Source organism: Azorhizobium sp. AG788, from assembly GCF_004364705.1.
Taxonomy (GTDB): Bacteria; Pseudomonadota; Alphaproteobacteria; order Rhizobiales; family Xanthobacteraceae; genus Azorhizobium; species Azorhizobium caulinodans.
On sequence record NZ_SOBM01000004.1, the window covers coordinates 561,018 to 602,451 of the forward strand.

The window sequence follows — 41,434 nt, forward strand, 5'->3', positions numbered from 1 at the left end:
TCCTTGAGCCCATCGGCAATATCCCGCCCGCCGAAGCTGAGGCCGCCTACCATGCCGCGTTCGCGCCGTCCGCGATGGCTGCGTGGCCCAAGCCATCCGGCCTCCGGCAAACCCGGGGCGGTTCAGGCTCTCCTTTACGCCGGAGGAGAAAAGGGCCTCACGTCAATGTCGATGGGATGAGCAAACGGGGGGCGCTTCAACTGGCCGCCAGGCTATGCAGAAGAAAATATGATCATATCGCTTCCGAGCGAAAAACGGCCGCCGCTAGAAGTTCGCGAGTATATGGCTGCTGGGGTGAGCCGAAGACATCGCCAGTGGGGCCTATTTCTACGATCCGCCCGTGCCGCATAACCGCGATGCGATTGCAAATATTAGAGGCCACCCGCAGGTCGTGAGTAACAAATATCATTGAGAAGCCGAGCTGCTTCTGAAGCTGGTTCAACAATTCCAGCACTTGCGCTTGTACCGACACGTCGAGGGCTGACACCGCCTCATCAGCGACGATAACGGAAGGCTCCATAGCCAGCGCGCGCGCGATACAGATGCGCTGTCGCTGGCCGCCCGAGAACTCGTGCGGAAAACGGTCCAGAGCCTCTTTGGGGAGGCCCACCAGTTCCATCAGCTCGCCAGCTCGTTCCGTGGCTCGCGACGTGGGGACTCCGTGCTGAACGGGCCCCTCAGTGATTGACTGAAGGATACGGCGGCGCGGATTGAGCGATTTGTAGGGATCCTGGAAAACCATTTGGATGTTGCGACGAAACTGGCGCAGCTTGGCGCCCGTGAGCGAGAGAACATCGTTGCCCCTGAACAGGATGGTCCCCTCGTCGACCGGCTCGAAGCGAAGAATGGCCTTGGACAGGCTTGTCTTTCCCGAACCGGACTCGCCTACCACGCCCAGCGTTTCGCCTGCCGCCAGATCGAATGACACGCGATCGAGCGCACGGGTCACGCGCGCGGGGCGGAAGAGGTTGGAAGTGCGGTAGGTGAGGCTGAGGTCGCTTACCGATAAAAGAGGCTCGGCTGTTTTCTCAGGGCTCGTGCGGCAATTGAGCCGCGGGACCGCGCTGATAAGGGCTCGGGTGTAGGGGTGGCGAGGCTTTTCGAGTATCTGCGAGGGCAGCCCCTGCTCAACGACCTCCCCCTGCCGCATGACGACCACGTAATCAGCGATCGCGGACACAACATCGAAGTCGTGCGTGATCATCAGTACGCCGCTCTCGTGCTTGATCAGCAACTCGCGCATCAGCCGCAGAATCTGAGCCTGCGTGGTTACATCAAGTGCTGTCGTGGGTTCGTCCGCGATGATCAGAGCCGGTTCGAGAGCCAGGGCCATCGCAATCATGACGCGCTGGCGTTGCCCGCCCGACAGTTGATGCGGAAATGAGCGGCGGAGCAGCGCCGGATCCGGAAGATGCACGTCCGAAAGCAGCGCGAGCACCCTCTTCTCAACATCGGCGGCAGGTGTGCCCGGCCGGTGAATGCGGATCACCTCCCCGATCTGGTCGCCAATGCGCATGACCGGGTTGAGCGCCGTAAGTGGTTCCTGAAAAATCATCGCCATCCGATTGCCGCGCAAGGCGCAGATGCGCTCGGGCGAAGCCTGCGCGATATCCTCGCCCTCCAGGCGAATGTGGCCGCCGGCGATCCGCAGCGTCTGTTCAGGCAGCAGGCGCATGACCGCAGCCGCCGTGACCGACTTGCCTGATCCGGACTCCCCGACAACACAAACGATTTGGCGTTTGCGCACGGCGAGTGAGAGATCGTGAACCGCGAACCGCCGGTCGAGGCCATGCGGCAGGGCGATCGACAGGTGCTCGATTTCGAGAACGGGCGCATCGGTGGTCATGACGTCGCTCCGGTTGCACGAGACAGGCGTGGATCCAGACGATCCCGCAGCCCGTCGCCCAGCAGGTTCACGGCCATCACTGTCGCCGCCAGGAAGAGCCCCGGCGCGATGATGGTCCAGGGGGCGCGTTGAAACACCGCTCTTCCCTCGGCCAGTACGTTGCCCCAGCTCGGCATATCGGGCGGGAACCCGACGCCGAGGAAGCCCAGAACCGCTTCCGCGAGCATGGCAGCCGCGAACATATAGGTGGTCTGCACAATGAGCGGAGCGAGGCATGTCGGCAGGATGTGGCGCAGCAGCACGAGATAGCCGGGGATGCCAAGCCCTTCCGCCGCACGCACATAGGATTCCTCCCGTACGCTGAGAACGACACTGCGAACGAGGCGGGTGACACGCGGAATTTCTGAGAAAGTGATCGCGGCGACGATGGAGAAGAGGCTGGGGCCGACCAGGGACACCAAAGCCACCGCGAACAACAGGCTGGGGATCGCCATCATGCCGTCCATGATACGCATGATGACGGCATCAAAGGCACGCAGATATCCGGCAACGAGGCCCAGAAGAGAGCCGATTACCGCACCTGCCAGCGCGCACAGCAGTCCCACCAGGAGAGACAGGCGCCCGCCATGCACGACAAGCGCGAAGACGTCTCGGCCCAACGCGTCAGTGCCGAACCAGAAAGCGCTGTCCGGCGCGCGGAAGCGCAGACGTGGTCGTATCAGGAAGGGGTCTGCTCCTGCGATTTGGGGAGCAAAGATGGCCGACAGCACGACCAACAGCAGGATCGTGCCGCCGAACAGGAGCGCAGGGTTGGCGAGCAGCCCACCCAAGCGCAGGCGACGGGCATGGGATTGCATGCTCCCGATAGCGGACATGGGTAGGCCCTCAATAGCGGATGCGGGGATCGACGATCACGTAAGCAATGTCGATCAGCAGATTCACGCCGATGAATATGGAGGCGAAGAACAGCATCAGGCCCTGGACCACTGGGTAGTCGCGGGCGAGGATCGCGTCGATCGTCAACCGGCCAACTCCGGGAATGTTGAACACGCTTTCCGTCACAACGACGCCGCTGATGAGCAAAGCGAGGCCAAGGCCAACAACTGTGATGATCGGCACCGCAGCATTAGGTAGGACGTGCCGCCACAGCACACGTGTGGGCCGGTTGCCTTTCGCTCGCGCCGTCCGCACGAAATCCTCTCCGAGCACCTCGAGCACGCTCGAGCGGGTGACGCGCGCGATCAGAGCCATGAAGACCAGCGCTAGGGTGACGGAAGGCAGGAACAGGTGCCGCGCCGCCGCCACGGGATCTGAGAGCGGACTGACATATCCCTGCACCGGAAACAGATCGGTTTTAACTGCCAGCAGCAGAATGAGCACGTAGCCGATAACGAAGGCCGGGACGGAAAAGCCGATGACGGACAAGACCATCACCCCGCGGTCGATCCAGCTATTGTGCCGCCACGCCGCTAAGGCTCCGAGGGGCACGGCGAGGAGCACGGTGATGACGATCGCGCTCAGCGCGAGAACCATCGTCGGTTCCAACCTGTCGCGGATCAGCGTGAGGACAGGCACGCGGGACAGGACTGAGGTGCCGAAATTGCCATGAGCCATCTCGACGAGCCAGGTCACGTATTGCACCGGCAAGGATCGATCCAGGCCGAGCTCCTGCCGGATATTAGAGAGAGCCTCCGGCGTGGCATTTTCACCGGCGAGCACCTGTGCGGGGTCACCGGGGCTGAGGCGCAGGAGCACGAAAACGATGGTCGCTACGACGAGAAGAACGGGAAGGACGGTGGCGATGCGCATGGCGATCAGGCGCGTCATCATGCCTTGGTCACTCCCCACATCACCATGACGGGTGCGGGCACGTAGCCGGTGACATTGGAGCGGAAAGCCTCGTAGTCGTAATACGTGCCGAGCGGAATATAGAAGACGAGGTCGTACGCGCGCTTCTGGAGTTCCGCAGCGATCGCCTTCTGACGTGCAGGATCGGTCGCGCGCTCGTACTGATTTTTGAGATCAGTCGTCTCGGGATCGTCGACGAAACCGCTATATCCCGACTTTCCTCGGGCATCGAAATTCGGGTTGCCGAGCGGAGATATCAGGTCGAGCCGATCAAAGACCGCATGGGCGATGTTCCAACCACCTTCGGATACTGGCCCGGGCTTTGCTCTCCTGGCAAGGAAGGCGCTCCATTCCATGGTCTGGATCTCGCTTGCCATGCCGATCTGTTGCAGCAACTGCTGGGTCAGAGGCGCGAGCGGCGCAAAGGATGCGATGTCGCCGGGGGTGATGATGACGACCTTTTCGCCCTTGTAGCCAGATTCCTTTAGAAGAGCGCGGGCCGTTTTGACGTCGGGCTTGCCTGTGTCACGGAAACCGTCATCAACTTCCAACTGGGTTCCGCAACCAAAAAGAGCAGGACATATTTGGTAAGATTTGGGATCGCCGATCGAGGCGTCCATATAATCCTGCTGTGTCACCACCGCTTGAACTGCCTGACGGGCTTTGAGGTTGTCAAACGGTGGTTGGGCCCAGTTGAAGCGTATGGTTGACGCCATGGGGCCGAAGCGCCGGCGGAGCGTGACACCGCGATCACCGTCTAAGAGCGAGCGCTGATCGGCATTCATGTTTTCCAGCAGATCGATCTCACCTTTGGCCAAGGCATTGATGGCCGTCTGCTTACTGGGAAACCAGAGCGCCTCGACGCGGTCCACCTTCACCACCTTGCCTCCGGCGAGACCGTCCGGCGGTTCCGAACGAGGAACGTAATCGGTGAAGCGTTCGTAGGCCCAACTGACTCCGGGACGGAAATCAGAAGCGATGAAGCGAAACGGCCCCGAACCGACGACCTCCTCCAGCGGCTTATCCGGTGGCAGCTCGGCGATACGCCGCGGCATCACGAACAGCGGAATTGAGCTCGGACGGGCCATCGCCTCCAGAGTGGGTCCGAATGGCGTCTTCAGCGCGATACGGAAGGTTCTCTCGTCGAGAGGCCTGATGTCGGACATTGCGGATGCGAGGCGCAGGCCGACCACATCCTTCTTGGCCCACCTCGTAATGGAGGCCACGCAATCCTCGGCCGTTACCGGCCGATTATCGTGGAACAGCAAGCCCTCCCGAAGCGTGAAGGTGTAGGATAGCTGGTCGTCGCTGACGGTCCACTCCTTGACCATCTGAGGCTGCGGCCGATAAGCGGCGTCGATCGAGAAAAGAGTATCATAGACCATATAAGCGTGGTTGCGCGTGATGTAGGCGCTCGTGGTCACCGGATCGAGCACCCGCAGTGCGGCGTGCGGCGCAATGCGGATCGTTCTGCGTCCCTGAGCCAGGGATGAGCGGGTGGTCGCCAGCAACGTGGCGGCGGACCATATCAATGCTTCGCGTCGGTTGATCTGCATGATGATTCCCCTCGGTGGCCGCCGGCCTTATTTATTCAGTAGACCCGTCCACGACGGGGATCCGGCCAGAACGAGGTGCCCGCCCGGGCGCTGCCGCCGCCCAGCCCCATGGGGACGCCGTCGGCGCGCCAGCAGGCCGCGCCTGTCATCCGACCATCGTCTGAAAACCCGATCGCGCACATGCCACCTGCCACGTGGTCGACGCCGACGACGCGATGCCCCATGGTCCCGAGCATGTCGCGGATCTCGACCGGAACGCTGGTCTCGATCTCCACCTCTTGGCCCCAGGTGAAGACGCGGGGCGCTTCCACCGCCTCCTGAACGTCCATTCCATGGTCGATGAGGTTCAAAACGGCCTGCATGGCCGAGGCGGGGATCCGGTGCGCTCCCGGCAGGCCCAGCGCGAAGACCGGACGTCCCTCCTTCTTCCCGATGAGGGCCGTGATGCCGCTGGTGATCCGCTTGCCCGGTTCCAGCGAGAGCGCATTTCCGGGATGGGGATCGAACAGGTACATATAATTGTTCGGAATGATGCCCGTACCGGGAATGATGATGCGGGCGCCGAACAGGCTGTTGATGGTCTGGGTCGACGTAACGATATTGCCCTCGGCGTCAGCCACCGTGACATGGGTCGTGTTGGCGGACTCGTTTGAACGAATCCGGGCCTCGAACGTGCTCGCCTGTGCGAGGTCGATCTCCATTCGACGCTGGTCAGCATAGGCCTTCGAGATCAGCCGTTCGACAGGCACGTCCACGAAGGCGGGGTCTGCGGTGACAGCCCTCCTGTCAGCTGCCGCGATCTTCAGCGCTTCGAGGACGAGATGCAGCGTTTCGCGGGTCCCGAAGCCGGAATCGGCGATATTGTAGGCCTCAAGAAGATTAAGGATCTGCAGCGTATGTACGCCGCCTGCACAAGGCGGCGGCGGTCCGACGATCTCAAAGCCGCGATAGGTGCCTCGGACGGGTTCACGCGTGACCGTCCGGTATCTCTCCAAGTCCTCGAAGCGAAGGAAGGAACCGGAACCGGCCAGATAATCTGCGACGCGACGACCAAGCTCACCGCCGTAAAGCACCTCTGGCCCTTCTTCAGCAATGAGGCGCAGAGTATTGGCATAGTCTTTCTGGATCAGAAGGTCTCCGGCGCCGAGTGGGCGGCCATTCGGCAGGAAAACAGCGGCGATGGCTGCGTCCAGCGCGAGGTCCGGGGCGATTTCCGCGATGCAGGTGGCGAGATAGGAAGAAAGGTGGAAGCCCCGCTCGGCGTGGCGGATGGCCGGCGCGATGAGATCGGACAGTGGAAGCCTGCCGAACTGTTCAGCCGCTTCACACCACGCTTTCAGCGTTCCGGGAACCGCCACCGCTTTGGGGCCAACTCGGTTGGCCCGGCCCTTCGCCTCCATGTAGTCGGGCCAGGTGTCGGAGATTGGCGTAAAGCTATCCGCACGCGCAGCCGCGGGGGCCGTCGAGAGACCATCAAGCACGACTTCCCGGCCGTCAGCGAGACGGATAAGGGCCGCTCCACCTCCAAAGATGCCAACCATCATCGGCTCGACCACCGTGAGCGTGAATAACGCTGCGATGGCGGCATCCACTGCATTGCCCCCGGCCGCCATCATCTCGACCGCGGCGGCGGAGGCCAAGGGGTGGTTGGTGACCGCCATGCCCCGGCTGGCAGTGACGGCTGTCTTCTCGCAAATGAAGGAAGTCCCCGCGCGGCTACGCCAATCCATTTTCGGTCCGCCTGATTCCAGCCACCGCCCCCGGGGGAAGACCCCTCGCAGTTCGACGGCACACCTCTGGTTATGTGCGCAGTGGATCGTCCGCCCAGCTTGGAGCGTCGACCTGCACCTTTGTTGGTCTGGAGATTATCGGCGCAGTTTCAGCCATCAGTCCAATATGCGGTTTTGGATTTCTTGATAATCACGACTTCTTAGACCGGCCGCGCACCGGGGACGGCTCGGCTCCAGAGAAGGCAGAACGCCGGGCGTGGGCCGCGAAGGCCCGTGCGACGGGTGACGGCTCGCTCCGCCGGAATGCTACGGCAAGCTCCGCCAATACCTTGGCATCGGCGATCGGCCGATATTGGAGGCCTGGAACCTGAATGCAGCGGACCGATTGGGGCACCAAGGCCACGCCGAGCCCAACCGCAACCATGCTCGCTATTGTGACGAAGTCGCGCCCCTGAGGACCGAGTCTGGGAAAGAAACCTGCCATTCGGCACGCAGAAGTGGTGTGCTTGAGAAAACTGACTTCTGGCGGATGGTGTGGCGTTATGAAAATGTCCTCATTGAGCGAGGCGAGTGCGACCTGCTCGCTCGCGCCCTGTGGGTGAGCCTCCGGCAGAGCCAGAACGATATCCTCGAACAGGACCGGGATGGTACCGATGCCGACTGGAAGTGGCACCGGTGGACGGATAAAGCCGATATCCAGCCGTCCCTGGTCGAGTTGATCGAGCTGCTGCTGCATTTCCATTTCGGAAATCTGCAGTTCCACCTCCGGATAGCTCGACCGAAACTTCCCGACCATGGTCGTAAGAACCCCGGTATAGGCCGCCGACCCGACATAGCCGATGGCGATCCGTCCGACCTCGCCGCGCCCGGCGCGGCGGGCCACGAGCATGGCGCTCTCGGCATGGGCCAGTGTCTTGCGCGCCTCGTGCATGAACAGCTCTCCCGCGAGGGTCAATCGAACCGTGCGGCGGGTGCGGTCAAACAGAGGCGTGCCGACGATCTCCTCCAGCTTCTTGATCTGCTGGCTGAGGCCGGGCTGGGCGATGCGCAGCCGTTCGGCGGCCCGCCTGTAGTTCAGCTCCTCGGCGGTGGCGAGGAAATAACGTAGGTGGCGCAGCTCGATCTGTTCGGCGCCCTGCCAGCCTTGGAATGACATGTGTCTAATAACCCTGAGTTCTCAAAAGGCCGCCGGCTGCATATTGGACTGATCCAACCTCGGGCAGCAATATTGATGGACAGCTTTCATCGATCGACGCGGCACGCTGGCCGCGGCCTTGCCGAGCCTCAGATGTCTCGTAACCCTTCGATTGCCGCTGGCGCCTCTCACGCTTCGCACTGGGGAAGTTTTTCCGCGCGTTGGGATGGGGCCCGCGTTCAAGTGACACCGCATCCCGAAGATCCCGCTCCTTCTCCGATCCTGGGGAACTTCACCGACGCCTTGCGCCATCAGGCGCGCATCCTTCGCCCAATGGTGCGGCGGGGTTGGCTGGACCACGGACCAGGTCCCCGCCACCGGGACTTCTCAGACGATCTGGTGCCGGTCTCTTGGGAAACCGCACTAAATCTTGCGGCGGCGGAGATCGCCCGCGTCCGCGACTCCTGCGGCCCGGAGGCGGTCTACGGCGGCTCCTATGGCTGGTCCAGCGCCGGCCGGTTTCATCACGCCCAAAGCCAGATTCACCGCTTCCACAACGTGGTGTGCGGCGGCTATGTGCGGTCGGTCAATAGCTACAGTGCGGGCGCCTCTGCTGTCATCCTGCCACGGGTGATGGGATCTTTCGAGCCCCTGTCCCGTCACAATGTCACGTGGGACCAAATCTGCGCCCACACGGATATGGTGCTCGCCTTCGGCGGCATGCCGATCAAGAATTCCATGATCGCCAGCGGCGGCATCACCCGCCATGTGGAAGCCGACGCGATGGCTCGGGCGGCGGCGCGAGGCACCGAATTCTGGTCGGTGAGCCCGTTGCGGGACGATATGCCCGAGGCGGCGGAAGCTCGCTGGTTGCCAATCCGTCCCGGAACCGACGTCGCAATGATGCTCGGGCTTGCACACACGCTGTTGACCGAAGCGTTATACGATCGCCCCTTTGTCGCGCGTTATTGCGTCGGCTTCGAACGGTTTGCACCGTATCTCACGGGCGACACCGACGGCCTGCCGAAGAGCGCGGACTGGGCGGCCGAGATTACAGGCATCGGTGCGGATGCCATGCGTATGCTCGCACGCCGGCTGGTGGAAGGGCGCAGCCTCATCACCGTGGCTCATTCCCTTCAGCGGGCGCAATTTGGAGAGCAGCCGGTCTGGATGGCTGCGACCCTCGCCGCCATGGTCGGTCAGATTGGTTTGCCAGGGGGCGGTTTCAACTATGCCCTTGGCGCCATGGGTCATACTGGTCGGCAAATCAACGCCGTTCCAATTCCCACTCTGCCACAGGGGCGAAACGGCGTCTCCACCTTCATTCCGGTCGCGCGTATCGCAGACATGCTTCTGAATCCGGGAGGTGTGTTCGCCTTCAATGGAGCAACACACGTTTATCCCCGCGTGCGCCTCATTCACTGGGCCGGGGGCAACCCCTTCCATCATCATCAGGATCTCAACCGCCTGCGCCGTGCCTTCTCGGAGGCGGATACCATCATCGTCCAGGAGAGCGCCTGGACGCCAATGGCACGTTTCGCTGACATCGTGCTGCCGGTCACGATGACACTGGAGCGCGAGGATATCGGCGCAGCGGCTACCGACCCGCGTCTGATCGCGATGCGTCAGGTGGCGCCCCCGATCGGGGAGGCTCGTGATGATTTTGGGATTTTCAGCGCTCTCGCCGCTCGCCTCGGCCTCGAAGCCGCCTTCACGGAGGGACGCTCCGTGCGCGAGTGGCTTGCACATCTTTACGAGCAGACACGGGACTCTTTGGAAAATGCTGGCCTGTTCGCCCCCTCCTTCGAGGCGTTCTGGGAGAGAGGCGAGATCCCCTTGCCTTCGGCGCCCGACGATGGCGGTCTGCTGCGGGCCTTTCGCGCCGATCCGCAGGCCGCGCCTCTCCCAACGCCAAGCGGAAGCATCGAGATTTTCTCGGAGACCATTGCCGGCTTCGGTTACGACGATTGCCCTGGGCATCCGATCTGGCTGCCTTCGGAAGAACAGCCCTCCGCCCAGACACCACTGACACTGGTGGCCAACCAGCCCGCCACGCGGTTGCACAGCCAACTGGACTTCGCGGCTTATAGCCAGGCGCACAAACGTGAGGGCAGGGAGGTTGTCCGTATCAATCCGCACGATGCGCTCGAGCGGGGCATCGGAGACGGCGACCTTGTACGCCTTTTCAACGCGCGCGGCGCCTGCGTGGCCAGCGCGCGCCTTAGCGCCGATGTGATGGAGGGCGTGCTGCACCTGCCAACCGGCGCTTGGTACGATCCCGAGGACGAGGCACCGGAGGGGCCGCTCTGCGTGCATGGCAATCCCAACGTCCTGACGCGGGATGTTGGCACCTCACAATTGGCGCAGGCCTGCTGCGGCCAGGTCACTGTCGTGGATATCGCCCGATTTGATCGACCAGTGCGCGAAGTGCTGGCACATCGACCGCCCACGTTCGCGGAGGCCGCGCCATGACAGTTGGCCTCGGTCCCCGTCCGTTGGACGGCCTTAGAATTCTCGACCTGACGACCGTCGTGATGGGGCCCTACGCCTCTTCCATCCTCGCCGATATGGGAGCGGATGTGATCAAGCTCGAAAGTCCGGGCGGCGACATCCTGCGACAGGTTGGGCCAAGCCGCAGTGGCGAGGCTGGCGGGATGTTCCTGCACGCCAACCGCGGCAAGCGCGGCATTGTGTTGGACCTCAAGTCTGAAGAGGGCCGTGCCACCGCTCTCCAGCTCATCGCGGACGTCGATGTGCTCTTCTACAATCTGCGTCCAAGCGCCATGGAGCGTCTCGGGCTGAGCTACGAAGCGGTCGCCGCTCAAAATCCCGCTATTATCTACGTAGGCGCCTTCGGCTTTGGACGCGACGGACGGTATGCCGACCTCCCCGCCTATGATGATCTGATCCAAGGACTCGCGGCGATGCCGGCTCTTCTCGCCGAAGCCGGCGACGGCACGCCACGCTATGTGCCGGTCAACATTGCGGACCGTATCGTCGGTTTACATGCCGCCATCGCAATACTCGGGGCAGTGCATTTCCGCGATCGGACAGGCCTTGGGCAACGGGTCGATGTTCCGATGTTCGAGACCATGGCCAGCATGGTGCTCGCAGATCACATGGCGGGGTTGAGCTACACACCCCCCCTGGACGCAGGAGGCTATCGCCGCCTGCTGACCAAGGAACGTCGACCCTTTCGTACAGCAGATGGCCACCTATGTGTTGTCCTCTACACGGACCAGCATTGGCGGCGTTTCCTTCACATCGCAGGCCGGGACGACCTGACGAGCGACCCCCGTTTCGTCAATCATGCCGCCCGCATAAAACATGCCGATGAGATCGCGCGGGAATTGGCCACCATCCTGGCCACACGCAGCACGCGGGCATGGCAGGACGTGCTGGGAAAGGCCGACATTCCGAATGCCGTCATGCACACCATCGAGAGCTTGATGCAGGATGGTCATCTTGAGGATGTCGGCTTCTTCATTCATTCGCTGCATCCGTCCGAAGGTCCCGTGATCGAGATGGCGCCTCCGTCCCGGTGGAGCCTTTCCCAGCCCCGAGCGTCGCGCCCAGCGCCTCGCCTGGGCGAGCACACGAGCGAAATCGCAGCCGAGATCGGGAATGCTCGACGCGCGCGAGGCGGTGTTGAGCATCAGACAATCAAAAGCATTTAACGTGAGGTGCGGCAATGGCCGGTCTTCATTTCGAGGATTTCTCCGTGGGGCAACGGTTTCAGCATGGCCTCAGCCGAACCGTCACGGAGATGGACAACACCCTGTTTTCACTACTGACCATGAACCCGCAACCCCTACATATTGATGCCCATTTCGCGGAAGGCACCGAATGGGGACAGCGGCTGTTCAATAGCATCTATACGCTCGGCATAATGATCGGCATGACGGTTTATGACACGACGCTTGGAACCACCGTGGCCAACCTTGGCATGACGGACGTGACGTTTCCGAAGCCGGTCTTCCATGGCGATACGTTGCGCGCGGAGACAAGGGTCATTGCCATCCGCTGCAGCAAGTCACGACCAGAGGCGGGCATCGTCGAGTTCGAGCATGTCGCCTTGAATCAGGAGGGAGAAATCGTCGCCTCCTGTCGCCGCTCGGCGCTGATGCACCGCCGCGTTGAGGTCGCATGATGCGCTCTCTCCTGTTTGTTCCCGCAGATAGCCGGCGAAAATTCGAGAAAGCGTCGATGAGCAAGGCGGATGCCCTGATCCTGGATCTTGAAGATTCGGTCGCACCCGCCATGAAAGCCGAAGCGCGAGAGCTTCTCGGGTCTCTACTTGCGGCGCCGCGGCGGCAGAAGCTGTTTGTGCGCGTCAACGCCCTGGAGACAGGCCTCGTCCCCCTTGATCTCGCCGCGGTCATGCCGGGGCGCCCAGACGGCATCGTGCTTCCGAAATGTTCGGGCCCCGATGCGGTGCGCCAACTGGGGCATTATCTTGATGTCGGTGAGGCTTGCCAGGACGCCAGTGGCGCGCAGGTCGGCAGCACCCGCATCCTCGCTATCGTCACGGAAACGGCTGAGAGCGTGCGCGCCCTTGCGGCATGTTCCTATGCCAACGTCAGTCCGCGGCTATGGGGGATGATGTGGGGTGGAGAGGATTTGACCGCCTCTCTCGGTGCCTCGCCAAACAACGGTGGCGTTTCCTATCGCGAACCCATCCGCCTTGCGCGAAATCTCTGCTTGATAGCTGCCGCTGCGGCGGGTGTGGAAGCTATCGATGCCGTCGCCCCAGACATCGACAATCTCCATGCGATCGCAGTCGAAGCGCAGGAGGCCCGGAGAGACGGCTTTTCAGGTAAGGCGATCATTCACCCGACCCATGTCGAGCCAGTCCATGCCGCGTTCACTCCGGCACCAGAAGAAGTGGCGTGGGCCCTACGTGTCTGTGAAGCATTTGCCAGCCAGCCTGACGCCGGGGTCCTGAGGCTAGACGGCAAGATGGTGGACAAGCCCCATCTGAGGGCAGCCGAACGCATCTTTGGGCAGACGAATTGGCCTGCTTCAGCATGAACGCGATCTACGCTTCCGTGAACTTCGATGCCTTCATGGAACTCTCCTCGTCCCCGGACAGGGGATCATGAGTGGGAATTTCCAGCTCAAACGGGCCAGAAAACGGGGAGCACGTCAGCGGGCTTGCGCGGGAACGAAGGGTGTCCGATACCGGCGCAGGGAGAAACGGAATGGATGTTTTCACGCGCCTGAAAGCTTCGGCATTGGCGGACTGGCAGAGCTATGTGGACCATGACTTCGTGCGCCAGCTCGGCGCGGGCACGCTGCCCCTGGGCGCGTTTCGAGCCTATCTGGTGCAGGATTATCTGTTCCTGATCCAGTTCGCCCGCGCCTATGCGCTCGCCGCCTACAAGAGCCGCACGCTCAACGATATTCGCATTGCACAGGAGGGGGTGGCGGCCATTCTGGCTGAGACCGAGCTCCACGTGCGCTTGTGTGCCCGCTGGGGGCTGTCGCGCGCCGATCTCGATGCCGCGCGCGAGGAGCAGGCCACCGTGGCCTATACCCGCTTCGTGCTGGATTGCGGGGCGGCGGGCGACCTGCTCGATCTGCACACGGCACTGGCGCCCTGTGTCATCGGCTATGCCGAGATCGGCCGCGCGCTGGCACCCGATGGTGCCGACGGGCTGAATGACCATCCATATCGCGAGTGGATCGGCGAATATGCCGGGGCGGGCTACCAGAGCGTAGCGGCAACAGCGCGCAGACATCTGGACGACCTCGCCGCGCGCACGATGACCGACCGCCGTTTCGCCGAACTGTCCGCCTTGTTCGGGCAGGCTGCGCGGTTAGAGGCAGATTTCTGGCAGATGGGACTGGACCTCGGCGCCCGCTGACCCTGGTTGCGGACCGGAGAAACGGATGCGCGGCCTCTTGTGGTGAGAGGCCACTCTTGGTCTTTGCTGTAACCCGGATGCCGCGGCGAAGAACGGTTCGGGCCGTCTATGAGGCATATGGGGTGCGCCGCCCGCGATCTATTCAGCCGCCTCTCCAGGGGCGCCGGCGGCGAACAGATGGCCGCCGTGGGCAATGACATTCTCGCTGGTCTCTCGAATGTGCCGGGCAATGAGGGAGAGCGCCCTTTCCTCATCCCGCGCGAGCGCGGCGTCGGCAATCATTTTATGCTCAACATCCTTCTTGCGCCACTTGGTGCGGAACTGGGAGGAGATGCGGCGATAGCGATGGGCCCGCTCGAATAGCTTGTTGCGGATTTCCACGAGCGTCGGCGAGTTGCAGGCGGCCACCAGCGAGGCATGGAAAGCCCCATGCACCTTGGTCCAGTCCTCGGAGAGATAATATTCCCGCCCGAGGCGCGCCTGCATCCGGTCCATCCGGTGGAAAGTGGACAGGATTTCTGCTTCCCACGCATCGTCGCCATTGCGCATGGAGCGGCGCAGCATCTCGATTTCAATCAGAACCCGCGTTTCGGTGAGATCGTTCAGGTCGGCGATGGAGACGGGCGCCACCATGAAGCCGCGCTGGCCTTCCGCTACCACGAGGTTGTCGGCGGTCAATCGCGATAGGGCCTCGCGCAGGGTTGAGAAGCTGACGTCATAGCGCGCCCGCAATGCCTCGAAGCGCAGCTTCTCGCCGGGCTTCAGCTCGCAATTGATGATGTCGCTGCGCATCCTCTGGAGGACGTCGCCGGCCCGCGTTTCCTTGCCGGTCTTCTGCATGTCGCTCATGTCCGCCTCGGTTCCCGCCGCCGCAGGCTGAGGCCCTCGACCGTTTCTCGTGGCTTGAGGTTAGCCGATTTTCGAAAAAATTCAATCTCGCGCGTCTCCGCGTCGCTTCCACGTTGCGCGCACCAATATCGGTCACGCTCTCCATATTTCGATATAGCAATTTTTTTCGAAAATAATTGCCACCCTCTGAGATTTTGCCTATCCCTTTCTCATGGCCGCACAGAACGGCCCCCTACCGCTAGTGAGGAAACAATGGCGCCAATCGTTCACGCCGTTGGGCATCTGAAGATTCTGGTCAGCGATCCGGACGCCGTCATTCGCGATGCCACCGAAATTCTCGGTCTGCATGTCACCAACCGGCAGGAAGGGCAGACATGGCTGAGCTCAAACGGGCGCTCCGCCGAGCTGGTCCTGCTTCATGCCGGCGAGAACGCCACGCACACGATCGGCCTTGAAGCGCTCACGGTCGAAGCTGTGCGGGCGGCCGAGGCGCGGGTCGCGCAGCTGGGGTGCCGCATTGAATCCTCCCAGCCCAGCCTGACGTGTATGGCTGCGGGCGTGACGTTCACCACGCCGGAAGGGCTCCGCTTCGAGATCCACACGCCGGTGAAGGACACGATCTATGGCCGCCGCCAGCCTTCCACGGGTGTCGGCGCGAACCGGATGGATCACATCAATCTCATCACGCCCGATCCTGCCGCGACCCGCTCCCAGCTGGAAGGCATCGGTGGCCTGATGCTCTCCGAGCGGCTGGTGGATGACAGCCTGAGTTGGATGTATGGCGGCAATCGCCAGCATCATATTCTCGGGCTGGTCAAAGGCGTGGTTGGCCTGCACCACTATTCATTCGAGTTTCTGGAATTCAATCAGTATCTGCGCCTTGGCGATACGCTCGATCGGTTTGACAGGCAGATGCTGTGGGGGCCGGGGCGCCATCGGCCGGGCGACAATACATACGCTTATTACATCGAGGCGTCCGGCGCGATGGTGGAATGCTCGGGCGCCATGGCTCTGGTGGCGGATGACGCGACCTTCGAGCCGAATGTCATCACCAATCTCCAGCGCCCCGGAAATGTCCGCCAAATGAACGTGTGGGGCACACCCGCGCCGCTGGAGTGGCGCACCCATCACTTCCCCTTCGCCGCCATCGGTTGATCGAGGCCCGGGACAGGACCATGCAAGAGAAACTCACCTTCATGTCGGACGGCCTCACGCTGTCCGCGGTGCTTCACGTTCCCGAAGGCCGCCGGCCCGACGAGCGCCTGCCGGCTTTCATCGTCCTGCACGGCTTCGTCGGCTCGAAGGACGAATCCCACGCCGAGATTCAGGCCCGGATGCTGGAAGATTTCGGCTATGTGGCGCTGCGTTTCGATTTCCGCTCCTGCGGCGAGAGCGAAGGCGAGCGGGCGCAGGTGCGCTGCTTCGATCAGGTGGCGGACGCCAAGAACGCGCTCACGTTCCTGGCCCAGCGCCCGGAAGTGGACCCGGCGCGCATCGGCGTGGTCGGCCATTCCTTCGGCGCGGCGGTCGCGGTCTATTCGGCGGGCGTGGACAGCCGCTTTGCCTGCGTCATCTCCTCCTGCGGCTGGGGGGATGGGGAGCGCAAGTTCCGTGGCCAGCACCCGACGCCGGAAGCCTGGGCCCGCTTCACCGGGCTGCTGGAGGCCGGCCGCAAGCACAAGCGCGAGACCGGGCAGAGCATGTGGATCTCCCGCTTCGACGCGGTGCCGATCCCTGAGCCGCTGCGCCGCAATCTCTCGCCCAAGGCCATCATGGAGATCCCGGTCGAGACCGCGATCAGCATGTATGAGTTCCGGGCCGATGATGTGGTGGGCAACATCGCCCCACGTCCGGCGCTGTTCTTCCACACGGCGGACGACGGCATCACCCCCACCGAGCAGTCCATCCGGATGTTCGAGAAGGCCGGCCAGCCGGCGGAACTGATGCTCGTCACCGGAACGTCGCACTTCCCGCTGTCGGAGCAGGATGCGCCGCGCACCAAGCTGATGATCAAGGGCTGGCTGGACAAGTTCTTCCCTTCGCCGCTCGGGGGGGCGGCATGAGCGGCACGCCGCTCACCCTCGCGCCGGAGGCGCTCTCGGCCTTTGCGGCGGGCCTGCTGGAGGCGGGCGGGTTCAGCCCCGCCGATGCGAAGAAATCCGCAGATCTGCTCGTCTGGGCCAATCAGCGCGGCGTGGACTCCCACGGCGTGCTGCGCATCCCGCGCTATGTGGAGATGGTGGGGCTTGGCCTCATCAATCCAGCCGCCGAGCCGAAGGTGGTGAACGAATGGGGGGCCGTGGCTCTGATTGATGCGGGTCTTGCACCCGGCGCATCGGCCATGGAGCAGGTGACGGACAAGGCCATTGAGATCGCCGGCCGCCTTGGCGGCGGTTTCTGTGTCGGCCGGAATGTCACCCATGCCGGCGCGGTGGGCTATTTTGCCCACCGCATCGCCGCCCGAGGGCTGGTGGGCATTGTGATGACCGCCTCCAAGCCGCTCATGGCCTATCCCGGCGCGCGCGGGGAGGTGGTGTCCTCCAATCCGCTTGCCATCGCCGCGCCCTCGGAAGTTGCGGGCGAGCCCATCGTCCTCGACATGTCCACCGCAGCGGTTGCCCTCGGCCAGGTTCTGGCCGCCCGCGACGCCGGCCGGACCATTCCGGAAGGCTGGGGCATCGATTCCGCCGGCCGCCCCACGACGGACCCCGCCGCCGTGCAGGCGCTCACCCCCATGGCCGGCGCCAAGGGGGCGGGACTGTCGCTGATGATCGAAGTGCTCTGCTCCCTGCTGGCTGGCAATCCCCTCATCGCCCCGGCGCTGTCCGGCGCGGCGCCGGCCGGCTTCAACGGCTTCGTCGCCGCTATTGATCCGGGGGCCTTCGGCTCGCGGGAGCACTTCCTGGGGGACGTCCATGGGCTTGCGGCCGCGATCCACGGGCTGCCGCCGGCAGAGGGGACGCAGGCTGTGCTCCTGCCGGGCGAGCGCGGGCGTCGCACGGCCGAGACCCGCCGCTCCGGCATCCCGCTGGCGCGGGGCACCTCCTCGAAGCTCAAGGAACTGGCAACCCGGCTCGGGGTGACGATCCCCGAAGCTCTCCAAGCGGCCTGAACCGGCACAAGACCGGACATCGGCGGCATCAGACCGCCACGGGAAGGAAACGTGCCATGAAGCTCCTGTCCTATGCGATGGGGGATGCTGAACGCTGGGGCGCCGTGACGGACGAGGGCATCGTCGATCTGGCGCAAGCCTTGCCCGCTTGCCCGACGCTCGCGGATTTCATCGCCAGCCCGCACTTCGAGGAGCGGGACGCGCTGCTGGCCGCCCGATCAGGCGCGGTGATCCCGCTCCACGATATCCGCTTCCTGCCGGTCATTCCCCAGCCGGAAAAGATCGTCTGCGTACTGCGCAACTATCATGAGCCGGACGCGGGCCCCGATGCGCCGCCCCCGCCCGCCTTCCCGCCCATCTTCCTCAGGGTGTGGCGCTCGCAGGTGGGGCATCTGGCGCCCGTCATCCGTCCCCGCGTATCGACACAGCTCGATTTCGAGGGCGAACTCGCCGTGGTGATCGGCAAGGCCGGCCGGCATATTCCGGCTGGAACCGCGCTCGGTCATGTGGCCGGCTATTCCATCTACAATGATGTGAGCGTGCGGGACTGGCAGCGGCACGCGCAACAGATCGCCTCGGGCAAGAATTTCGTCGGCACGGGGCCGTTCGGCCCCTGGATGGTGACGGCGGATGAAATCCCAGATCCGTCCGGCCTGGCCCTCAGCACGCGGCTGAATGGCGAAACGGTGCAGAGCTCGGACACGTCCCGCCTCATCTTCGATGTGCCTGCGCTCATTGACTATTGCTCTACCATCTTCGACCTGGTGCCGGGGGACGTTATCGTCACCGGCACGCCGGGCGGTGCGGGCTTCACCCGCAAACCGCCGCTCTATCTCAAGCCGGGAGACCGGGTCGAGGTGGAGATTGCCCGTATCGGCACGCTCAGCAACGACGTCATCGACGAATAGGCCGCACAAGACGGCATGACCGGATCGGGAGGAAACCCATGAAGCTTCAAGCCCTGGCGCTCGGCGCCGCCACCCTTCTCTGGCCCCTCACGGGCAGCCTTGCGCAGGAGATCAAGCTCGGCGCCACTCTCTCCACCACGGGGCCGGCGGCCTCGCTGGGCATCCCGATGAAGAACACCCTCCAGATCCTTCCCAAGGAGATCGACGGGGTGCCGGTCTCCTGGACCATTCTCGATGACGGCTCGGACACGACGCAGGCCCGGCGCAATGCCGAGAAGCTGGCGTCCGAGAATGTGGACTTGATCATCGGGGGCAACACAACGCCCACCTCCCTCGCAACCGTGGAGATCGCCGGCCGCACCCAGACCCCCGTTCTCGCCATCGCGCCGTCGCCCGGCATCATCGAGCCCGTGGAAGGCGCGAAGACCTGGGTGTTCAAGGTGCCGCTAGGCGAACGGGAACTGGCGGAGCGGACCCTCGCCAGCATGTCGCAGCATGGCGTGAAGACTGTCGGCTTCATCGGCTTCAACGACGCCTTGGGTGAAGGCTGGCTCAAGGAGTTCGAGAGATTTGCGCCGAGGTTCGGCATCACCCTCTCGGCGGTGGAGAAATTCGCTCGCACGGACACCTCCGTGGTGGCTCAGGCGCTGAAGGTGCTGGCGACCCGCCCGGATGCGGTCTTTGTCGGCGCCACCGGCACGCCCGCCGTTCTGCCCACCGCGCAGCTGCGGGAGCGGGGTTACAAGGGGCTGATCTACCAGGCATCCGGTGTGGTGAATAACGACTTCCTGCGCGTCGGCGGCAAGAATGTGGAAGGGGTGCTGATCGCCGCCGGCCCGCTGCTTGTGGCCGGCGCCCTGCCGGACAGCAATCCCAGTAAAGCGGCGAGCCTTGAGTTCGTGAAGCTCTACGAGGCCACCTATGGCCCCGGCTCGGCCGCGCTGTTCGCCGGCAATGCCTATGACGCCTGGCTGCTGATCCGCAATGCGGTGTCCTCGGCGCTGAAGGAGGCCAAGCCGGGCACTCCGGAATTCCGCGCGGCGCTGCGCACGGCGCTGGAAAAGACCAACGGCCTTGCCGTCACGAATGGCGTCGTCACCTTCGGGCCGAGCAACCACGGCCTCTTCCCGCCGGGAACGCCGGTGATGCTGACGGTGCGCAATGGCACCTGGGCGCTCGCCAACTGACGGACGCCAACGTCCCGCTGATCGCGCCGGAAGGCGCCATCGGAACCTGCCTTGCTCTGCAAAAAGGTCCGTCATGACGTTCGACATCGCGCTGTTTCTGGCGCAGGACGGCATCGTCAATGCCGCCATCTATGCGCTCATCGCCCTCGCGCTCGTCCTGGTGTTCCAGGTCACGCGCATCCTGTTCGTGCCGCAGGGCGAGTTCATTTCCTACGGCGCCCTCACGCTGGCCGCGCTTGAGATGGGGCAGGTGCCCGCCACCATCTGGATCCTGCTTGGCGGCGCGGTGGCGAGTGCGGTCATGACCACGCTGCGGGAGCGGGCGCGGCTCGGCCGGCTGCGGATCCCGGCGGGGCAGATCGCGCTCGTGGCCTATGCCTTGGTCGTCGTCGCCCTCGTCACGTGGCTTGCCCCCCTGAAGCCGAGCATGTGGATCGCCATTCCGCTGACGCTCGCTCTCATCGTGCCGCTCGGCCCCATCCTCTACACCACGGTGTTCGAGGGTATCGCGCGGGCGTCCAACCTCACGCTGCTGATCGCCGCCGTGGCGCTGCATTATGCGCTGGTCGGCATCGGCCTCCTGCTCTTCGGAGCGGAAGGCGCGCGCGCCGCGCCTCTGTCGGATGCGGCCTTCCTGCTGGGGCCGATCCTCATCACCGCCCAGAGCGTTCTGGTGGTGCTGGCGACAGCGGCCATTATGGTGCTGCTCTACGTGTTTTTCAGTCGATCGATAGAGGGCAAGGCGCTGCGCGCCACGGCCATCAGTCGCGAGGGGGCAAAGCTCGTGGGGATCCGTCCCGTGCACGCGGGGCGCCTCTCCTTCCTCTTCGCCAGCGCCATCGGCACGGTCAGCGGCGTTCTCGTCGCCTCACTGACCACCTTCTATTACGACTCCGGCTTCATCGTGGGTCTCAAGGGCTTCGTCGCGGCGATCATCGGCGGGCTGGCCAGCTATCCCCTCGCCGTAGCGGGGGCTCTCATCGTCGGCTTTCTTGAGTCCTTTTCCTCCTTCTGGCTCAGCTCCTTCAAGGAAGTGATCGTGTTCGCCCTCATCATTCCCGTTTTACTCTGGCGCTCCCTGCGCGCGCCCCACACCGAGCGCGAATGAGCCATGGCCCGCTGTCTTCCCATCCTCACCCTCCTTGCCGCCGCCCTCGCGCTGCAGGCTCTCTCCGGCGAGCACGCCGTCTCGGTGCTGAACTATATCGGCCTCTATGCGCTGGTCGCCCTTGGCCTTGTCGTCCTGACGGGCATCACCGGGCAGACCTCCTTCGGTCAGGCCGCCTTCGCCGGCATCGCCGCTTATGCGACCGCGGTGATCGCCACCCGCTTCGGGCTCGGGCCGCTGGTGACGCTGCCCGCGGCGCTACTCTCCACCGCCGTGGCCGCTTTCCTCATCGCGGCCATCACGCTGCGCCTGTCGGGCCATTATCTCCCGCTCTCCACCATCGCGTGGGGCATCAGCCTGTTCTACCTGTTCGGCAATATCGAAATGCTGGGCGGCCATACGGGCATCGATCACATCCCACCGCTGTCCCTCTTCGGCCATGAGTTGACCGGCGGGCGCGAACTGGGCGTGATCATCTGGGGTCTCGTGGCGCTGGCCGTCTGGGCCGTGTCGAACCTCCTCGATTCCGCGCAGGGACGGGCGCTGCGCGCCGTGAAGGACGCGCCCCTGATGGCGGAGACGTTCGGCGTGGACACCGTGAAGGAGAAGCGCATCGCATTTGTCTTCGCGGCGCTGCTCGCGGGCCTCTCCGGCTGGCTCTATGCCTATCTGCTGCGGTTCGTGAACCCCTCGCCCTTCAGCCTCAGCATCGGCATCGAATATCTGTTCATGGTCGTGGTGGGCGGCGCCGGCTATGTTTGGGGCGCCATCATCGGCGCAGCGCTCATCACGCTCGCCCGCGAATGGCTCCAGGATTTCCTTCCCGTCCTTCTGGGCACCAGCGGCAATTTCGAAACCGTCGTCTTCGGCGGGCTCATCATCTTCCTGCTGCACCGCGCCGATGGCGGCGTGGCGGAGCGCCTCGCCGGCCTCGTGCGCCGGCTGCCCTTCCTGCACCCCTCTGACGCAGGCGAGGCGGCGGCCGCCCCGCAACTGCCGGTGCGCCCGCGCCTGCCGGCGGGCGGCGATCTGCTGGTGGTGGACAGCGCGCTGAAGCAGTTTCCGGGCCTCGTGGCGGTGTCGTCCATCAGCCTGAAGGTCCGGACGGGCGAAATCCTCGGCCTGATCGGTCCCAATGGGGCCGGCAAGAGCACGCTGTTCAACCTCATTTCCGGCACGCTGAACCTCACCTCGGGTACCATCACGTTCGAAGGGCAGGTCATCAGCGGGCGCACGCCCCGGCAGATCGGCGACTGCGGCCTCGCGCGTACCTTCCAACACGTGAAGATGATGCCGAACCGCAGCGTGCTTGAGAATGTGATGCTCGGCGCCCACCGCCGCGCCCATGCGGGCGTCCTCTCATCCTGCCTCCATATGGAGCGGCAGCAGGAGGCGGCCATCCGCGCCGAGGCCATCCGCCAGATCAGGCGCGTGGGTCTTGAGGATGTGATGATGCAGCCGGCGGGCAGCCTGCCGCTCGGCAAGCAGCGCATCCTCGAAATCGCCCGCGCGCTCGCCGCCGATCCCATCCTTCTGTTGCTGGACGAGCCTGCGGCCGGCCTGCGCCTGCCGGAGAAGAAGCTGCTCTACAAGCTGCTGCGCCAGCTGCGCGCGGAGGGGCTCACCATCCTCATCGTCGAGCATGACATGGACTTCGTCATGAGTCTCGTGGACCGACTGGTGGTCATGAGCTTCGGCCAGCTCATCTGCGAAGGGGATCCGGCCAAGGTGCAAGGCGATCAGCGCGTCGTGGAAGCCTATCTGGGAGACGCAGCATGAGCCCGCTGCTGGATGTCCGCGACCTGCGGGTCGGTTACGGGCCAGTGGAGGCGCTGTTCGGCGTCTCCCTCACCCTCTCCCCCGGCACCATCGTCACGGTGGTTGGCCCCAATGGCGCGGGCAAATCCACCTTGCTGAATGCGGTGGCCGCCCTCATTCCGAAGCGCTCCGGCCGGATCGCCTTCGCCGGCCAGAACACCGATGGCCTCTCCACCGAGGAACTCGCGGCCTGCGGAATGGCGCTGGTGCCGGAGCGGCGCGATCTGTTCGGCAGCATGTCCGTGGAGGACAATCTGCTGCTCGGGGCCTATCTGCGGCGATCCAACCACAAGGCGATCGCCGACAGCCTCGAGGAGATCTTCGCCCGCTTCCCGCGGCTGAAGGAGCGGCGGGCGCAGGAGGCGGGAACGCTCTCCGGCGGGGAACGCCAGATGCTGGCGATCGGGCGGGCGCTCATGTCCCGCCCCCGGCTGCTGCTGCTGGACGAGCCGAGCCTCGGCCTCGCGCCGCAGATCGTGCGCAATGTCTTCGAGGTCATCGACTCGCTCCGCGCCACAGGCGTCTCCGTCCTTCTGGTGGAGCAGAACGCACAGATGGCGCTGCGCATCGCCGATTACGCTTATGTGCTGGAGACCGGCGAGATCGTGAATCAGGGCACGGGCGCGGCGCTGCTGCACGACCCCCGCGTGATGGAAACCTATCTCGGCATCGGCCATGGCAGCTATGCCGACTGAGCAGCCGCGCAAGACAAGCAGAGGTGCGGAATGAAAGCGGTTTTGGTGTACACGCCCGGGGGGCCGGACGCGCTGAATTATGTGGATGCTCCCATGCCGGTGCCGGGCGCGCAGGATGTGGTGATCCGCGCCGAGGCCTTCGGCGTGGGCCAGCCGGACGCGCTGATCCGCAGCGGCGTCTATAAATGGATGCCGCCCCTGCCGGCCAATCCGGGAAACGACGTCGCCGGTTATATCGAGGCCGTGGGCCGCGACGTGACGGCGCTGCAGGTGGGGCAGAAGGTGCTGCTCAGCGCCCGCGACCTCTCCCAGCGCGGCGGCTGCTATGCCGAGTATGTGTGTGCCCCCGCCAATGCCGTTCATCCGCTGGCGGACAGCGTCTCCTGCGAGGAGGCCGTCTGCCTCGCCAACTATCAGGTGGCCTGGGCCCTCCTGCATGAAGCCTCGGGCCCGCGCCCGCCGCAGACGGTGCTGGTGATCGGCGCTGCCGGGGGCGTTGGGTCCGCCTTGCTCCAGCTTGCGCGGCTTGCGGGCATGCGCACCATCGGCTCGGTAAGCACGGCGGAAAAGGCCGCGTTCGCCCGCGCCATGGGGGCGGACGACGTGGTGTTCTATCGCGCCGAGAATGTGGTAGACCGCACGCTGGAACTCACAGCCGGCGCCGGCGTGGATCTCGTGCTGGACCACGTGTGTGGCGCGGATTTCGCGGGCTATCTGCGGGCACTGGGCAAATGGGGCACGCTCCTCTCCTACAACGCCTTTGCGGGTCTGCCGGAAGAAAATCTCATGGGCGAGATGCGCAAGTATCTCGGCAATTGCCCGGCCGTGCGCTGCTTCTCCTTCCACATCTATGACCATGACCGGCCCAACCGCCGCCGCATCATGCGCGAGGTGATCGCCGCCCTCGAAGCCGGCCACATCAAACCGGCCATCGCCGCCCGCTTTCCGCTCGCCCGTGTTCGCGACGCTCATGCCATGCTGGAAAGCGGAGCCGCCCTCGGCAAGATCATCATGACGCCCTCGTGAGGAGCGTGGCGTGAGCTGCTGGCATGCCACACTTCGGATCCGGCTTGCGACCCGATCCGCGAGGGCATAATGCGGTAGAAACGGGAGGTGCTGCCGTTTGGCGTCCAATATCAAGTTTTGGACGCTCCTGTCCGTAGGAAGCGCGATCGCCGTGGACCGGACGTGGAAGTAGCCCCGGCTGCGGCAATGATTCACTGATTCACCGTCACGCATCCAAGGCCCGAGCAAAGCTCAAGGCCTTTGGAGGACTATGGGCGAATTCCTGCCCCGTCTGATTGGGGGCGCCATGGATGGCCGAGGCCTGCCGTCAAGAATGACCTGCCGCTTCCTGTGATCGGAACAGCCCGATAGGGGGAGGGTCGGTGAAATGGCGGCCGATCGGACCGGCGACCGAGGGCGGGAGTGGACGCCCGATTTTGGCAAGGCGTTTGTCGTGGTATTCAGCATGCTTGCGGGAGTGGGGCAGGCTGCTTTCGCGCGACGCAGAGCGTGCTGAACAGTCGCGTGGCTGGGTGCCTTGGGCACGCAAAGATAAATGCGGCCCAGACTGAAGCGTGGCGTCGAAGTGCGTGGCGAATGGCGGCCGAGGAAAGGGCTTCAAGACAGCATGAGTGCACACCAGGGCGGACCGGATGGCGCCGACGTGAAGATGTCTTCCTCTGAAACGCGGCCCCCGCGGGCAACGATCGCCATCCCCCTTCACAACCACGCGCCCTGGATCGGCAAGCAGTTGGACAGCCTGTTCGCCCAATGGCGCGGGGATTTCGAGCTGCTGGTGGTGGATGACGGTTCGGAGGATGGCGGCATCGATGTGGTGATGGACAGGCTCGCCGCACGTCCGGACATCGTGGCGACCGTGCTGCGCCATGGCCGCTCGCGCAGCTCGGCCCTTGTGGATGCGTTTGCGCGCTATGCGTCGGCTCCGGTGATCATCCAGGCGGACAGCGACGACATCGCTCTGCCGGGGCGGCTGGACGCGATTCTCGCCTGTTTCGACCGCGATCCGCGATGCCGGCTGGTGAGCAGCAATGCGGTGCTGATCTCGGAGGGCGGGATGCCCATGGGCATCCTCGATGCCATACATGGCGACCGGGTGGTGGATCGGGACGATCCCGTCCCGGTCTATTGGGGCGCCTTATGGTATGGCGCCACCTTGGCCTATCATCGGTCGGTATTCGAGGCCTTTCCGCCGATGGACGCGGAATTCTGTCCCTACGGGTTCGACACCATCGCGCCCGCGCGTGCGACCTTGCTCGGCACCCATCATCTGCTGGCCCGCCCTCTGGTCGGCTGGCGCCAGCACGTCAACAACACGCACCGGCGCGTGGGCGCACTGGGCACCAGCGCCTCCGCACGGGAGCATTATGCCGCGCTTGACGTGATGATAAAGGCGCAGGTGGTGCGGGATGCTCAGTGGCTGCGGGAGCGGAGCGCGCCTGAGGATCAGCCCCGGATCAGCGCTGCCATCGAACGCTGCGAACAGCAGTTCATGGCTTACTTCGACAAGTGGGCACGGCTGCGGAACCGCCGTGATCAGGCGGGGGGGCAAGCCGCCGTTTCGGATGGCACAACGGACAGGCCCTTGCCGGATATGCCGCCTGTCGTCACGCTTCCCGTGGCCCGATCATGGCCTGTGGAACGTTACACGCCGCTTGCCCAGGCGCTGAGCCGCTGGCCAGGTTTTCATGAGGCGGAAGAAAGCCATATCTGGACCTCCCGGCAGGTGGTGGCGGTGCTTCGGGTCACGGCGCCCGACGCCGTTGCGCTGGCGCTCACGCTCGGCAGCAGTCTGTCTCTGCCCACCGGCCGCGCACTGGTTTCGATCAACGCGGGGCCGGAGATTGAAGTGGCCCTGCCGCAGTCGGGATGCTGCGTCGTCGAGGTGCCGTTGTGCAGCGGGGCAGATCACCTGTTGCCCTGGACGGGCGTCAGCCTCCTCTCGATCCGCGTGCCGCTCGCCGACGCCCCCATCAACAAGGTCCCTGAGCATCCGGATACGCGCATCCTCGGTGCGGCATTGTATGCCATTGAGCCGATTGTCGCGCAGCAGGCAGAGGTGCCGCATCTCGGGCAATTGATGACCCGGATGTGGGCCGAGCAGGACGACTGGAAACTTGAACCGGGTTGCCTCACGCCGATCCCGGGCTGGCTTTCCGAACGGGAGATGCGGCTGCTGTATGGGTGCGCGCGGCTTCTTGAGGGGCCGTTCCTCGAAATGGGGGCCTGGGTGGGGCGCGCCACGTCGGTGCTGGCGCGGGGCGTGCGCGATGCGGGCGGAGAGAAGCGGTTTGTCAGCGCCGAAATCGGGCCCGAGCTCGAACATTTCCGGGCGGTCGGGGATGAGGTGCATTATTTCTCGCCCCAATGCGACGGCCAGTCGATCGGGCATGTCGCGGCCTCGGTCTTCGAGGCGGAGATCGCGCCGGTTCTGCGCGGCGACGGTGGTGTGATCGGAACCCTCGCGCGCAATCTCGACGCTCTGGCGCTTCTGCCGTTCGTCACCATTCATGAGGGTGACTTCGCCACCGCTCCCGATCTCGGCTACCGCTTCATCTTCAACGACTGCGCCCACACGCCGGCCGAAATCGAGCGGTCCGCTGCCGGATTGAAAGCCCTGATCGGGGAGCGGACGATCATTATGGCCGCGCACGACCATTCGCCGGAGGCCGAGGCGACATTCCGGGCGTTGTTCGATGTCTTGGAAAGCATGTGCGTGGACACGCTGTTCGTGTGCCGGATGCGGAACCGTCCGGCGTCATAGCGGGAACGACAAGCGGAAAAGCGACCAGTTGCCATTGCATCTGTGACCGCGAGATGCAAACGGAGCATGGGGCATCCCCGCTTGCGAGAATGAAAGGGCGAGACGGAATGGCGGATCGGGACAAGGCGCGCGAGGAAGAGAACCTCCTTGGCTTCACGCGAGCCTTCAATGCCGCGGAACATGCGGCGCGGCAGGATCTGGAAGAAGCCCATCGGATGTCGCCCATCCCGCGCAACGAGCGCATGGATAATCTGGCGCTTTTTGCCGATCACCTTCTACTCGGCCGCATCCTGTTCATGGACCACATTTACCGGCTGATCCTGAACACCCCCGGGGTGGTCATGGAGTTCGGCACGCGCTGGGGGCAGAATCTGTCGATTTTCAGCAATCTGCGCACGCTCTACGAACCGACGCATTACCATCGCAAGATCATCGGCTTTGATACCTTTTCCGGTTTCGTTGACGTCGCGCCGCAGGATGGCACTTCCGTCTATGCCCAGCCGGGTAATGTGCGCACCACGCAGGGCTACGAGATCTTCCTGGAGCGCGTTCTGTCCGCGCAGGAGGCGTTCAAGCCCCTGCCGCACAAGAAGAAGTATGAGATCGTGAAGGGCGATGTCCGCGAGACGCTGCCGCACTATCTCGACCGTCATCCGCAGACGATCATCGCGCTCGCCTATCTGGACATGGACCTGTACGACCCCACCCGCGAGGTGCTGACCAAGATCCGTCCCTACCTCGTGCGGGGAAGCGTGGTGGTGCTGGATGAGATCAACGATCCCGGTTTTCCCGGCGAGACCGTTGCGCTGCGCGAGGTGTTCGGCCTCACGGGCCTGCGTTTGCAGCGGGTGCCGTACCTGAGCTTCCCCTGCTATTTCGTACACGATATCGCGTAGGAGCAGCTCAAGCGTGTCGCGTATCCATATCGTGGTCTTCGACCGTACGCCCGGCTGGACGATCATGAAGGAGGACATTTATGTCAGCCTCTTTCATTGCTTCGCCGCGCTCGGGCATGTGGTGACGATGGACTGCCGCCGGCTTGAGCCGCGCGCGCTCAACATCCTGATCGGCCTGCAATATCTCTCGCGCGCGGAAGTGGCCGAACTGGCCGCCTCAAGCTACGACTATGCGGTCTTCGACGTCGAGTTCATCGACGACGGCATGGTCAACTACAAGCCGGAGACGGCCTGGCTGTTCGGGCCGGAGGGGCGGCCGTTCTTCGATCGCTGCCGCTTCTTCCTGTCCTATTTTGCCGGCAGCGTGCGGATGATGTCCGATCTCGGCGTGTTCTCACGCCAGATGACGCCAGGCTATACGCCTGTGCTTGAGACCGGCAGCCGATTGAACGACCGCGACAAGGACATCGACGTCTTCTTTTTCGGCAATGTGGACGGGCACCGCCGGCCCCTGCTGGCGCAGATCGGAAAGGCCTGCCGCCTCGTCGTGAACACGCCGGCGGATATCACGCCGCTGTTCCTGCGCAATGCGCGAGCGGACCGCTCCCGCATCATTCTCAGCCTCGGCCGGGCGAGCCCGTTCCACCACATCGGTCCGATGCGGCTCATCGCGATGGCCCACCTGCGGGCCTTCGTGCTCTCGGAACCGGCGGAACTCCATCAGCCGGAACTCGCCGGCCTGTGCAGCTACTGGGCACACGACCAGGATCCCGTAGAGGTCATCCGCTTCTGGCTCGATGCCGCAGACCTTCGTCAGACGCGGGCCGAGGCAGCCTATAAGCGGATGCGCGATATTGATCCCCTCGCTCCCCTCGTTGCGGTGCTCGACGGTGCGGCCGGTGCCGGTCGCCGCCGCATCGCCAACGCGCGCACCTAACCGGAGCGCGTCGGCACCCGCCTCCGGCCCCAGAAGTGACTGCCAAGGCCAGATCCGGCCAAGTCTTTGCTTGAACCGCTTGCCTGGATGGCAGCTCAGGCTGGCGCGCTCAGATCGGCGCGCACGGCCGGATTGGCGCGCCAGATTTCCCGGATCACGGCGCTGTGGTCCAAATCGCCGTCGCCGTTGGCGACCAGGGCCTCGAACATGCTGTCGGTGAGTGCCAGCATGGGCAAGGAGAGCCCCAGGTGCGCCGCATGGGCGAGGGCGGTGCGGGTGTCCTTCAGCTGATATTTCGCTGGCCCGCCGGGCACGAAGTCGCCAGTGGCCATCCGCAAGGCGTGCTGCTTCAGGATGGTTGAATCGGCAAAGCCGCCGAGCAGCGCTTCCCGCACCTTCAGAGGATCCGCGCCGCCTTGCCTGGCGAGTGTCATGGCTTCCGCCATCGCGACGAGGGTTGAGGCCACGATCCCCTGGTTGATGAGCTTGCACAACTGGCCGGTCCCGGCCGGCCCCACATGAACGGGTCGTCCCATGGCCGCCAGCACGGGCGTTACCCGCGCCACGGCTTCCGCCGTCCCGCCGGCCATGATGGCAAGGCTCCCCGCGATGGCGCCCTTCTCGCCGCCGGAGACCGGGGCATCCACATAAAGGAGGCCACGTTCGGCGGCGGCACGGGCCTGCGCCTCGGCGGTCTCGACAGGGATGGAACTCATCACCACGAGGGTGGCGCCGGGCGCCATGGCGGAGATCATACCGTCAGCGCCCAGCAGGATCTCGTCGCAGACCGGGCCGGAGCTGAGCATGCAGATGACGACCTCAGCGGCCCGGACGGCCTCATGGGCCGTGGGCGCGCTCCTGACGCCATCCGCTTCAAGGGCGCGCGCCTTGCCGGAAGAGCGGTTCCATGCGGTCACCTCGAAGCCGGCGCGCGCCAGATTGCGGGCCATGGGGCCGCCCATGATGCCGGTGCCGAGAAAGCCGATCCGTTGGAGCGTCATGATCTTCAGTTCCCGGCGCCGCTTGTGGCGCGGGCGAGGAAGCGCACCGGCCGCTCAGCCACGATCAGGGCCGGAAAGCCGTCCCTGAAGCGGGCGAAGTGGGGCGTTTCCAGATGGGCGTCGAAGGCCGCGCGGTCATCGTAGACCTCGTAGAAAACGACCGTGTCGGCCTCGGCCGCGGAGACGCAGACGTCAAAGGTTCGGCAGCCGGGTTCAGAGGACACGGAGCTGGTGGCGTCGTCATGGGCGAGGGCGAGGAAGTCGGCCAGACGGCCCGGCTTGACCTGGAATTCGGCGATGACGACGAAAGGGGAGGGGACGGACATGATGCGTGCGGCTCGCTTGGAAAGAGCAGGCGCGCTCCGTCGCGCGACCGAAACCGGCGGCGGAGCGCAGAGTGAGACCCGCGTGAGCCTACAGGCTCAGGCGGCGGACCGCGCCGTCTTCGGGCGGGCGGCATCTTCCATCTGCCGGCGCAGGCTGACAACGTCCAGATCGGCTTCCAGTTCCACGTCGTCGAAGCTGACGATCTGGTCGCGCGCCACCGGGCGCTTCAGCTTCACATTATGGGCGAGGCCAATGGGCAGGCCGCCCATGGCGAGGCTCTTGCTGGCCGGAATGGCATTGGCCCACACCGCATAGCCGCCTTCACCGTCGAGCATCTCGCCCGGCTTCAGGTCGCGCTTTGCGGTGGCCACCGCATCGCCGCGGAACTCCTTGGAGCAGCCGGTGGGCTCGTGCCGCAGCACGGCGGAGAGCACGCTGATGCTGGTCTCAAGGCCGATCATGTGGAACGGCCGCCACATGGAGCCGTACCAGCCCGAGGGGTCGGTCAGCAGGCCGTACTGCTTGAAGCAGGCCTTGGTGTATTCGCTGGTGGCCTTGAAGGTGACGAACACGCCATAGCGGATGTTGTTGAACACCTCGCGTCCGTCCGGTTCCTGGCTCGCGGCGATGTCCACGAGGCCCGAGCGCGGCAGGCGCCCGCCGTCGGACACGGGGCGGAAGACGCGGGCGAGATCATGCAGGCCGGTGGGCGGGAAGGCGAGGCCGTCGTCGGGGCAGTCGAGCCCGGTGCCGTTGGCCACCGCCGCCATCTCGATGGCCGCCTTGGTGCCGTCGGTGAAGGAATTGTACATCTTCGGGTTAAAATCGCCCTTGGCGACCTCTTCCTCGCTCCAGCCGAAGAAGCCCCACACCGTGTCCGGGGTGGAATAGCGGTAGCGGGGCTCGAAATTCATGCCCTTGCCGGCGGAGGTGAGCTCGAAGCCGCAGGAGCGGGCCCAGTCCACCAGTTCGCAGATGATGGCCGGCTGGTCGCCATAGGCCATGGAATAGACGACGCCCTTCTGCCGCGCCCGCTCGGCCAGCAGGGGGCCGCAGAGCACGTCGGCTTCCACATTCACCATCACCACATGCTTGCCGGCGTCGATGGCGGCCAGCGCATGGCGCACGCCGGCGATGGGATGGCCGGTGGCCTCGATGATGCACTCGACGCCGTCGAAGGCAGCCAACGCATTTGCGTCATCCAGCACGCAGGTCTTGCCGGTCTTGAAGGCGTCCGCGAGCGAGGTCGCCCCATAACGCTCTTCCGGCCAGCCGACGCGGGCGAGGGAGGCGCGGGCGCGGCCAACGTTGAGGTCGGCGACACCCACCACGTGCATCCCCTCGATGCGCTGGGCCTGGGCGAGAACCATGGAGCCGAACTTGCCGGCGCCGATCAACCCGACGCGGACGGGCTTTCCGCTGGCAGCGCGCTGCGCCAGCAAGGCATGGAGATTCATCGAGCTTCCTCCTCCGATGATCCGTGGCGGCAGGCCGGCGCGTGGGGCGGAAAGGCCCGGCCAGGGATCTTGCGCGGTCCATGATCTGCGCCGAAGCGCGACCGCGATGGATGCAAGGCTAGAAGCGGGATTTGTGAAGCACTATCCAGAAATCTGAACGGATCTGTTAGATAGGCTAAAGTGAGGCGTCGCGGGTGGCCAGCCAATTGTCCCGCTCGCGACGCAGCCAGTCGAAGAACAGCTTCACCTTGCTGTGGCGCAGGTGATCGGGCGGGCAGGTCGCCCATTGGGTGACGAGGGTGATCCGGGGCGGCTCCGCAATGGGGCAGATGAGGCGTCCATCGCGCTTCTCCGCCCACATCATGAGATCGCTCTCCAGCGCGATGCCGAGGCCGCCCACGGCGGCGTCGATGGCCATGTGGGTGCGGTCGAAGAACAGGCGGCGCAGCCGCTCAGCGGGCGTTACGCCGGCGCAGGTGAACCAATAGGGCCATTGAACCTGCGATTTTACCGAATGGATGAGCCGGAAGCGGGGCAAATCCTCCGCCGCGAGGCTGCCCGCAGCGGCGAGGGCGGGCGAGCAGACGGGGAGGAAACGCTCTTCCACCAGCCCTTCCGCGACGAGGCCCGGCCATTGGCCCGTGCCGTGGCGGATTTCCACATCCACATTCTCCTTCTGGAAGGCGGTCGGCTCGTTGGTGCCGTCGAGGCGCAGCTCGATCTCGGGATGGGCGTCGATGAAGCCGGCGAGACGCGGCAGCAGCCATTTGGTGGCAAGGCTCGGCGTCGCCCGCACGGTGAGGGTGGTGACCGACCGGAAGCCGCGGATGCGCTGCGTCGCCTCGGTGATCCGCTCCACCTCGCCACGGATCATCTCGAAATAGCGCTCGCCGGCTTCGGTCAGCACGACGTTGCGCCCGGCCTTGCCGATGAGGGCCGTGCCGAGGCTGATCTCCAGCGCCTGCACCTGCTGGCTGACGGCGGAGGGCGTGACGCCCAGTTCGTGCGCAGCACGGGTCACGCTGCCGGTGCGGGCGACTGCGTGAAAGACACCAATGGCCCGTAAGGGAACCTGCATGCGTCAATGATTAAGTCAGGCTAAAGAGAAGTGCAAGCAATCTGAATTGTTCTTCACGAACAAGCTTCCTACTGTCGTGCCATCAAGAATGCCGCCGGACAAACCGGTGTGCCGGAGGACGCGATAAGGAGGATGAGCGGCGCACCCTGCGACCGCCTCTCCCTTTTGAGCGCAGTGGACGCGCGGTAGGCCCGCGCATGACGCCGCAATGCCAACGCCTGCGCCAAACATGGCGAGGCCGGGGAGGACCATCATGGCCGATCACACCAAAGCCGCCTCGAACACGGGCCTGTCCCGCCGCACGCTGCTCGCCGGGGCGGCGGCCGCCATTCCGCTGGTGGCCATCCGCACCTCGCCGGCACGGGCCGCCGAGTTCAGCTTCAAGGTGGCGACGGGCCAGTCCCTGACGCAGCCCATCAATGCCCGCCTCGAGCAGGCCTGCGCGCGCATTCAGGAAGCCTCCGGCGGACGCATGGAGCTGAAGTTCTTTCCCGCCAGCCAGCTCGGCTCGGACACCGACCTCATCACGCAGGTCCGCTCGGGCGGGATTGAGTTCCTGAACATCGCCGGTTCGGTCATCTCCACCGTCGCGGCAGGCGCGGCCATCACCAATGTGGGTTTCGCCTTCGCCGATTATGACCATGTCTGGCGCGGCGTGGACGGAGCCGTGGGCACCTATGTGCGGGGGCAGGTGGAGAAGGCCGGGCTCCTCATCGTGTCCAAGGCGGCCGACAACAGCTTCCGCCAGATCACGTCCTTCTCCAAGCCCATCCGCGTGCCGGCGGATCTCAAGGGCTATCGCATCCGGGTGCCGGTTTCGCCCATCTTCACCTCGCTCTTTACCTCGCTCGGCGCCAACCCCACCTCCATCAACTTCAACGAGCTCTACACCGCCCTCCAGACCCGCCTTGTGGACGGGCAGGAGAACGGCCTCGTCGCCATTGATTCCGGCAAGCTCTACGAGGTGCAGAAGTACGTCTCCGAAACCAACCACATCTGGGACCCCTTCTGGCTGATGGCGAACCGCCGCGCCTTCTCCCGCTTGCCGGCCGACCTGCAGGAGATCGTCACCCGCGAGTTCGACCGCGCGGCGATGGAGCAGCGCGCGGACGTGGTGCGCCTGAATGGCGTGCTGAAGGAACAGCTCCAGGCACGCGGCCTCGCGTTCGAGACCGCCGACAAACCCGCCTTCCGCAAGGAGCTGAGCGACAACGGCTTCTACAAGACCTGGAAGGACAAGTTCGGCACCGACGCCTGGAAGGCGCTCGAGACCGTGACGGGCGACCTGGCATGAGCACGGTGTCCCACTCCCAAGACACCGCCTGGGAGGCGGCGGCCCCGGCGTGGGTCGCGGATGCGGAGCGCTGGCTGCGCCGCATCGTCGAAATCCCCGCCGCCCTGCTGGTGGCCGCGGAGGTGCTCATCCTCTTCGTCGGCATCTGCGCCCGCTCGTTCCATCGTCCGATCATCTGGTCGGACGAGCTTGCCTCGATCCTCTTCCTCTGGCTCGGAATGCTGGGTGCGGTGGTGGCCATCCAGCGCGGCGAGCATATGCGCCTGACCTTCCTCGTGAGCATGTTCTCGCGCCGGACGCAGGCCTGGTGCGAGACGCTGGCTGTGGGCGGCGTGTTCGTGCTGCTCGGGCTGCTGATGCACGCGGCCTATGACTACACGCTGGATCAGTCCTTCGTGGAAATGCCGGCCCTCGGCTGGTCCGGCATGGTGCGGGCGCTCGCCGTGCCGGTGGGCTTCACGCTGGCCCTCCTGAGCTGCAGCCTGAAGCTGCTGCGGCACGGCTGGATGGACGTGATCGGCGTGACCCTTCTGCTGGTCCTGATCGCCGCAGGTCTCCATGCCGCCGCACCGCTGCTCATGGGCATCGGCAACTGGGCGCTGCTGGTGTTCTTCGTGGGCCTGCTGGGCGCGGGCGTCCTGGCGGGCGTGCCCATCGCCTTCACCTTCGCCCTCGCCACCACCGCCTATCTGCTCACCGTCACCACCACGCCGCTGACCATTGTGGTCGGCCGCATGGACGAGGGCATGAGCGGCCTCATCCTGCTCGCCATCCCGCTCTTCGTCCTGCTGGGCCAACTGGTCGAGGTCACGGGCATGGCGCGGGTCATGGTGGCTTTCCTCGCCTCGCTGCTGGGGCATGTGAAGGCGGGCATGTCCTATGTGCTGCTGGGCGCCATGCTGCTGGTCTCCGGCATCTCTGGTTCCAAGACCGCCGACATGGCGGCTGTGGCCCCGGTGCTGTTTCCCGAGATGCGCAAGCGCGGCATGAAGGACGGGGAACTGCTCTCGCTGCTCGCGGCCTCCGGCGCCATGAGCGAGACCATTCCGCCCTCCATCGTGCTCATCGCCATCGCCTCCGTGACCGGCGTCTCCATCGCTGCGCTGTTCACGGCGGGCATCCTGCCCGCGCTGGTGCTTGCGCTGGTTCTGGCCGTCGTCGCCCGTTACCGGGCCGGCAAGGAGGAGGACCAGAGCGTGGTGCCCCGTGCGCCCCGCGCGGTGGTGATGAAGACCCTGCTGGTGGCGATCCCTGCGCTGCTACTGCCCTTCCTCATCCGCACCGCGGTGGTCGAGGGCGTGGCAACCGCCACCGAGGTCTCCACCATTGGCATTGCCTATTCGCTGGTGCTGGGCCTGCTGGTCTACCGCGGCGGCCTGAGCTGGCGCGGGGCCCTCCCGATGCTGGCGCGCACCGCCTCGCTCTCCGGCGCCATCCTCTTCATCGTGGGGGCAGCAAGTGCCATGGCCTGGGCGCTCACTCAGTCCGGCTTCTCGCATGCTCTAGCTGCCGCCATGGCCGGCGTGCCCGGCGGACAGGTGGGCTTCCTGCTGATCTCGCTGGTGGCCTTCATCGTGCTCGGCAGCCTGCTGGAGGGCATTCCCGCCATCGTGCTGTTCGGCCCGCTGCTGTTCCCGATCGCCCGCCAGTTCGGCATCCACGAGGTGCACTACAGCATGGTGGTCATCCTCGCGATGGGCCTCGGCCTCTTCGCCCCGCCGTTCGGCCTTTGCTACTACGCTGCCTGCATCATTGGCGGGGTGAAGCCGGAAGCCGGGATGCGGCGCATCTGGATCTATCTGGGCGCCCTGTTCCTCGGTCTCCTGGCGCTCACCTTCATCCCCTGGTTCTCCATCGGCTTCCTGTAGGATCCGCAGTCATGGGCCCCATTGCCGTGGGGTCCATGATCAGGAGGCCTTTCAGGTTCGGCGCAGGGGCACTGCGTGCAGCGCCGAGGCCACCAAAAGACCGATGGCAATGGCCGTGGTCAGTACCAGGGCGCCGATCAGCGCCGAGGCCGTTGCCGTCAGAAGGGCAACGGCATTCTCCGCACCCGGCCGCATGAGCTGGAGCCCCCCGATCATCGCTCGAAAGGCATAGGAGCCGGGCACCATCGCGACGACCGCTGGAAAGACAAAGACGGTCCATGGCGCGGCCACGCGGGAGGCGACCTGGGAGGCCATCAGGCCGGCCGCGAACGCGCCCAGCAGCGTGCCGAGGGCGATGTCCCCGCCCAGCGCCATCACCGTGGTCCGCAGCCCGTGGGCCAGTGCTCCACACAACAGGATGGGCGGAATGGCGCGCAGCGGCGCCCCGAAGACGAGCGCATAACCGAGTGCGCAGACCGTCGCAAAGAGAACGTCCCAGCCGATCGGCAGGTTCGCGGTCTGTAGCGATACAGGGATCGCCGCGCCGCCGATCAGGCTCGCGAGCGACAGTCCCGTCGCGATCGCAAGGACGACGACGATGCCGTTGGCGAGCCGGCCCAGCCCGATCGCCGCATGCCCCTGAACCAGATCGCGGATGCCGTTGATGAGCGGTACGCCGGGCACGAGGATCATGCCCGCCGCGACAAGAGCCAGCGTCGGATCGTCCCCTGTCAGCCGCAAGGGCAGAATGGCGCAGGCGCCGCTGGCGCAGGCGGTGAGGGCGGCGACCGCGGCGGGAAGCACGCCGCGACGGCCCAGCCACAGGCGCACGAGCGCATTCACGAGCCCGGCCCCGAAGGCCGCGCCGACCACCGGCCATGCCGCTCCGAACAGCCGCGCCAGCGCCGCGGCCGTGGCGGCGACGGCAAGGACGACGATCCAGTCCGGATAACCGCTCCGGTGTGCCTCGATCTCCGCGAGGCGGGCATCGGCTGCCGCGACATCGAGCCGACCGGCACCGAGTGCGGTGACGACCTCATCCACCGCCACGAGGCGACCGGCATCGATGCCCATCACGCCGAGGGCATGACCCACCCGCGTGCGGTAGGTGCCCTCGGAGGCGATCATCAGCAGCAGGCGCTCGCTTCCGGTGAAGAACTGGACCTCGATGCCGAGCTGACCGGCGAGCGTCTCGATGCGCTGGTGAACATGCGCACTGTCCGCGCCCGCCCCCAGAAGGAGGCGGGCGATCCGCAGCAGCACATGGCCCGTCGCGTCGAGGCGCGACGGCGTCATCTCAGGCATCGATATTGTCAATCTTCAGCACCTTCGAGGTGGCCTTGCGGCTGGCGCTGCAGGCCTCGGCGTCGGTGATCAGATCGATGCCGTAGCTTGGCAGGGCACCGCGGAGCGCCGGGAGCCAGCCGTCCTCGGTCAGGCGGTCGGCAAAGCAGGTCTGGAGCACATGCACGGCGATGGCCGCGGCCGTCGAAGCGCCGGGAGAGGCGCCTAGCAGTGCGACCAGAGACTTGTCCGAGGCGGCAACGAGCTCGGTGCCGAATTCCAGCTGGCCGCCCGGATCGCCCTGGTCCGGCTTGATGATCTGCACACGCTGGCCGGCCACGGCCTCCTGCCAGTCCGCGCGGCGGGCCTGCGGGAAGAACTGGCGGAGCATCTCGAACTGGTGGTGGCGGCTCTGGAACACCTGCCCGATCAGATACTCCTCCAGCGCGGCATTGTCCTTCGCCACATCAAGCAGCGGCAGGATGTTGCTGGCGGTGATCGAGCCGAACAGGTCGGTCAGGGAGCCGCGCTTCAGGAACTTCGTCGAGAAGCCGGCATAGGGGCCGAACAGGAGCGAGGTCTTGCCGCCGATCACGCGCGTATCGAGATGCGGCACCGACATGGGCGGGGAGCCGCTTGCGGCCTTGCCATAGACCTTGGCGTGGTGGCGGGCGGCCACCGCATCCACGTCACAGCGCAGCCAGATGCCGCTTACCGGGAAGCCGGCATAGCCCTTGGCTTCGGGGATGCCCGATTTCTGCAGCAGCTCGATGGCCGCGCCGCCGGCGCCGATGAAAACGAAGCCGGCCGTGATCTGCTGGCGGGTGCCGTCCGCCGTGTCCTCGAAGGTCACGGTCCAGATGCCGTCGTCGGCCCGGTCGATAGCGACGACCTCGCGGTTGTAACGCAGATCGAGGCCGGCGGTCTTGAGATGGCCGACGAGCAGATGGGTCAGCGCGCCGTAGTCCACGTCGGTGCCGGTGATGATCCGGGTTGCGGCGATCTTCTGCGCCGGATCGCGCCCTTCCATCACCAGCGGCGCCCACTGGGCGATCTGGGCCGGGTCCTCGCTATAGTCCATGCCGTGATAGCAATGGTGTGCCGCCATGGCAGCGTGGCGCGCCTTCAGGAAGGCCACGTTTTCTTCGCCCCAGACGAAGCTCATGTGGGGGCAGGGATGCAGGAAGGCGCGCGGGTCCGGAATGGCGCCGGTGGTCACGAGATGCGACCACAGCTCGCGCGAGATGTCGAACTGCGTGTTGACCTTGAGGGCCTGGCTGATGTCGACGCTGCCGTCCGGCCGCTGCGGCGTGTAATTGAGCTCGCAATTGGCGGCATGGCCGGTGCCGGCATTGTTCCAGCCCATTGAGCTTTCCAGCCCGCAATCGTCCAGCCGCTCCAGCATGGTCAGCCGAAGCGAGGGCTCCAGTGCGTGCAGCAGCGTGCCAAGCGTCGCGCTCATGATGCCGGCGCCGATCAGCAGGACATCCGTGTCGGTCTTCTGGGAGAAGGTCATGCCTGCGCTCCGTTCGGCTGGAAATGCAGATTGGTGCCGGGATCGTAGATGACATAGGCGCGGCGCCAGGGCTGATCGCCGATCAGCCGCCAGCGGTGGCCGCTGCCACTATCATCCTGCGCGATAAGCACGTCGCCGGGGTGGATGGTGAAGGTGGCGCCGGACTTCACCTCGAACTCGATCGTGCCGGCGAGCGTGATGACGAACTGCGGCTGGGGGTCCTGATGCCATTCGAAGGAGCCGCCGCTGGCGGTTTCCTGAAAGGAGAGTTCGTGGACGGCGATGGGCAGGCCTGAGGCCTTGCCGTGCTGGCCAGCTCCGATCTCCAGCGTGCCCTCCTCGAAGAGGGAATTGCCATCGGGGCCGGTCCACATGCGGACGCAACGGATCATATTCGTCGTCTCCTTCAGGCGCCGGCAAGGCCTTTGCCGACCATGTTCAGCGGCACGATCACCTTGTCGAACAGGGCTTCATCCACCTTGCCGGAGGCGAGCGCGGCCTCCTTCAGCGTCGTGCCGTCGGCAATCGCCTTCTCCGCGATATGGGCGGCGTTCTGGTAGCCGATGACGGGCGACAACGCGGTCACCAGCATGACGCTGCCGGCGACATAGGCGCTGATCTTCTCGCGCTCGATCTCCGTGCCCTCGACGGAGAATTCGCGGAAGCGGTCGCAGCCGTCGGCGAGAATGCGGATGGAGTGCAGCACGTTGTTGATGAGCAGCGGGCGCATGGCGTTGAGCTCGAAATTGCCCTGGCTGCCACCGAAGGCGACGGCGCTGTCGTTCCCGAGCACTTGGATGGCGATCATCACCATCGCCTCGCACTGGGTCGGGTTGACCTTGCCAGGCATGATGGAGGAGCCCGGCTCGTTGTCCGGCAGCTTCAGTTCGCCGAGGCCGCAGCGCGGGCCGGACGCGAGCCAGCGCATGTCGTTGGCGATCTTCATCAGCGCGATGGCAAGGCCGCGCAGCCCCGCGGACGCCCGCACCATGGCATCCAGCGAGCCCTGGGCCATGAACTTGTTGGGGGCGGTGACGAACGGCTTGCCGGTCAGTTCGGCGATCTTCGCCGCCACGTCGCGGGAGAAGCCGGCCGGTGCGTTCAGGCCGGTGCCCACCGCCGTGCCGCCCACCGCCAGTTCGTAGAGCCCGGCGCGGCTCGCCTCGATGGCGGCGATGCAGGCGCGGATCTGTCCGGCCCATCCGTGCCATTCCTGGCCGACCGTCAATGGAACGGCATCTTCCAGATGGGTGCGGCCGATCTTGACCACATCCATCCAGCCATCGGCCTTCTTCTCGATGACCTCGACCAGCCGCGTCACGGCCGGCAGCAATTGGTCGTCGATCGCGAAGATGGTCGCGATGTGCATGGCGGTCGGAAAGGTGTCGTTCGACGACTGGCCCATGTTCACGTCGTCATTGGGGCCAACTGGATGCTGGGTGCCGAGGGTGCCGCCGAGCAACTGGATCGCCCGGTTGGACAGCACCTCGTTGACGTTCATGTTCGACTGGGTGCCCGAGCCCGTCTGCCAGACATAGAGCGGGAAATGGTCGTCGAGCTTGCCGGCGATGGCTTCGTCCGCCGCCTGGATGATGGCGTCGCGTTTCCAGTCCGGCAGGCGTCCGGCGGCCGCGTTGACGAGGGCGCAGGCTTTCTTCACATAACCATAGGCGTGATAGACCGCCTTGGGCATCCGGTCGCCGCCAATGTCGAAATGATGCAGCGAGCGCTCGGTCTGCGCCCCCCAGTATCGGTCGGCCGGCACCGGGACCGTGCCCATGCTGTCGAACTCTTCTCGGGTGCCGGTGGCGTCGATCCCGATGGGGACCGCTCGCAATGTGGGGGCTTCGCTCAACGCCATGCTCCTTCTGTTTGAGGATGGTTGGGGGCGGTCAGATGGTCCGCCCGGGGTCGGACGTCCGATGGATCGTGGTCTTTATCGCCTCCTGGCGGCCTCCGCCGGTGGACGCGATGTGCTGGTCCAGCACGCGTATTCCCGTCCTGTGACCGTAACATAACGGATGCTGCGCTCGGGTATATTGGTCAATCTGCGGATGTTTCGCATGTTTGTGCGATGATTGGCTGATATTGTGTCGCAAAGACCATATGCCGCGCTTTTAAAAGCACGGCGAGATAAGAAACGTGGGATCTTTAAACGGCTCGGCGTGGCGGGGATTTCTTGCGGTGCAGCGAAATGCGTGCGGCGCACGGAACAACGTGTGTTCGGGCGAGGCGCTAGGCTCAGGACTCACTAATCAGAGCCAGAAGATGACTGTTGCGGCGATGCAGATGGCTGAGAAGAAGGTGTGTGCGCACCGATCGTAGCGGGT

34 protein-coding genes and 2 pseudogenes (1 of these 36 running past the window's edge) are annotated in these 41,434 nt (G+C 65.0%); 20 read left to right on the forward strand and 16 right to left on the reverse strand.

Annotation, left to right across the window (positions count from 1 at the left end; genetic code table 11):
- A pseudogene (locus DFO45_RS13420) lies at positions 1 to 56 on the forward strand (IS3 family transposase) (its annotated part extends 76 nt beyond the left edge of the window); the annotation flags it as partial.
- A 176-nt stretch (positions 57 to 232) separates the two neighbouring features.
- On the opposite strand, the gene DFO45_RS13425 reads toward DFO45_RS13420, so the two are convergent.
- The 6 genes from DFO45_RS13425 to DFO45_RS13450 all read right to left on the reverse strand — a co-directional run bounded on the left by DFO45_RS13425 (position 233) and on the right by DFO45_RS13450 (position 8,136).
- On the reverse strand, positions 233 to 1,846 hold the full coding sequence (locus DFO45_RS13425) for an ABC transporter ATP-binding protein (protein ID WP_133865248.1): 1,614 nt from the start codon (positions 1,844 to 1,846) through the stop codon (positions 233 to 235).
- Positions 1,843 to 2,721 (reverse strand): ABC transporter permease, encoded by an 879-nt coding sequence (locus DFO45_RS13430; RefSeq protein ID WP_133865249.1) that lies wholly within the window; start codon positions 2,719 to 2,721, stop codon positions 1,843 to 1,845. Before DFO45_RS13430 ends, DFO45_RS13425 begins: the two co-directional genes overlap by 4 nt.
- 10 nt (positions 2,722 to 2,731) lie before the next feature.
- On the reverse strand, positions 2,732 to 3,673 hold the full coding sequence (locus DFO45_RS13435; protein ID WP_012170398.1) for an ABC transporter permease: 942 nt from the start codon (positions 3,671 to 3,673) through the stop codon (positions 2,732 to 2,734).
- Entirely contained in the window at positions 3,673 to 5,250 is a 1,578-nt protein-coding gene (locus DFO45_RS13440) for an ABC transporter substrate-binding protein (protein ID WP_133865250.1), read from the reverse strand. The genes DFO45_RS13435 and DFO45_RS13440 overlap by 1 nt, the downstream gene beginning before the upstream one ends.
- A gap of 35 nt (positions 5,251 to 5,285) precedes the next feature.
- Positions 5,286 to 6,980 (reverse strand): gamma-glutamyltransferase, encoded by a 1,695-nt coding sequence (gene ggt, locus DFO45_RS13445; protein ID WP_245518085.1) that lies wholly within the window; start codon positions 6,978 to 6,980, stop codon positions 5,286 to 5,288.
- Positions 6,981 to 7,170: 190 nt separating this feature from the next.
- Positions 7,171 to 8,136 (reverse strand): LysR substrate-binding domain-containing protein, encoded by a 966-nt coding sequence (locus DFO45_RS13450; protein WP_133865252.1) that lies wholly within the window; start codon positions 8,134 to 8,136, stop codon positions 7,171 to 7,173.
- A 132-nt stretch (positions 8,137 to 8,268) separates the two neighbouring features.
- Between DFO45_RS13450 and DFO45_RS13455 the strand changes: the two genes are divergently transcribed.
- The 5 genes from DFO45_RS13455 (at position 8,269) to DFO45_RS13475 (ending at position 13,982) form a co-directional block, all read left to right on the forward strand.
- Entirely contained in the window at positions 8,269 to 10,587 is a 2,319-nt protein-coding gene (locus DFO45_RS13455) for a molybdopterin guanine dinucleotide-containing S/N-oxide reductase (RefSeq protein WP_133865311.1), read from the forward strand.
- Positions 10,584 to 11,792 carry a CoA transferase gene (locus DFO45_RS13460; RefSeq protein ID WP_133865253.1) on the forward strand — a complete coding sequence of 403 codons (1,209 nt, stop codon included), beginning with the start codon at positions 10,584 to 10,586 and terminating at the stop codon, positions 11,790 to 11,792. The genes DFO45_RS13455 and DFO45_RS13460 overlap by 4 nt, the downstream gene beginning before the upstream one ends.
- Before the next feature lie 14 nt (positions 11,793 to 11,806).
- Entirely contained in the window at positions 11,807 to 12,265 is a 459-nt protein-coding gene (locus DFO45_RS13465; RefSeq protein ID WP_133865254.1) for a MaoC family dehydratase, read from the forward strand.
- Entirely contained in the window at positions 12,265 to 13,146 is an 882-nt protein-coding gene (locus DFO45_RS13470; protein WP_133865312.1) for a CoA ester lyase, read from the forward strand. Before DFO45_RS13465 ends, DFO45_RS13470 begins: the two co-directional genes overlap by 1 nt.
- Positions 13,147 to 13,316: 170 nt before the next feature.
- Positions 13,317 to 13,982, forward strand: a complete 666-nt coding sequence (locus tag DFO45_RS13475) for a TenA family protein (protein WP_133865255.1) — start codon at positions 13,317 to 13,319, stop codon at positions 13,980 to 13,982.
- A 138-nt stretch (positions 13,983 to 14,120) separates the two neighbouring features.
- On the opposite strand, the gene DFO45_RS13480 is transcribed toward DFO45_RS13475, so the two are convergent.
- Positions 14,121 to 14,831 carry an FCD domain-containing protein gene (locus DFO45_RS13480; RefSeq protein ID WP_012170407.1) on the reverse strand — a complete coding sequence of 237 codons (711 nt, stop codon included), beginning with the start codon at positions 14,829 to 14,831 and terminating at the stop codon, positions 14,121 to 14,123.
- Between the two features lie 252 nt (positions 14,832 to 15,083).
- Here DFO45_RS13480 and DFO45_RS13485 point away from each other — a divergent pair, with 252 nt between their 5' ends.
- The 12 genes from DFO45_RS13485 (at position 15,084) to DFO45_RS13540 (ending at position 29,279) form a co-directional block, all read left to right on the forward strand.
- On the forward strand, positions 15,084 to 15,986 hold the full coding sequence (locus DFO45_RS13485; protein ID WP_133865256.1) for a VOC family protein: 903 nt from the start codon (positions 15,084 to 15,086) through the stop codon (positions 15,984 to 15,986).
- Between the two features lie 20 nt (positions 15,987 to 16,006).
- On the forward strand, positions 16,007 to 16,894 hold the full coding sequence (locus DFO45_RS13490; RefSeq protein ID WP_133865257.1) for an alpha/beta fold hydrolase: 888 nt from the start codon (positions 16,007 to 16,009) through the stop codon (positions 16,892 to 16,894).
- A complete protein-coding gene (locus tag DFO45_RS13495; protein WP_133865258.1) occupies positions 16,891 to 17,943 on the forward strand; it encodes an Ldh family oxidoreductase in 1,053 nt (350 codons plus the stop codon). Before DFO45_RS13490 ends, DFO45_RS13495 begins: the two co-directional genes overlap by 4 nt.
- Before the next feature lie 56 nt (positions 17,944 to 17,999).
- Positions 18,000 to 18,851 carry a fumarylacetoacetate hydrolase family protein gene (locus DFO45_RS13500; protein WP_133865259.1) on the forward strand — a complete coding sequence of 284 codons (852 nt, stop codon included), beginning with the start codon at positions 18,000 to 18,002 and terminating at the stop codon, positions 18,849 to 18,851.
- A 38-nt stretch (positions 18,852 to 18,889) separates the two neighbouring features.
- The gene (locus DFO45_RS13505; protein WP_133865260.1) at positions 18,890 to 20,038 is read left to right on the forward strand and encodes an ABC transporter substrate-binding protein; all 1,149 of its coding nucleotides are present in this window, start codon (positions 18,890 to 18,892) and stop codon (positions 20,036 to 20,038) included.
- A 73-nt stretch (positions 20,039 to 20,111) separates the two neighbouring features.
- Complete coding sequence (locus tag DFO45_RS13510) at positions 20,112 to 21,146, forward strand: branched-chain amino acid ABC transporter permease (RefSeq protein WP_133865261.1); 1,035 nt, start codon at positions 20,112 to 20,114, stop codon at positions 21,144 to 21,146.
- Between the two features lie 3 nt (positions 21,147 to 21,149).
- Positions 21,150 to 22,925, forward strand: a complete 1,776-nt coding sequence (locus DFO45_RS13515) for a branched-chain amino acid ABC transporter ATP-binding protein/permease (protein ID WP_133865262.1) — start codon at positions 21,150 to 21,152, stop codon at positions 22,923 to 22,925.
- Positions 22,922 to 23,659, forward strand: coding sequence for an ABC transporter ATP-binding protein (locus DFO45_RS13520; protein ID WP_133865263.1), 738 nt, complete (start codon positions 22,922 to 22,924; stop codon positions 23,657 to 23,659). Before DFO45_RS13515 ends, DFO45_RS13520 begins: the two co-directional genes overlap by 4 nt.
- 30 nt (positions 23,660 to 23,689) lie before the next feature.
- Complete coding sequence (locus DFO45_RS13525) at positions 23,690 to 24,685, forward strand: zinc-dependent alcohol dehydrogenase family protein (RefSeq protein ID WP_133865264.1); 996 nt, start codon at positions 23,690 to 23,692, stop codon at positions 24,683 to 24,685.
- A gap of 607 nt (positions 24,686 to 25,292) precedes the next feature.
- The gene (locus tag DFO45_RS13530) at positions 25,293 to 27,446 is read left to right on the forward strand and encodes a glycosyltransferase (RefSeq protein ID WP_166657124.1); all 2,154 of its coding nucleotides are present in this window, start codon (positions 25,293 to 25,295) and stop codon (positions 27,444 to 27,446) included.
- 107 nt (positions 27,447 to 27,553) lie between these two features.
- On the forward strand, positions 27,554 to 28,342 hold the full coding sequence (locus tag DFO45_RS13535; protein ID WP_208299793.1) for a TylF/MycF/NovP-related O-methyltransferase: 789 nt from the start codon (positions 27,554 to 27,556) through the stop codon (positions 28,340 to 28,342).
- Between the two features lie 13 nt (positions 28,343 to 28,355).
- Entirely contained in the window at positions 28,356 to 29,279 is a 924-nt protein-coding gene (locus tag DFO45_RS13540) for a hypothetical protein (protein WP_133865266.1), read from the forward strand.
- Between the two features lie 95 nt (positions 29,280 to 29,374).
- Here DFO45_RS13540 and DFO45_RS13545 read toward each other — a convergent pair whose 3' ends face one another.
- From DFO45_RS13545 to DFO45_RS13560, 4 genes are all read right to left on the reverse strand, one after another.
- Positions 29,375 to 30,280: an NAD(P)-dependent oxidoreductase gene (locus DFO45_RS13545; RefSeq protein ID WP_133865267.1), complete on the reverse strand. Its 906-nt coding sequence runs from the start codon at positions 30,278 to 30,280 to the stop codon at positions 29,375 to 29,377.
- 5 nt (positions 30,281 to 30,285) lie between these two features.
- Positions 30,286 to 30,606: a putative quinol monooxygenase gene (locus DFO45_RS13550; protein WP_012170421.1), complete on the reverse strand. Its 321-nt coding sequence runs from the start codon at positions 30,604 to 30,606 to the stop codon at positions 30,286 to 30,288.
- Positions 30,607 to 30,702: 96 nt separating this feature from the next.
- Positions 30,703 to 32,064 carry an SAF domain-containing protein gene (locus DFO45_RS13555; RefSeq protein ID WP_133865268.1) on the reverse strand — a complete coding sequence of 454 codons (1,362 nt, stop codon included), beginning with the start codon at positions 32,062 to 32,064 and terminating at the stop codon, positions 30,703 to 30,705.
- A gap of 175 nt (positions 32,065 to 32,239) precedes the next feature.
- Entirely contained in the window at positions 32,240 to 33,142 is a 903-nt protein-coding gene (locus DFO45_RS13560; RefSeq protein WP_133865269.1) for a LysR substrate-binding domain-containing protein, read from the reverse strand.
- A 253-nt stretch (positions 33,143 to 33,395) separates the two neighbouring features.
- Here DFO45_RS13560 and DFO45_RS13565 point away from each other — a divergent pair, with 253 nt between their 5' ends.
- Together DFO45_RS13565 and DFO45_RS13570 are read left to right on the forward strand one after the other, a co-directional pair.
- The gene (locus DFO45_RS13565; protein WP_133865270.1) at positions 33,396 to 34,436 is read left to right on the forward strand and encodes a TRAP transporter substrate-binding protein; all 1,041 of its coding nucleotides are present in this window, start codon (positions 33,396 to 33,398) and stop codon (positions 34,434 to 34,436) included.
- Entirely contained in the window at positions 34,433 to 36,304 is a 1,872-nt protein-coding gene (locus DFO45_RS13570; protein ID WP_133865271.1) for a TRAP transporter large permease subunit, read from the forward strand. Before DFO45_RS13565 ends, DFO45_RS13570 begins: the two co-directional genes overlap by 4 nt.
- A 51-nt stretch (positions 36,305 to 36,355) precedes the next feature.
- Here the strand turns inward: DFO45_RS13570 and DFO45_RS13575 are convergent, their stop codons facing one another.
- The 5 genes and pseudogenes from DFO45_RS13575 to DFO45_RS24930 form a co-directional block, all read right to left on the reverse strand.
- Positions 36,356 to 37,600 carry a threonine/serine exporter family protein gene (locus tag DFO45_RS13575; RefSeq protein ID WP_166657125.1) on the reverse strand — a complete coding sequence of 415 codons (1,245 nt, stop codon included), beginning with the start codon at positions 37,598 to 37,600 and terminating at the stop codon, positions 36,356 to 36,358.
- A 1-nt stretch (position 37,601) separates the two neighbouring features.
- Entirely contained in the window at positions 37,602 to 39,104 is a 1,503-nt protein-coding gene (gene mqo, locus DFO45_RS13580) for a malate dehydrogenase (quinone) (protein ID WP_133865273.1), read from the reverse strand.
- Entirely contained in the window at positions 39,101 to 39,496 is a 396-nt protein-coding gene (locus DFO45_RS13585; RefSeq protein WP_133865274.1) for a cupin domain-containing protein, read from the reverse strand. The genes mqo and DFO45_RS13585 overlap by 4 nt, the downstream gene beginning before the upstream one ends.
- A gap of 14 nt (positions 39,497 to 39,510) precedes the next feature.
- Positions 39,511 to 40,965, reverse strand: a complete 1,455-nt coding sequence (gene fumC, locus DFO45_RS13590) for a class II fumarate hydratase (RefSeq protein WP_133865275.1) — start codon at positions 40,963 to 40,965, stop codon at positions 39,511 to 39,513.
- 394 nt (positions 40,966 to 41,359) lie between these two features.
- Positions 41,360 to 41,434, reverse strand: a pseudogene (locus DFO45_RS24930) (transposase); the annotation flags it as partial.

What these genes read in the sequence shown, in the direction of transcription:
- DFO45_RS13425 (WP_133865248.1), bottom strand. Translation starts at nt 1,846, where the DNA reads ATGACCACCGATGCGCCCGTTCTCGAAATCGAGCACCTGTCGATCGCC.
- DFO45_RS13430 (WP_133865249.1), bottom strand. Translation starts at nt 2,721, where the DNA reads ATGTCCGCTATCGGGAGCATGCAATCCCATGCCCGTCGCCTGCGCTTG.
- DFO45_RS13435 (WP_012170398.1), bottom strand. Translation starts at nt 3,673, where the DNA reads ATGACGCGCCTGATCGCCATGCGCATCGCCACCGTCCTTCCCGTTCTT.
- DFO45_RS13440 (WP_133865250.1), bottom strand. Translation starts at nt 5,250, where the DNA reads ATGCAGATCAACCGACGCGAAGCATTGATATGGTCCGCCGCCACGTTG.
- ggt (WP_245518085.1), bottom strand. Translation starts at nt 6,980, where the DNA reads ATGGATTGGCGTAGCCGCGCGGGGACTTCCTTCATTTGCGAGAAGACA.
- DFO45_RS13450 (WP_133865252.1), bottom strand. Translation starts at nt 8,136, where the DNA reads ATGTCATTCCAAGGCTGGCAGGGCGCCGAACAGATCGAGCTGCGCCAC.
- DFO45_RS13455 (WP_133865311.1), top strand. Translation starts at nt 8,269, where the DNA reads ATGTCTCGTAACCCTTCGATTGCCGCTGGCGCCTCTCACGCTTCGCAC.
- DFO45_RS13460 (WP_133865253.1), top strand. Translation starts at nt 10,584, where the DNA reads ATGACAGTTGGCCTCGGTCCCCGTCCGTTGGACGGCCTTAGAATTCTC.
- DFO45_RS13465 (WP_133865254.1), top strand. Translation starts at nt 11,807, where the DNA reads ATGGCCGGTCTTCATTTCGAGGATTTCTCCGTGGGGCAACGGTTTCAG.
- DFO45_RS13470 (WP_133865312.1), top strand. Translation starts at nt 12,265, where the DNA reads ATGCGCTCTCTCCTGTTTGTTCCCGCAGATAGCCGGCGAAAATTCGAG.
- DFO45_RS13475 (WP_133865255.1), top strand. Translation starts at nt 13,317, where the DNA reads ATGGATGTTTTCACGCGCCTGAAAGCTTCGGCATTGGCGGACTGGCAG.
- DFO45_RS13480 (WP_012170407.1), bottom strand. Translation starts at nt 14,831, where the DNA reads ATGAGCGACATGCAGAAGACCGGCAAGGAAACGCGGGCCGGCGACGTC.
- DFO45_RS13485 (WP_133865256.1), top strand. Translation starts at nt 15,084, where the DNA reads ATGGCGCCAATCGTTCACGCCGTTGGGCATCTGAAGATTCTGGTCAGC.
- DFO45_RS13490 (WP_133865257.1), top strand. Translation starts at nt 16,007, where the DNA reads ATGCAAGAGAAACTCACCTTCATGTCGGACGGCCTCACGCTGTCCGCG.
- DFO45_RS13495 (WP_133865258.1), top strand. Translation starts at nt 16,891, where the DNA reads ATGAGCGGCACGCCGCTCACCCTCGCGCCGGAGGCGCTCTCGGCCTTT.
- DFO45_RS13500 (WP_133865259.1), top strand. Translation starts at nt 18,000, where the DNA reads ATGAAGCTCCTGTCCTATGCGATGGGGGATGCTGAACGCTGGGGCGCC.
- DFO45_RS13505 (WP_133865260.1), top strand. Translation starts at nt 18,890, where the DNA reads ATGAAGCTTCAAGCCCTGGCGCTCGGCGCCGCCACCCTTCTCTGGCCC.
- DFO45_RS13510 (WP_133865261.1), top strand. Translation starts at nt 20,112, where the DNA reads ATGACGTTCGACATCGCGCTGTTTCTGGCGCAGGACGGCATCGTCAAT.
- DFO45_RS13515 (WP_133865262.1), top strand. Translation starts at nt 21,150, where the DNA reads ATGGCCCGCTGTCTTCCCATCCTCACCCTCCTTGCCGCCGCCCTCGCG.
- DFO45_RS13520 (WP_133865263.1), top strand. Translation starts at nt 22,922, where the DNA reads ATGAGCCCGCTGCTGGATGTCCGCGACCTGCGGGTCGGTTACGGGCCA.
- DFO45_RS13525 (WP_133865264.1), top strand. Translation starts at nt 23,690, where the DNA reads ATGAAAGCGGTTTTGGTGTACACGCCCGGGGGGCCGGACGCGCTGAAT.
- DFO45_RS13530 (WP_166657124.1), top strand. Translation starts at nt 25,293, where the DNA reads ATGAGTGCACACCAGGGCGGACCGGATGGCGCCGACGTGAAGATGTCT.
- DFO45_RS13535 (WP_208299793.1), top strand. Translation starts at nt 27,554, where the DNA reads ATGGCGGATCGGGACAAGGCGCGCGAGGAAGAGAACCTCCTTGGCTTC.
- DFO45_RS13545 (WP_133865267.1), bottom strand. Translation starts at nt 30,280, where the DNA reads ATGACGCTCCAACGGATCGGCTTTCTCGGCACCGGCATCATGGGCGGC.
- DFO45_RS13550 (WP_012170421.1), bottom strand. Translation starts at nt 30,606, where the DNA reads ATGTCCGTCCCCTCCCCTTTCGTCGTCATCGCCGAATTCCAGGTCAAG.
- DFO45_RS13555 (WP_133865268.1), bottom strand. Translation starts at nt 32,064, where the DNA reads ATGAATCTCCATGCCTTGCTGGCGCAGCGCGCTGCCAGCGGAAAGCCC.
- DFO45_RS13560 (WP_133865269.1), bottom strand. Translation starts at nt 33,142, where the DNA reads ATGCAGGTTCCCTTACGGGCCATTGGTGTCTTTCACGCAGTCGCCCGC.
- DFO45_RS13565 (WP_133865270.1), top strand. Translation starts at nt 33,396, where the DNA reads ATGGCCGATCACACCAAAGCCGCCTCGAACACGGGCCTGTCCCGCCGC.
- DFO45_RS13570 (WP_133865271.1), top strand. Translation starts at nt 34,433, where the DNA reads ATGAGCACGGTGTCCCACTCCCAAGACACCGCCTGGGAGGCGGCGGCC.
- DFO45_RS13575 (WP_166657125.1), bottom strand. Translation starts at nt 37,600, where the DNA reads ATGACGCCGTCGCGCCTCGACGCGACGGGCCATGTGCTGCTGCGGATC.
- mqo (WP_133865273.1), bottom strand. Translation starts at nt 39,104, where the DNA reads ATGACCTTCTCCCAGAAGACCGACACGGATGTCCTGCTGATCGGCGCC.
- DFO45_RS13585 (WP_133865274.1), bottom strand. Translation starts at nt 39,496, where the DNA reads ATGATCCGTTGCGTCCGCATGTGGACCGGCCCCGATGGCAATTCCCTC.
- fumC (WP_133865275.1), bottom strand. Translation starts at nt 40,965, where the DNA reads ATGGCGTTGAGCGAAGCCCCCACATTGCGAGCGGTCCCCATCGGGATC.